We start from the raw sequence: 56,071 nt of genomic DNA on the forward strand, positions 1-56,071 counted from the left end.
CATGCGGCTCTCGCCCAATCCGGTGCTGAAGACGGTGGCGGCAGGCTACACCTGGCTATTCCGCGGCACGCCGCTGATCCTGCAGCTGTTGCTGTGGTTCAATCTCGCGCTGGTGTTTCCGACCATCGGCGTTCCCGGCCTTTGGTCCGCGCGCGCTGTGGATGTGATGACGCCGTTCCTCGCCGCGCTGCTCGGGCTCGGCATCAACCAGGGCGCTTATACGTCCGAGGTGATGCGCGTCGGCATGCTGTCGGTCGATATCGGGCAATATGAGGCGGCGCAGGCGATCGGCATGGGACGGCTCCGCGCGCTGCGGCGAATCATTTTGCCGCAGGCCATGCGGGTGGTGATCCCGACGCTCGGCAACGAGTTCATCAGCATGGTGAAGGCGACCTCGCTCGCGAGCGTCATCCAGTATCCGGAGCTGCTGCATAATGCCGAGAATATCTACTACGCAAATTCCCGCGTCATCGAGCTCCTGATCGTCGCGGGGCTCTGGTACCTGCTCGCGGTCTCGATCCTGACGCCGCTTCAGATGCTGCTCGAACGCCGCTTTGCCCGCGGCACATTGCGGCTCGCGCGATGACAAAACCCCTCGTCGCGATTCGCTCCGTCAGCAAGAGCTTTGGAGAGTTCCAAGCTCTCAAGAACGTCTCGCTCGATGTGTGGCCCGGGGAGGTGATGTGCCTGATCGGTGCCTCCGGCTCCGGCAAGACTACGCTGCTCCGCTGCATCAATCAGCTTGCCGTCGTTGATAGCGGCCGCATCTGGCTCGACGGAGAACTTCTGGGCGTGCGCGAGCAAGGCGGACGGCTGCATCGCCTCAGCGAGCGCGAGATCGGGCGGCAGCGGCTGAAGACAGGCATGGTGTTCCAGCGCTTCAATTTGTTTCCGCACAAGACCGCACTGGAAAACATCACCGAGGGCCCGCTTCAGGTGCAGGGGCGCAAAACCGACGAGGTGCGCGCCGAGGCGCTTGAGCTGCTGCGGCGCGTCGGGCTCTCGGCCAAGGCCGGCTGGTATCCCGCACAGCTCTCCGGTGGCCAGCAGCAGCGCGTGGCGATCGCGCGCGCGCTTGCAATGAAGCCGATGCTGATGCTGTTCGACGAGCCGACCAGCGCGCTGGACCCGGAGCTCGTCGGCGAAGTGCTTGCCGTCATGAAGGAACTGGCGAAGAGCGGCATGACCATGATGGTCGTCACGCATGAGCTCGGCTTCGCCCGCGAGGTCGCCGACCGTGTCGTCTACATGGACCAGGGCGGTATCGTCGAGCAGGGCCGTGCCTGCGACGTATTGGCTGCGCCCCGCGAGGAGCGCACCAGGGCATTTCTTTCGGCGGTGATCTGAAAAGGGGGCGTGTTGATGAAGAGACTTTTCGTTGCGGCGGCGCTTTTGACGACCATGATCTCATCGGCCTTGGCGGTCGAGCTGCCGCCCGACATCGCCAAGCGCGGCAGCATCAAGGTCGCGCTGGTACCGAACTATCCGCCGATGGAGTTCCACGATCCCGCCACCAACGCGCTCTCGGGCTTCGACATCGATCTCGGCGAGGCGCTCGGGCGCAAGCTCGGCGTCAAGATCGAATGGACCGAGACCAGCTTCGCCGAGTTCATGCCGTCGATCTCGACAGGCCGGGTGGATGCGATCCTGTCCGGCTTCACCGACTATGCGAGCCGGCACGAGATTGCGTCCTTCGTCGATTATCTGCGCAGCGGTCCGAAATTCTTCGTGCAGCAGTCCCGTGCGTCCGAGTTCAAGGATATGGCGGCGCTGTGCGGCAAGAAGGTCGGCGCCAGCCGCCGCACGATGTTTCCGGCCGAGATCGACAAATGGAGCCAGAAGAACTGCGCAGCCAATCCGATCCAGTTCGTCGGTACCGACGGCTCGGCCGATGCGCGCACCCAGCTCAAGCAGGGCCGTATCGACGCCGCCGTGCAGGGTAACGAGACGCTGCCTTATCTGATGGATCTCGAGCCCGGCGCCTATGCGCCGGTCGGCAATCCATTCGCGACGCAGTTCACGGGGATTGCGCTGCCGGTCAAGGAAAAGGCCTTGCAGCAGGCGATAGCCGAGGCGCTCGATGCGCTGATCGCGGACGGCACCTATCGTACGCTCCTGGCGAAATGGAAACTCAGCGACAACGCGATCGAGAAGGCCACCATCAATGCTGGACAGTAAAGCCCTCAAGAGCATTCCGCTCACCCCGGCCAACACCGCGGATCCTGCGCCGGACTATCCGTGGCCGAAGCCGTACACCTCGGCGATGTTTTTGTCGTTCGACGTCGACGCGGAGAGCGCGTGGACCAGCAAGGACGCGCTGCACGCGCAGCGCCTCATCACGATGAGCTACGGCGGCTACGAGGCGCGCGTCGGCACGCCGAAACTTCTGGAACTGCTCGATCAGCTCGATTCAAGGCGACGTTCTTCGTCACGGGATGGTCGGTCGATGCCCATCCCGCGATGGCCGAATCCATCCTCAAGGCCGGCCACGAGATCGGCCATCACGGCTACCATCATCTCTTGCCGGATCCCGGCGACCTCTGGATCGAGGAGGAGCTGGAGCGCGGTTTCGAGGTGCTGAAGCGCCGGCTCGGCGTCAAGCCGACTGGCTATCGCGCGCCCTATGGGGAGTTCACCGAGGAGCTGCGCGTCGCGCTGGTGCGTCACGGCATCATCTACACCTCGTCGTTTCGCGACGACGTCAGGCCCTATCGTCACCGGCTCGCCGACGGCAAGCCCGGCACGATCGAGCTGCCGGTGACCGCGAGCTATGACGACTGGATGCACGGCCTGTCCGCCCGCTTCAGCCCGCGCTCGATCTTCCCCAAGGAGCACGTGCTCTCGATCTGGAAGGACGAGCTGGACGAAGTCCGCGACTGGGGCGCGATGGTGACGACGGTGCTGCATCCGCAATGCAGCGGCCGTCCGATGCGGCTGCGTTTGCTGCGCGAGTTCCTCACCTACGCAAAGTCGTGCCCGGACGTCTGGATCACCACCGGCGAGAGGATCGCGGATAACTTCCTGCGCCACGAGGCCGCCAATCGTTGAGCCATGCCAGTGAGCCACGCCATGACCCGCCGCCGCATCCTCGTCATCAACCCCAACTCCTCGGCGTCGGTGACTGCGGCGATCGACGAGGCGATCGCGCCGCTGCGCATCGCCGGCGGTCCCGTGATCGAGGTGGTCGGCCTCGCCGAAGGGCCGCCGAGCATCAGCTCGCAGCGCGACGCCGATAGTGTGGTGATGCCGTTGGTGAGTCGCGTATCGCGCGACGATGCGGATGCTTTCGTGCTCGCCTGCTTCAGCGATCCCGGCCTGCATGCGGTGCGCGAGGCCGCCGGCGGCCGCCCTGTGATGGGCATCGCCGAATGCGGCATCTTTCGTGCGCTGATGCTCGGCGAACGCTTCGGTATCATCGCGCTCTCGCCGTCGAGCATTCGCCGCCAGCAACGCATGGCGCGGGTGTGGGGCGTCGACAATCGCTACGCCGGAAGCTGGTCGGTCGGTGCGAGCGCTGCGGAAACCGCAGGCGCCGACATTCGCGGACGGCTGATCGAGGCCGGCCGCGCGCTGGTCACGCAATACCGCGCCGATGTCGTGGTGATGGGGTGCGCCGGCATGGCCTCGCATCGTGCCGCGATCGAGGAGGCGATCGGTGTGCCCGTGGTCGAGCCGGCGCAACAGGCGGTGGCAGTCGCGATCGGCGCGGTTCTGCTGAACGCGTAAGATTCTTCCGGAGATTCTGGTAATGCCCATTTCTCGCCGTTCGCTTCTCAAGGCCGCCGCCGCAATGCCGGCGCTGTCGCTGCCGGGCATCGTGCGCGCCGAATCCGAGAGCACGTTGCGGTTCATCCCGGTCATCGATCTCGCCTTCGTCGACCCCATCTACTCGACGGCCCAGGTGTCGCGAAACCACGGCTTCATGGTCTACGACACGCTGTACGGCATGAGCTCGTCGCTTCAGGTCTCGCCGCAGATGCTGTCGGGCCACGTCATCTCGGGCGATCAGCTGCAGTGGGACCTCACGCTTCGCGACGGCCTGTTCTGGCACGACGGCGAGCGCGTGCTGGCGCGCGACTGCGTTGCGAGCATCCGCCGCTGGGCGGCCCGCGACGGCTTTGGCGGCGAGCTGATGGAGGTGATCGCGGAGCTTTCGGCGGCTGATGATCGCACCATCCGCTTCCGCCTCAAGCGTCCGTTCCCGCTGCTGCCGCAGGCGCTCGGCAAAGCCGCGATCAATGCCTGCTTCATGATGCCGGAGCGGCTCGCGAGCCAGGACCCGTTCAAGCCGCTGACGCAAGTGATCGGTAGCGGGCCGTTCCGCTATCTTGCCGACGAGCGTGTGCAAGGCGCGCGCAATGCTTACGCGAAGTTCGAGCGCTATCAGCCGCGCAGCGACGGCAAGCCGGATTGGACCGCTGGCCCGAAGATCGTGCACTACGACCGCGTTGTCTGGACCACCACGCCGGACGCCGGCACCGGCGTCGCCGCGCTCCAGACCGGCGAGCAGGATTGGCAGGAAACCACGCCGCACGATTTGCTCCCGATCATCAAGGCGGCCGGCGACATCGAGACACGCATTCTTGATCCGCGCGGTTACGCCTGCATGCTTCGCCTCAACCATCTGCAGCCGCCGTTCGACAATCCAGCGATCCGCCGCGCCCTGCTCGGTGCGATCGACCAGTCCGCATTCATGACGGCAGTGGCCGGCACCGATCCCGCGTTTCAGGTGTCGCCGATCGGCTATTTCGCCCCTGATACGCCGATGGCGAGCGATGTCGGCCTCGACCTGTTCCGCGGTCCGCGCAACTACGACAAGGTCAGGGCCGACCTGAAGGCCGCCGGCTACAACGGCGAGAAGATCGTGGTGCTCGTCCCCACCAATTCGCTGGCGCAGAAGCCGCTCGGCGAGATCGCGGTCGACAGCCTGCGCAAGGCCGGCATGAATGTCGAATATGCCGGGCTCGATTTCGCCGTCGTTTTGCAACGCCAGCTCAAGAAGGATCCGATTGGGCAGGGCGGCTGGAGCGCGGCGGTCGGCAACTGGCAGGGCATCGACTGGCTCAATCCGGCCGGCAACACCAACATCCGCGGCGAAGGCAAGATCGCCGGCTGGTATACGAGCCAGAAGATGGGCCCGCTGCGCAGCCAGTGGCTGGCGGCCTCCGAGCTCGCCGAGCAGCAGCGCGTCTGCCGCGAGATCCAGGCAGTGGCGTTCAAGGAGATCCCCTATATTCCGATTGGCGTGTACAAGCAGCCGACCGCCTATCGCAAAGACATCGCCGGCATTCTCGACGGCACCGCCGTGTTCTGGAACGTACGTCCCGCATGAGCACCACTGCAATCTTCGGCAGCTATGTGCTGTCACGCAAGGACGGCGCGCAGGATGTCCTGCGCGACCGCTGGGTCCTGGTCGAAGGCAAGACAATCGCGGCGCTCACGCGCGACAGGCCGCACGCGGACCAGGTCTACGATCGTCCGGGCCGTTTCGTGCTGCCGGGCCTGTTGAACCTGCACAATCACTGTTTCTCCGAAGCTGTCGCGCGCAGTCACACCGAGGACGGCAACGGCCGCAAGAACAACCAGAGCATCGTCTATACGGTGCTGCTGCCGCTGACCAGGCGCGGCGCCGACATCCTGTCGGCAGAGGAGCGGCTCGCGGTGGCGCGGCTCGGCATCCTCCAGTTGCTCAAGGGCGGTGCCACCACGGTGATGGAGCCGTTCCGCAATTCGATCCCCGAGATGTTCGACGCTGCAGAAGAGATGGGCATCCGCTTCTACGGCGCGCCGTATCTGTTCTCCACCTCCGACGCCAAGGCAGGGCCGGACGGTATCGTACAATATTCCGGCGACGATGGCGTCGCCGACATGGCGACGTGGGACACGCTCTACCAGCGCTGGAACAATCGCGGTGGCGGCCGCATCGGCCTCGCGATGAGCCCGCATGCCACCGATACCTGCGGCCCGGATCTCTTGAAGGCCTGCGCCGAGCGGGCGCGCGAACTCGACGTCCCCATCACCACGCACATGGCGCAGAGCCGCGCCGAGGTCGAGACTATCGGCAAGCGTTATGGCGGCCGCACGCCGGCGCAGTATCTGGACTGGCTTGGTCTTCTGGCGCCCGACCTGATGGCGGCGCATTGCATGTTCAGCAGCGATGACGATCTCAAGCTGATGGCCGCGCGCGGCATGACCGTTCTCAACTGCCCGCGCGTGTTCGCGCGCGCCGGCATCACCGCGGCATTCAGCCGCTTTGCCGAGCACGGCGTGCGCACAGTGGTCGGCACCGACGGCTACAATATGGACCTGCTTGGCGAGCTCAATGCGGCCTCGCTGATCTCCAAGGTCACCTCGCAGCGCGCCGACGTCGCGAACTCGCCTGAATTGATCGAGGCGAACACGGTAGTCGCCGCCGACGTCATCAAACGGCCGGATCTCGGTCGGATCGAGGCGGGCGCCACCGCCGACCTCACGGTGGTCGATCTCACTCATCCGCATCTCCAGCCGCTGTTCGACCCGCGCCGCGCGCTGATCGCGCTCGCCAACCGGGCCAACATCGACCAGGTGATGGTTGATGGCCGCATGCTGGTCGACGAGGGGCGCTATCTTGCCGCTGACGAGGCGGCGATCACGGCAGCAGGCACCGCCGCAATCGGCAAGATCTGGGACCTGCCGGAGGCACAGGCGGCGTTCAACGGCTAGCTCTCGAACTCCGCCAGCGACTTGCGCATCATTTCGACCAGATCGAGCGCCACCGGCGAGGGGCTGCGCTGCGCCGGAAACACCGCGGAGAATTCGAAGTCGATGCGCGGCAGGAAACGGCGTACGACGACGCCGCGGGTGGAAAACTCCTGCGCGGTGAAGGGATCGCAGATCGCAACGCCAAGTCCTGATGAGACGAGGCCGCACATGATCTCCGACAAGGCGGTCTCGACCCGCAGCACGCGGCGCACATCGTGATGATGGAAGACCTGGTCGACGAGATGTCGGCTCGATGACCCCGCCGATAGCGAGATGAATGTCTCGCCTTCGAAGTCGCGCGGCTCCAGCACTTCTTTCTCCGCGAGGCGATGACCTGTCGGCAGCACCGCGACGCGGGCGGGCGCCGGCAACTTCATGCTCGGCAGCCCGGAATGCGCGATCGGCACCTCGGCAAAGCCCACGTCGCACTGATTGTTCAGCACCCAGTCGACCACGATCGGCGAGATCACGCCGAAGAAGGCGAGATTGAGATTCGGCCGCTCTCTTAGAAAGTGACCGGTCAGCCTCGGCAGATAGCCGTTCGACAGCGCAGGTAGTGCTGCGATCCGCAGCGAGCCGGTGCGGCGGCCGCGGATTTCCTCGGCGGCAGCGGTGATGCGCTCCAGGCCCACGAAGGATCGCTCTACCTCGGTGTAGAGCGCCATCGCCGCAGCGGTGGGCACCAGCCCTGTGCCGCGCCGCTCGAACAGCTCCATCTTCAGCAGCGCCTGCAAGTCGCGCAGCAGCCGGCTGACCGCCGGTTGCGTCACCTTCATCAGTGCAGCTGCCTCGGTCACGCTCCCGGTCAGCATCGTCGCCCGGAAGGCCTCTACTTGCCGCGAATTGATCCGGGCCATCCCAATTTCCATTCATAACATTTTGGCATGTAAATGGTGCCATTATTCATTGGACGATGGAAGTATAGGTTTGCGATCTTTTTCATCAGGACTGAAGACAGCCCGCTTTTTCGGCAGATTGGAGATCGGACCACATGAAGACTTTCAGCCTTCTCACAGCGGTCAGCATCGCGGCGCTCGTCGCGGTCCCTTCGGCCGTCTCGGCCCAGCAAAAGACTCTTTACGTTGCCGGCTATGGCGGCTCGTTCGAGAAGACCATCCGCGACGAGGTGATCCCGGCCTTCGAGAAGGAGAACGGCGTCAAGGTCGAATACGTCGCCGGCAACTCCACCGATACGCTGGCCAAGCTTCAGGCCCAGAAAGGCAATCAGCAGATCGACGTCGCCATCGTCGATGACGGCCCGATGTACCAGGCAATCCAGCTCGGCTTCTGTGGCAAGCTCGACGGGCTGCCAGCCGCCGATCTCTACGACACCGCGCGCTTCAAGGACGATCGTGCGGTCGCGATCGGCATTGTCGCTACCGGCCTGATGTACAACACCAAGGTGTTCAAGGAGAAAGGCTGGGCGCCGCCGACCTCGTGGAACGACCTGAAGGACACGAAATACGCCAAGCAGCTCGTGATCCCGCCGATCAACAATACCTACGGCCTCGAAGCACTGGTGATGCTGTCGAAGATGAACGGCGGCGGCGAGTCCAACGTCGATTCCGGCTTCAAGATTTTCAAGGAAGAGATCAATCCGAACGTGCTCGCCTATGAGCCGTCGCCGGGCAAGATGACCGAGCTGTTCCAGTCCGGCCAGGCGGTGATCGCGGTGTGGGGCACCGGCCGCGTGCAGAGCTTCGCCAATACCGGCTTCCCGGTCGACTTCGTCTATCCGAAGGAAGGCGCGGCGACGCTGCTGACGACGGCTTGTCCGATCAACAAACCCAATGCCTCGCCGCTGGCCTCCAGCTTCGTCAAGATGCTGCTCGATCCCAAGATCCAACTCGTGATGCTGAAGGACTATGGCTACGGCCCGGTGCTGAAATCGCTGAAGGTGCCGCCGGAGCTCGGCAAGATGGCGCCGATCGGCGAGCGCGCGGCCAAGCTCTATAATCCTGATTGGACCACCATCAACGAGAAGCGCGAGGAGTGGACCAAGCGCTGGAATCGCGAAGTCGAGCGCTGACCTGATCGTTGGTAGCGGAGACAGCGCATGGCCTTTCTCGAGCTCGATCGGGTCGCAAAGCAGTTCGGCGCGCAGACGGTGGTCGACGACTTCAGTCTGTCCGTAGGGAAGGGGGAGTTTATCTCCTTCCTCGGCCCGTCCGGCTGCGGCAAGACCACGACGCTCCAGATGATCGCGGGCTTCCTCGATCCCACGCGCGGGGCGATCCGCCTCGAGGGCAAGGACCTGATTGCGATCCATCCGGCCAAACGCGGGCTCGGCATCGTGTTCCAGAGCTACGCGCTGTTTCCGCACATGACCGCTTCGGAGAACGTCGCATTCGGCCTCGAGATGCGCAACGTGCCGCGCGCCGAACGGCGCGAGCGCGTCCGTGCCGCGCTCGCGATGGTCGGGCTTGCAGGGTATGAGGATCGGCATCCGCGCCGCATGTCCGGCGGCCAGCAGCAGCGCGTCGCGCTGGCGCGGGCGCTGGTGATCAAGCCGAGCGTGCTGCTGCTCGATGAGCCGCTGTCGAATCTCGACGCGAAGCTGCGCGAAGAGATGCAGATCGAGCTGCGTCAGATCCAGCGCACCATCGGCACCACCACGATCCTGGTCACCCATGACCAGAACGAGGCGATGTCGCTGTCGGATCGCATCGTCGTGATGAGCCACGGCAAGATCGAGCAGATCGGCACGCCGCAACAGACCTATGAGCGGCCGGCCTCGGCGTTCGTCTCGCAATTTCTGGGCAAGACCAATGACTTTGCCGGCACGATTGACCGTGCCGCGACGCCTTCGCAGCTAGTGGCGGGCTCCTGGAGTGCGCCGGCCCCGGCTGGGCTCAACGGTGCAGTCACGATTAGCATTCGTCCGGAAAGAATCGGGTTCGGCGATGCCGGCCTCAGTGCAAAGATCGTCACGCGGATCTTCCAGGGCAATCATTGGCTGTTCCAGTGCGAGAGCGAATGTGGCCCGGCGATCGTCATTCGCCAGAATGACGGCGCGGCGCAGCCGGTCGAGGGGGAGGCGGTTCGCCTGACCTGGCGGCCCGACGACATGAGCGTGCGCGCGAGGGCCGGCGCATGAGTGCGGTCGCCGAGGAGCGCGGCGCGCGCGCGCCTTGGGCGCTGACCGCGCCCGCCCTGATGCTGTTCGTCGGCGTGCTGCTGATTCCGCTCGCGATGACCGTGATGCTGTCGTTTCACGATTGGGGCCAGTACAAGGGCATCGAGCCGGTCTTCATCCTGAAGAACTGGCGCGAGATCGCAACCGATCCCTATTATGCCGAAATGTTCTGGCGGACGTTTCGCATCGCTATCCTGACCACGCTGCTCGCCGCACTGTTGGGAGCACCCGAAGCCTACATCCTCAACCGCATGAGCGGCCGCTGGAAGAGCTTTTTCCTGCTCGTCATTCTCGGACCGCTCCTGATCTCCGTGGTGGCGCGCACGCTCGGCTGGGCACTGCTGTTCGGCGGCAACAATGGCCTCGTCAACAAGCTTCTGATGTCGCTTGGCGTGATCCGCTTTCCCATTCCCTTCATGTTCACCGAAACCGGCATGGTCGTCGCGCTCGCGCATGTGATGATGCCGTTCATGGTGCTGTCGGTGTGGGCCGCGCTGCAGCGGCTCGATCCGCAGATCGAGAATGCCGCGATGTCGCTCGGCGCCGGCCCTGTCACCATCATCCGTCGCATCATCATGCCGCAGATCATGCCGGGCGTGCTGTCGGGCGCCATCATCGTGTTCTCGCTTTCGGCCAGCGCCTTTGCGACGCCGGCGATCATCGGCGGCCGCCGGCTCAAAGTCGCGGCGACGCTCGCCTATGACGAATTCCTCAACACGCTGAACTGGCCGCTCGGCGCCGCCGTCGCCACGCTGTTGCTGGTCGCGCTGGTGCTGATCGTCGTCGGCAGCAACGCGCTGATCGAGCGGCGGTATGCGGAGGTGTTCCGATGAGACGGAATGGGCCGCTGGCGCTGGTCTTCCACACCATCTTCGTCATCGTCATGGTGGCGCCGATCCTGGTGGTCTGTCTCGTCGCCTTCACGCCCGAGGGATTTCTCTCGCTGCCGACCAACGGCTTTTCGCTGCGCTGGTTCAGGACGATTGCGCAATATCCCGAGTTCATCCATGCCTTCTGGGTCAGCCTCGGCCTCGGCGCGCTGTCGTCCTTCGTGGCGCTGCTGTTTGCCGTGCCGGCGGCGCTGGCCATCGCACGTTACCGCTTCCGTGGCCGTGATGCACTCGCGGCGCTGTTCCTGTCGCCGCTGATGATCCCGCATGTCGTGCTCGGTATCGCCTTCCTGCGCTTCTTTACATCAGTCGGTCTCGGCGGAAGTTTTGCGGCGCTGATCATCGCGCACGTCATCATCGTGTTTCCGTTCGCGCTGCGGCTGACCTTGGCCGCAGCGACCGGCATGGACCGCACCGTCGAGATGGCCGCGGTCTCGCTCGGCGCCGGCGGTTGGACGCTGTTCCGCCGCGTGACGCTGCCGCTGATTCTGCCCGGCGTCATCAGCGGCTGGGCGCTCGCTTTCATCCAGTCCTTCGATGATCTCACCATGACCGTCTTCCTCGCGGCGCCCGGCACGGAGACGTTGCCGGTGCGCATGTTCCTTTACATCCAGGACAACATCGATCCGCTGGTGACGTCGGTCTCGGCTTGCGTGATCGCTGTGACCATGACCGCCCTCATTCTGCTCGACCGCTTCTACGGGCTCGACCGCGTACTCGCCGGCAAGGGCGATCCGGGACGATAGGAGAACCCATGCGAACTGAATACGACGTCGCCGTTGTCGGCGGCGGATTGCTCGGCTCCGCCATTGCCTGGGGCCTCGGCCGGCTCGGCAAGCGCGTGGCCGTGCTCGACGAAGGCGACATCACCAAGCGAGCCTCGCGCGCGAATTTTGCGCTGGTGTGGGTGCAGAGCAAGGGGCTCGGCATGCCGGCCTACACGATCTGGACCGTGCAGGCCTCGCAGGCGTGGGGACGGCTTGCCTCCGAGCTGAAGCAGCAGACCGGACTTGATGTTGCGCTCCAGCAGAATGGCGGCTTCCATCTCACCCTTAGCGAAGAGGAATTCGGCCAGCGCACCGAACTGGTCAAGCGCATGCACAATCAGACCGGTGCGGCCGACTACAAGATGGAGATGCTGCGGCCTTCCGAGATCAAGAACGCGCTGCCGCTGATCGGTCCCGAGGTTTCCGGCGGCAGCTATTGCCCGCTTGACGGCCACGTCAATTCGCTGCGCACCTTCCGGGCCTTCCACACCGGCTTCAAGGCGTTCGGCATCGACTATTTTCCGGAACGTCCGGTCTCGGCGATCGGCAAGAGCGGCGGCGAATTCCGGCTGACCACGCCGAAGGGCGAACTCCGCGCCGCCAAGATCGTGCTCGCCGCCGGCAATGCCAACCAGACGCTCGCGCAGATGGTGGGCCTCTACGCGCCGATGGGCCCGACCCGCGGCCAGGTCGTCGTGACCGAGCGCACCATGCCCTTCCTGCCGCATCCGCTGACGACGATCCGCCAGACCGACGAGGGCACGGTGATGATCGGCGACAGCAAGGAAGACGAGCTCGACGATCGGACGCTGAAGCCTTCGATCAGCGGCGTGATGGCCGATCGCGCCCAGCGCATGTTCCCGCATCTGTCGCGGCTCAACGTCGTCAGGAGCTGGTCCGGCATCCGTGTGATGCCGCAGGACGGCTTTCCCATCTACGACCAGTCCGAGACGCATCCCGGCGCCTTCGTCGCCTGCTGCCATTCCGGCGTGACGCTCGCCTCCAACCATGCCTTCGAGATCGCGCGCATGGTGGCGCAGGGCGCGCTCGAGCCGGAGCTGGTCGGCGCGTTCTCCGCCAGCCGGTTTGGTTGCGCAAGCACCGCGAATAGCAGCGGCTACTAGAGTTACTGAAGGAGCCAAGAGGCATCCCATGTTTAGACGATCCGAACAGGACATGCGCCCGCAGGTGCAGATCTTCGTCGACGGCGTCGCCGTTGCGGCGCGCCAGGGCGACACCGTCTCCGCCGCACTGCTGGCGTCGGGCCACGATGCGCGGCGCTCGACCGCGGTCAGCGGTGCACCTCGTTTGCCCTACTGCATGATGGGCGTGTGCTTCGATTGTCTCGTCACCATCGATGGCGTCGGCAACCGCCAGGGCTGCCTCGTGCCCGTCGCGGAAGGCATGCAGATCGAAATCCAGAAGGGCAAGCGGGAGATCGGAAGATGAGTGTGGCTCCCAAGCGCGAAGATTACGACGTCGTGGTGATCGGCGCCGGCCCGGCCGGCCTTGCCGCCGCCGCGACCTCCGCCGAGGCTGGCCTATCCACGCTGCTGCTCGACGAGAACATCGGCCCCGGCGGTCAAGTGTTTCGCGCCATCTCCTCGACGCCGGTGACCGACCGCAACCAGCTCGGTGCCGACTATTGGGCTGGCGCCGATCTCGTGCAGGCGCTGTGTGCAAGCAGTGCCGAGGTGATCCATCGCGCCACGGTCTGGAGCCTCGACCGCAATCTCGACATTGCCGTCTCGATCGGCGGCGCGTCCGCCTTCGTCAAGGCCAAGCGCGTGATCCTCGCGACCGGCGCGCTGGAGCGGCCGTTTCCGATTCCCGGCTGGACGCTGCCGGGCGTGATGACCGCGGGCGCGGCGCAGACCATGTTGAAGTCGTCGGCGCTGGTGCCGGATGGACGCACCGTGATCGCGGGGCAGGGGCCGCTGCTTTGGCTGCTCGCCGCGCAGATCTTGCGTCTCGGAGGTCGCATCGATCGCATCCTCGACACCACCGAGCGCGGCAATTATTTCGCGGCGCTGCCACATGCCTTCGCGTTCCTGACCTCGCCCTATTTCAGCAAGGGCCTGTCCATGATGCGCGAAGTGAAGGCGAAGGTGCAGGTCGTCTCCGGCGTGACGGAGCTCTCTGCGTCCGGTGAGGGCCAGCTTGCCAGTGTCAGCTACGTTGCGGGCAGCAAGCGCGAGACCATTCCTGCCGATCTCCTGCTGCTGCATCAGGGTGTCGTGCCCAACGTCAACCTGGCAATGGCGGCCGGAGTCGAGCATCGTTGGGATGACTTGCAGCTGTGCTGGTCGCCCGTGCTGGACGGCAGCGGCAATTCGTCGGTCGCGGGCATTGCGATCGCCGGCGACGGTGCCGGCATCGGCGGTGCGAACGCTGCCGTGGTGCGTGGCCGTATCGCGGCGCGTGCGGCGGTGGAAGCACTCGCGCCCGCGGCTGCTGCGAAGCTTGCCACGATGACAGCGCTCCGTTCCGATCTCGCCAAGGCCGAGCGCGGTCGTATCTTCCTCGACACGCTGTTTCGCCCTGCAACGCAGTTCCGCATTCCCTCGGGCAATGCCATCGTTTGCCGTTGCGAGGAGGTGACCGCGAAGGACGTGCTCGATTCCGTCGCAATCGGCGCGACCGGGCCGAACCAGCTCAAGGCCTATCGCCGCACCGGCATGGGCCCGTGCCAGGGCCGTCTCTGCGGTCTCACCGTCACCGAGCTGATAGCGCAGGCGCGCGGCAAGACCCCGCAGGAGATTGGCTATTACCGGCTGCGCGCGCCGGTGAAGCCGATCACGCTGGCCGAGCTTGCCGCCGTCCCGAAAACAGAGGACGACGTCAAGGCCGTGGTGCGCGGATGACCTTAAATGTGGATGCGATCGTCGTCGGCGGCGGCATCCACGGATGCTCGACCGCGCTGCATCTGTGCCTCGCCGGCCTGAAGCCGGTGCTGATCGAGAAGGACTATGCCGGCCGCCACGCCTCGGGCGTCAATGCCGGCGGCGTGCGCCAGCTCGCGCGGCATATCCCCGAAATCCCGCTGTCGATCCGCTCGATGGGGATCTGGGAGAAGATCAACGATCTCCTGGACGACGATTGCAGCTTCGAGAGCTACGGCCAGGTCCTGGTCGCCGAGAACGAGGAGGAGCTCGCGGTCTGCCGCGCGCGCGTCGCCGAACTCAACGCGCTCGGCTTCACCCATGAAGAGCTGATCGATGCTGTCGAGCTGCGGCGCCTCGTGCCGGCGGTCGCCGAGACCTGTCCCGGCGGCGTGGTTTCACGGCGTGACGGCGCCGCCAATCCGGCGCAGACGACGACGGCGTTCCGCCGCAAGGCCCAGCAGCTCGGCGCGATCGTGCGCGAGGGCGTCGCCGCCAGCAACATCCGCTACAGTGACAGCCTCTGGCATGTCGATGCCGGCACGGAGACCTTCGCCGCCCCGGTCCTCGTCAACGCCGCCGGCGCCTGGGCCGGCAAGATCGCTGCTGATCTCGGCGAGCCCGTTCCGGTCGAGACCGTGGCCCCGATGCTGATGATCACCTCGCGCGTACCGCATTTCATCGACCCTGTCGTGATCCTGCGCGGGCGAAAGCTGTCCTTCAAGCAGTTCAAGAACGGCACCGTGCTGATCGGTGGCGGCCATCTCGCCACGCCTTACCAGGATCGCAACGAGACGGTGCTGGACTGGAAGAGTCTCGCGACCAGCGCGCAGACCGTGTTCGAGCTGTTTCCGGTGATGCGTAGTGCGACCATCGTCCGCGCCTGGGCCGGCATCGAAGCCAGGATGAAGGACGATATTCCCGTGCTCGGCCCAAGCTCCCGCCACAAGGGGCTCTATCACCAGTTCGGCTTTTCGCTGCACGGTTTCCAGCTTGGCCCCGGCGCGGGCGCCGTGATGGCGGAGCTGATCGTCAATGGCGGCACCCAGACCCGCATCAGCGATCTCGGCATCGACCGCTTTCATCCCTTCACGCTCTAAAAACAAGAGGATATCATGAGCATCACCCGCAGCATCCGCACGCCCATCATGCACCGCGCCGTCGAAGCGAATGGCTTCGTCTTCCTCGGCGGCACCATTGCCGACGACACCTCGGTCTCGATGGGCGAGCAGACCCGCAACATCCTCGGCAAGATCGCGGGCTATCTCAAGGAGGCCGGCACCGACAAGAGCCGCATCGTCAGCGCCTCGATCTTCGTCACCGATCTCTCCAGGAAGAAGGAGATGGATGCGGCCTGGACCGAGTTCTTCGGCGACGATCTGCCGACCCGCGCCACCGTCGGCGTCGCCGATCTCGGCGGCGGCGCGCTGATCGAAGTGGTGGTAACCGCGCTGAAGGGCTGATCCGCTTACTTCGGTTTGGCGAACATGCCGACCAGCGTCTCGCGCAGCCAGCGCTGCGCGGGCACGGTGTCGTTGCGCTGATGCCAGAACAGGCTGACGATGCGTGGCGGTGCCTGGAGCGGTAGTGGCATCGCGTGCAGGAACGGTGCGTGGCGGGACTCCGAGCGCAGATCGCGCGGCAGCACCGCGATGAGATCGGACTGCCGCACGGTCTCGTAGGCCGCGCTGTAATGGTTGACGGTCGCCACCAGATTGCGCGACAGGCCGCGTGAGGCGAGGAACAGGTCGTAGGACGGCTGCGTCTTGCCCGCGAGACTCACATCGATATGCCGCGCGTTGAGGAAAGCGCGCGTGCTCAGCCGCTTCCCCGTGGCGAGCGGATGGCCGCGCCGCATGAAGCAGGCATAGTCGAGGGTCCATAGCGAGCGCGAGCGTATCGCGGCCGGTTGTTGCGCCTCGTTGACATAGACGCTCAGCACGCAGTCGACCCTGTTGTCCTCGAGCTGGTCGGCGATCTCCACGATAGTATTGGGTGCGGTGTGAACGCGGGCTTTCGGCGCAACCTTGTCCAGATGCTTCAGCAAGTTCGGCATCACCAGGGATGCCACATAGTCCGACATCGACAGAATGAACTCGGTCTGGGCGCGGCCGGGATCGAACACCTGCTCGTCGAGCGCCCCGCGCACGGTCTCCAGCGCTTCGCCGATCGGCTCCCACAGCACCACGGCGCGCTGGGTGGGGCGAATGCCGGTGCCCGACCGCACGAACAGGGGATCGCCGAGTGCATCGCGCAGCCGCGCGAGCGCGTTGCTGACGGCAGGCTGGGTCATCGTCAGCGCGCTCGCCGCGCGCGTGACGCTGCCTTCGGTCATCAGCGCCTCGAAGACTTTCAACAAGTTGAGGTCGAGGGCGCGGAACGACACACATTCACCATGGTGATATATTAGATCAAGATTATAAATTATGACGATAATGTCACTTTGTCTATGGTTCCCTCCCGAACGACGCGCGGTGCGCCGGGCCCCAATCGAGGGGGACTTCCATGTCAATGATATCGGCGCGCATCGAGCGCCTTCCGTTCGCACGCTTCCACACGCACCTGCTGCTGATGGGCGGGCTCGGCTACATGTTCGACGCCATGGACGCGGCGGTGCTCGCTTTCATCCTGCCGGTGCTGCGCACGGCGTGGAATCTGTCGAGCGTTCAGATCGGCGTGCTCGGCAGCAGCACCTATATCGGCTTCCTGTTCGGCGCGTTGTTCGCCGGCACGCTCGGCGACCTGATCGGGCGCCGCGCGGTGATGATGTCTGCGCTCGCGCTCTATTGTGTGGCCTCCATCGTCAGCGCACTGGTCGACACCTGGCCGGCCTTCTTCGTCGCTCGCATCGTGGCCGGCATGGGCACGGGCGCCGAGAGCGCGATCATCGCGCCCTATCTCGCGGAATTCGTGGCGCGGCGCTACCGCGGCAGTTTCACCGGCGCATTGGCCGGCTTTTTCTCCTTCGGCTTTGTTGCGGCGGCCTTGCTCGGCTATTTCATCGTGCCTTCGTATGATAACGGCTGGCGCATCGTGCTGGTCATCACGGCGGTGCCGGTCGTCATGCTGCTATGGTGGCGCCGGGCGCTGCCGGAATCGCCGCGTTGGCTGGAAGCCCGCGGCCGCGAGAAGGAAGCCGAAGCCGTCCTCGACAAGATCGAAGCGGGTTTTGCGCGCGAGGGCCGGGTCCTGCCGCCGCCGGTGATCGAAGCTGCGGCGCCCACCGGCACCGGTGGAACGCTGCTCGCCAATTTCGCGGCGCTTCTCGCTGCCCGGCAGGCGCGCATCACCATCATGACCTGGATCATGTGGCTTGCGATCACCTTCAGCTATTATTCCTTTTTCGTCTGGATTCCGGGCCTGCTGGTCCAGAACGGCATGAGCATCACCAAGAGCTTTGGCTATTCGATCGCGATCTACTGCGCACAGATCCCCGGCTATTTCAGCGCGGCCTGGTTCAACGAGCGCATCGGCCGGCAGGCGACGATTGCGACCTACATGCTGCTCGGCGGCGCCAGTGCGCTCGGCCTCGCCTTCGCGCAGACCGATCAGCACATCATGCTCGCGGGAATTCTGCTGTCGCTGTTCATGAACGGCACTTATGCCGGCGTCTATGCGTACACCGCCGAAGTCTTCCCGACGCCGATCAGGACCACTGGTGCCGGGCTTGCTTCGGCGATCGGCCGCATCGGGGCCATCGTCTCGCCGATCCTGGTCGGCTATCTCTATCCCAATTTCGGCTTCGCCGGCGTGTTCGGTGTCACCACCACGGTGTTGCTGCTCGGCGCGGTCACCGTCGTCTTGATGGGCGTGCCGACGCGAGGGCGGTCATTGGAAGAGATCGCAGCGGGCGAGGTCGCATGACCAGGACGACAGCCAAGGCCGATCCCTGGCTCGTTAGCGTTGCGGCGGCACAGAGCGAGATGGATCAGCCGGATGCGCTGTTCGCGGCGCTCGATCGCGCCCTGAAGTCGGCGATCGGGCACAAGCTGTTCACGATCCTGACCTACGAGGATGCTACCGGCGAAGCGGCACGCGTCTATTCCAACCTTCCCGGCCCCTATCCCACGGGAGGACGCAAGCGCCTGGCGCCGGGTCCGTGGACCGAAGCCGTGCTCGACCGCGGCGAAGCCTATATCGGCCGCACGCAGGACGATTTGCGCAACGTGTTCTCCGACCACCAGCTGATCGTCTCTCTCGGCTGCGAAAGCGTGCTCAACATGCCCGTGCGCTGGCGCGGGCGCACGCTCGGCTCGCTCAATCTGCTGCACGAAGCGCACTGGTACGGCGAAGACGACGTTGCCGCGTGTCTTCCCTTTGCCCAGCTTACATTGCCGGCGCTGCTTGCGCCGGCGTCCTGACAGGAAATCATCATGTCCAGCATCCTTTTCCAGAATGCCGCTTTGCTCGATCCGCTGCAGCCGGAACTGCTGACCGGCCATGACGTGCTGGTCGAGGGCAGCATGATCAAGGAGGTCTCGGATCGGCCGATCAAGGCGACCGCGGATCGCACCATCGATCTGAAAGGCCAGACGCTGATGCCCGGCCTGATCGACCTTCACGTGCACACCATCGCGATCGAGCTCAACCTGGCCCAGCAGGTGCACATTCCCAACGTGCTGGTGACGCTGCGTTCGACCTTGCTGCTGCGCGGCATGCTGCGCCGCGGCTTCACGACTGTTCGCGATGCTGGCGGCGCCGGCAATGCGATGAAGCAGGCGATCGAGACCGGCCTGACCGACGGTCCGCGGCTGTTCGTGTCCGGCCGCGCGCTCAGCCAGACCGGCGGCCACGGCGACATGCGGGTGCGCTCGGATTACCTCGCCAGCGATACGGCCTGTCCTTGCTGCGTGCGCGTCGGTGCGCTAGCGCGCGTAGCCGACGGTGTCGATGGCGTGCGCAAGGCGGTGCGCGAAGAGCTGCAGATGGGCGCCGACCAGATCAAGATCATGGCCTCGGGCGGCGTCGCCTCGCCGACCGATCCGGTCGGGGCCTTCGGCTACTCCGAGGACGAGATCCGCGCCATCGTCGAGGAAGCGCAGGGCCGCCAGACCTATGTGCTCGCCCACGCCTATACCGCCGCGGCGATTGCGCGCGCGGTCCGCTGCGGCGTCCGCACCATCGAGCACGGCAATCTCGTCGATGAGCCGACCGCGCGACTGATGGCCGAGAAGGGCGCCTATGTGGTGCCGACGCTCGTCACCTACGAAGCGTTGGCCAACGAGGGCGCGCAATACGGCCTGCCGCCCGAAAGCGTCGCCAAGATCGCTGACGTTCGCGATGCCGGCCTGCGCTCGCTCGAGATCTATCGCAAGGCCGGGGTGAAGATGGGCTATGGCAGCGATCTGCTCGGGCCGTCGCAACGCCTCCAGAGCGACGAATTCCGCATCCGGGCCGAGATTCTCGGCGCGCGCGACGTCATTGCCAGCGCCACCGTCATCGGTGCCGAGGTGCTCGGCATGGAGGGCAAGCTCGGCCGCATCGTGCCCGAGGCGTTTGCGGATCTGCTGGTCGTTGGCGGCAACCCGCTGCGCGACGTCACGTGCCTGCTCGGCCAGGGCGAGCACATCCCGCTGGTGATGAAGGCGGGGAAGGTCCAGTTCGACAGGCTGGCGGCATAGCGCCGCCGCTGCAAACATAACGAAGATGTCATGATTGGGGGGCGCCGCGGCGCTTTGACGCACGGCGGTTTCCGTTTATCAGTAGGGGACACGGCTGGAATGCCCAATGTCCTCGCAGACGAACAACAACAAGCTGGCGATTAGATTTCGCTGCCCTCGGGAGCTGGAAGGGCTGCTGCCGCATCCCATGCCGGCCAATGTTGGCGTTCCCGACTGGCTCAAGTTGATGCCGACGACGGCGTTCAGCGCTCTCAACCAGCAGGACGACGACACCGTGAAGCGCTGCCCGCCTTTCATCGACGCGATGACCTGCGGCTTCCTGATCCCCCTGATCTGCGATCTCAAGGTCGAGGACGGCGAGATCGTCTGGGACAATGACATCCCGCCCGGCGGAGAGATCGATTTTCCGCGCTCACCGATCAGCTTCCACGATGAGGGCCAGCTCACCGGCTCCCCGCTGTTCGAAGGCGATCGCTTTGTCATCAAGTTTCACAATCTCTGGACCATCGAGGCGCCGGAAGGCTATGCGCTGTTCTTCACGCATCCGGTTAACCGCTTCGATCTGCCGTTCACGACGCTGAGCGGCCTCGTCGATTGCGATCGCTATCACGACAGCTGGATCCACTTTCCCGCGCACTGGCACAACACCGGCTTTCGCGGCGTGCTGCCCAAGGGCACGCCGATCGCGCAATGTATCCCGGTCAAGCGCGAGAACTGGACCGGGCAGACTTCCGCCTTCACTGAGGACGAGGCGCAGAAGGTTCATGCCTTGCGCTCCGCGCTCAAGCGCGAGCCGGGCCTGTATCGGCGGAAGTTCAGGGCGTAGCGACGCGCTCGGGTTCGCGTTCCAGGAATTTCGCCGCCGCGCTCGGACGGAAGAAGAAGCGGCCACGCGAGGAGGTCGCCATCGCCAGCGCGACGCGTCCGAGCATATGCGGCCGTCCCCGCAACACCGCGCGCAGCGCGGCCTCGCCGCTGCCGCGCTCACCAAGCTCCATCAGGCAGACCGCGAGATTGGCGCGGGACAGCAGGTCGTCGGGGCGAAGCCCGAGCGCGTGGCGGTAGGTGTCGGCAGCCTCCGCGTAGGCTCCATCGAGAAGCGCGGCCCGGGCGAGCTCGGTCAGGATATCGGTGCGTCCGGGCGCGGCAGAGCGCGCAGCCGTCAGGACACGGCGCGCTTCGCCGCGCTTGTTGTTGCGTAAATGCATGCGGCCGAGGTCGAGTTGCAGATCGACGCTGGCAGGCGCGAGCGCAAGGGCTTGCTCCATGATCCCGACCGCGGCGCCGATATCGCCGCAATTCGCGATCTGGCCGGCCAACTCCTGAAACGCCGGCAGATAGGGCGGGCGGCGGGCGGCGGTCTTGCGCAATTGCGCGATTCCGTCAGGTGTCCGGCCCACGCCGCATAATGCGTGGCCGAGCAGTGTCTCGATTTCCGGATCGTCATTGCGCTTGGCCGCCCGCTCGAGCGGCGTGATCGCCTCGTCCGTTCGGCCGAGGCCAATCAGCGCATGCGCCAGGATCATCACCGCATTGCGGTCGCTGCGATTGGATTTGAGGGCTTCGCCGGCGAGCTGCCTTGCGACGTCGAATTGCTTGGCGCGCAGCGCCATGAAGGCTTGTTGCAGCAGTTGGGCGAAGGCGTTGTTCTGCCTGCCGTTCACGAATTGGCCTCTTGGTTGCGATCCGGGCTTTGTTCGCCTCTATCGCGCGCAATGCGAAGCGTCCATCAACGAGTTCGTGAGGCATTGGGGCGTCGCCGGACATGCGGCTTGATCTCGCCGCCCGGCGGTATTATGAGCAGGCTCTCAATGAGGATATCCGCAGCCATGGATTTTACCCCGACCGCAATGCTCATCCGCTTTGCTCACGGGGGATTCCATGCCTGCTTCAATCATCCTGTCGCGCCTGTCGCTGTCCACGCCTGACGGTCGCTCGCTTCTCTCCAACCTTGATCTGACCTTCGGCACAGAGCGTGCCGGCCTCGTCGGCCGCAATGGCGTCGGCAAGACGACGTTGCTCGCCGCGATCACGGGCGAGCAGGTTCCGCAGTCGGGACGCGTTGTTGTCAACGGCACCGTCGGGCTTCTGCGCCAGGACGCCCAGCTTCGTGCTGGCCTGAGGGTCGTCGACCTCTTCGGCGCGGGCGCTGCGCTGGACCTGCTCCACCAGGCCGAGCGCGGCGATGCTTCGGCCGAGGAGCTCAGTGAGGTCGACTGGACCCTCGAGGCGCGGCTCGCAAAAGCGCTTGGCCGCGTCGGCTTTGATATCGCGACAGACACGGAATTGGACCGCTTGTCCGGCGGGCAGGTCACGCGTGTTCGTCTCGCCGCGCTGCTCTTCGGCGAGCCGGACTTCCTGCTGCTGGACGAACCGACCAACAATCTCGATCGTGACGGGCGCAAGGCCGTAATCGAGCTCCTGGCCGCCTGGCGAGGCGGCGCGATCGTCGTCAGCCACGATCGAGCCCTGCTTGAGACCATGGACGCGATCGTCGAGCTGACCTCGCTCGGCGCGACGCGCTATGGCGGCAATTGGAGCAGCTATCGCGCGCAGAAGGCGATCGAACTCGCCGCCGTCAGGCACGACCTCGCGCACGCCGAAAAGCATCTGTCCGAGATCGACGATAAGGCGCAGGAGGTGGCCGAGCGGAAAGCGCGCAAGGACAGCGGCGGCAAGAAGAAGCGCGCCAAAGGCGACATACCGCGGATTCTGGCAGGCACGCGTCGGGATCGAAGCGAGGACAGTGGCGGCAAGACTGCGCAGATCACCGAGAGGCGGCGCGTGGAGGCGCTCGATGCGGTCGACGCGGCGCGCCGGCGGATCGAGATTCTTCAGCCGCTGTCCGTGAAGCTGCCCTCGACGCAGTTGCCGGCAGGGCGGGAGGTCGTTTGGCTTGATCGCGTCAATGGCGGGTATCACCCGGAGCGGCCGGTCCTGCGCGATCTCTCACTCGCCATCGTCGGACCGGAGCGCGTCGCAATTGTCGGGCCCAATGGCTCCGGCAAGACGACGCTATTGAAGCTGATCGCGGGTGAACTGCGCCCCGTGTCGGGCGTCGTGAGGGTCAGGCCCGACTTCGCGCTGTTTGACCAAAAGGTCAGCCTGCTCGATCCCGCGGTCTCGATCCTCGACAACTTCAGGCGCCTCAATCCGAGAGCAGGCGTGAATGAATGCCACGCCGCCCTGGCGCGCTTCATGTTTCGCGCCGACGCCGCCCTGCAAGTAGTCGGCGGCCTGAGCGGCGGACAGCTGTTCCGGGCGGGACTCGCCTGCGTGCTGGGCGGATCGATCCCGCCATCGTTGCTGATCCTGGACGAGCCCACCAATCATCTGGATTTGGAGTCCATCGAAGCGGTCGAAGCGGGGCTGCGGGCTTATGACGGCGCGCTGCTCGTCGTCAGTCATGACGAGACTTTCTTGGAGGCCATTGGAATCACGCGCCGGCTGGATCTCGGCGGTCAGGCCGATTGTTCGACCCCGTAGAACAATGATGCCGGCCGGCGGCTGATTATCTCTCTCGGGAAAAGGGGCAAATCCGTCCGTGCCAGCCGCAGATAGCGGTCGGGACTCACGGAGAAGCAGATGTTCAACGCAAGCAAGAAAGTCGCCATTGTCACCGGGGGCTCACGCGGCATTGGCGCGGCGATCGCCGGACGGCTCGCCGCCGACGGCTTTGCCGTCGTCATCAACTATGCCGGCAGCGCGGCTGAGGCAGAAGCGCTTGCCGGAAAGATCGCGCAGGCCGGCGGCCGGGCCATCACGGCGCAGGCCGATGTCAGCGATGTGGCCGCGGTGTCTCGGATGTTCGACGCAGCGGAGAGTGCGCTCGGAGGTATCGACGTGCTCGTCAACAATGCCGGTGTCATGCGGCTCGCCGCGATTGCGGACGCCGACGATGCTGCCTTCGACAGCCAGATCGCGATCAATCTGAAAGGCACCTTCAACACGCTGCGCGAGGCGGCGCGTCGGTTGCGCAACGGCGGGCGCATCGTCAATCTGTCGTCGAGCCAGGCCGGCATCCTGTCTCCGACCTACGGCATCTATGCCGCCACCAAGGCAGCCGTCGAGGCGCTGACGCATGTGCTTGCCAAGGAACTGCGCGGCCGCAACATCACCGTGAACGCGATCGCGCCCGGGCCAACTGCAACGAAGCTCTTTCTTGACGGCAAGTCGCAGGAGCTGGTCGATCACCTCGCCAGGCTCGCGCCGCTGGAACGGCTTGGCCAGCCCGAGGACGTCGCCGCCGCGGTTGCGTTTCTTGCGGGCCCCGACGGTGGCTGGATCAATGGTCAGGTGCTGCGCGCCAATGGCGGGATCATTTGATCCCGCTCCGCAGGCCATGGTGACAATTCTACAAATACCCGACGCTCTGCCCCCAGCGCGTCGGGTGGAATGAATGAGTATCAATCGGTGATCCCAACGCTGGTGTTGTGACGCGTGCCGCGCCAATTGGCCACTCCGGGAAACTACCGCGTTGGAACCGGGCTGCGCCTGTTTGCGCGCCCGCCTTCAGGCGCTGCCGCCGGGTTCCAGCGCTTCGCCGATCTCCAGCGGATGCGCCATGGTCGCGTGCAGCGCCTCGCGGTCGAGCTCGCCTTCCGAGATGCTGATGACGATGCAGGCGACACCGTTGCCAACGAGATTCGTCAGCGCACGGCATTCGCTCATGAACTTGTCGATGCCGACCAGGATCGCGATCGACTGGATCGGAATATCAGGCACGATCGAGAGCGTCGCGGCCAGCGTGATGAAGCCGGCGCCGGTGACGCCGGAGGCGCCCTTCGAGGTGATCATGGCGATGCCCAAAATGCCGAGCTCCTGCCAGATGGTGAGGTGCGTGTTGGTCGCCTGCGCCAGGAACAGCGTCGCCAGCGTCATGTAGATGTTGGTGCCGTCGAGGTTGAAGCTGTAGCCGGTGGGGACCACGAGGCCGACCACCGAACGCGAGGCGCCGAGATGCTCCATCTTCTGAATCATCTGCGGCAGCACCGTCTCTGACGAGGAGGTGCCGAGCACGATCAGGAGCTCGTCCTTGATGTAGGCGATGAAGCGCAGAATCGAGAAGCCGGCCAGCCGCGCGATCGCACCCAGCACGATCAGCACGAACAGGATGCTGGTGAGATAGAACGTGCCGATCAGGGCGGCGAGGTTGAGCAGCGAGCCGAGTCCGTAGGCGCCGACGGTGAAGGCCATCGCACCGAATGCCCCGATCGGCGCCACGCGAACGATGATGCGGATGATGCCGAAGAACATCTTCGCGGCCTTGTCGACCGCCTCCGCGATCGGTTCCCCGGCCTTGCCGAGGAAGGCGATGGCGAAGCCGGAGAGCATCGAGACCAGGAGCACCTGGAGCAGGTCGCCGCGTGCAATCGCACCAAAATAGCTGTCGGGGATGATCCCCATCAGATGGGCGACGATGCCGTCCTCCTTGGCCTTCGTGACATAGGTCGCCACCGACTTCGGATCGATCGTGGCAGGGTCGATGTTGAACCCGTTCCCGGGCTGCAGAATCTCGCCAACTAGAAGGCCGACCGCCAGCGCAACGGTCGAGACCGTCTCGAAGTAGATCAGCGACTTCAACCCGACCCGGCCGACGCGCTTGAGGTCGCCCATCGAGGAGATGCCGTGCACCACGGTGCAGAAGATCACCGGCGCGATCATCATCTTGATCAGCGCGATGAAGCCGTCTCCGAGCGGCTTCAGCGCCTTGCCGAGATCCGGATAGAAATAGCCGATCAGCACGCCGAGCGCGATCGCGATCAGTACCTGGACGTAGAGGATCTTGTACCAGCGCTGGTGCCGCCGGGCTGGTTGGATCGCGATCTGTGTCATAAAGTGAGTCTCGAAATGCGTTTGAGCTTGCGTGATTTACATCATGTGATGACGGCCGCATAAGCAACAATCACGTTTGTCTGTTCGCGCGAACATCAATCGCTGCACTGCAATGGGGGGAACATGTCGAACGGGACGGGCGCCGGCGAGCAGGCGAATAGCTATTTTCCGCGTTGGAAGCTCAAGACCTCGGGCGTGATCATGCCGGAGGAACGATTGCCATGGGGCCAGACCATCGTCTCCGGTCTTCAGCATTGCGTCGCCATGTCGGGCTCGACGATCATCGCGCCGCTGCTGATGGGGTTTGATCCCAATGTCGCCGTCCTGTTCTCCGGCATCGGCACGCTGATCTTCTTCGTCATCGTCGCAGGGCGCGTGCCGAGCTATCTCGGCTCGAGCTTCGCCTTCATCGCCGTCGTCCTCGCTGCCACCGGCTATGCAGGGCATGGGCCGAACCCGAACATCTCGGTTGCGCTCGGCGGCATCGTCGGGGCCGGCGTGCTCTATGGCGTGATCGCGTTGATCGTGATGTGGTCGGGCGTCGGCTGGGTCGAGCGGCTGCTGCCGCCTGTAGTCACCGGCGCCGTGGTCGCCGCGATCGGGCTCAACCTCGCGCCCGTGGCGGTCAAGGCCGTGAGCGCGAACGGATTCGACACCTGGATCGGGCTTGCGACCGTCCTCATCATCGGCGTTGTCGCCGTCGCCGCGCCCGGCCTGTGGCGCCGGCTGCCGATCATTCTCGGCGCGATCGGTGGATATCTGTTGTATCTGCTGTTTGCGAACGGCCTCGGCTTCGGCAAGCCGATCGATTTCGCGCAGCTTTCGGCCGCGCCTTGGTTCGGCTTGCCGAATTTCATGACGCCGACCTTTCGTGCCGACGCGATCTTTCTGATCGCGCCGGTCGCGGTCATCCTCGTCGCCGAGAACCTCGGTCACATCAAGGCCGTCGGCGCCATGACCGGCCGAAGCCTCGATGCCTATCTCGGCCGCGCCTTGTTCGCCGACAGCCTCGCGACGATCGTGGCTGCCTGCGGCGGCGGCACCGGCGTCACCACCTATGCCGAGAACATCGGTGTCATGGCGGCGACCAAGGTCTATTCGACCTTGCTGTTCGCCTTCGCTGCCACGGTCTCGATCCTGCTCGGATTCTCGCCGAAATTCGGCGCGCTGATCCTGTCGATCCCGGGTCCGGTCATCGGCGGCCTTTCGATCGTGCTGTTCGGCTTGATCGCGGCGATGGCCGGCCGGATCTGGGTCGAGAACAAGGTCGACTTCGCCGATCCCGCCAACCTGATCACCGTCGCGGTGGCGCTGACTGCTGGGGCGGGCGATCTCACGCTCAAATTCGGCGCGTTCACGATCGGCGGGATTGGCACTGCGACCTTCGGCGCCATCATTCTCTATCAGATCCTGACCTCACCGATCGCACGACGCGCGGAATGAATCCCGGCGATGCACCAGCGGGATGGAACAAAACATCGGTTCCATCCATGATGAAGCATCCCCGGAGAAACCCTATGCCACAGACCGATCTCTCGACCACCTTTCCTTCGCGCCTCGTCGGCCGCCATGCGCTGGTGACCGGTGCCTCCCAAGGCATCGGCCGCGCCGTTGCCGTCAGGCTCGCTCAGGAAGGCGCGACCGTCGCCATCAATTATGTCGATCATCCCGGCAAGGCGGAGGAGACGCTGGCACTCGCGAGGACGGGATCGAGCGATCGCGGTCACGGCAAGCTCGATCATGTCATCGTCAAGGCCGATGTCAGCGACGAGCAGGAAGTCGCTGCGATGTTCGAGACCATCCTGGCGCGCTGGAAGCGCCTCGATTGTCTGGTCAACAATGCCGGCTTCCAGCGAGAATCGGCGAGCGAGGCGCTCGACATCGAAACCTATCGCCGCATCATCGACGTCAACCTCAACGGCGCCGTGCTGTGTGCGCAGAAGGCGCTCGCGCATTTCGTCACCCGCGGCGGAGGCGGCAGTATCATCAACTGCTCCAGCGTCCACCAGATCATCCCGAAGCCGGGCTATCTCGCTTACTCCATCAGCAAGGGCGGCATGGCCAATCTGACCCGCACGCTGGCGCTGGAATTTGCCGGCCGCGGCATTCGCGTCAATGCTGTCGGTCCCGGCGCAATCGATACGCCGATCAACGCGGCCTGGACCGGCGATGCCGGGAAGCGGGACACCGTCACCAGCCATATTCCGCTCGGGCGCGTCGGCGCGCCGGAAGAGATCGCAGCCGTGTTCGCCTTCCTCGCCTCCGATGATGCCAGCTACATTACCGGGCAGACCATCTACGCCTGTGGAGGATTGACGCTCTTTCCGGAGTTTCGCGAGAACTGGGCGAGCTAAGGGCCGGCGCCGATCAACCGGCCGTCGGCCGTTCGAAGCCGGCGATCAGTTTCACCAGCTCGCTCTGGCGTGCAGTCCGGGTCTTGCGGAAGAGGTTGTGCAGGTGGGTTTTCACTGTCGCCTGAGACAGGCCCAGCAGATCGGCCAGAGCCTGCACCCCGCTGACCTTCATGATGCCGTCGAGCACGCGGATCTCGCCGGCGGTGAGGCCGTATTGCTTTGCCAACGCTTCCAGCGGCGGCGGGCTGACGGGCGATGTCCTGCGAACGAACACCGCCGCAATCGCCGAATGCACCGCGCCGGCCCGTTGGCGGTCGCCCGCCGTCAGCGAGAGGACATGGGCGAACCAGCGGCGGGCGGGTGCATCAGACAGCGGAATTGCAGCGCCATGCCCTCGCGCCGTCAGGTCGCCGTTCTCGGCCGCCGTCACGAGATCGCGAAGCATACGCTGCGCATCGGGCGCGACGGCCGCCAGCGCGCCTCGCCGCTCTTGCAACAGCGTGCCTTCGTCGAGCATGCTGCGCGCCAGTTCATTCACGAAGACGATCCGGCCGTTCGGCCCCAGCAGGAAGATGGCGGCCTCGACGTTGTCGAGCGTTTCGGTGAGGACCGCCTGCGCCGTCTTGCGCTGATCGAACAGCCGGCCGATTGCAACCGCGCGCTGAAAATGCGGCACGATCAGCGCCGCCCGCTGTCTCGCCCCCTCGTCGACAATTCCGTGCGTGTGGTCGCGCCGGATGTTGAGCACCGACGAGCTCGTTGTGCCCTTTTCCAGGTTGACACAGACCACGTCGGCAATTCCTTGCGGTTCCACCCATTCCCGGTGAAAGCGTGTCTCGACCAGCTCCGCTTCGGGAACGATGTCGGTCGGCGTGTAGATCAATCCGGATTCGATGAAGGTCGCCGCCGGAAATACCGGATTCATCGGCATGTATTTCTCGAAATAGAGCTGCGTGTAATGTGGGTCGTCGTTGAACAAATGCAGCGCCGCAGAGCTTTCGCTGGCGACGTCGTGCCAATACAGCACGGCCGAAGAACCGCCGACGAAATCGCAGGAGCGTTCCAGCGCCCGCAGCCACAAGGTCGGATCGAGTGCGGCGTCGTAGATGTCGCCGATCAGCCCAGAGAGCATTGACCCCTCGGACGTCACGGCGAACCCAACCTGTATCGAACGTGCATTCCCGATCGTCTCGGCATTTGCGCCTGGCTGCAGCAACGAAACTGCAGCCGCTGATAGTTGCGCCAAATATTGCAGAATGTTTTCGAAGTTCAAGACGGCGAGATCGTGAGGACCGGATTGTCGATGGGCCGCTCCTGCCGCTTCTGTGGGCATTGTGACAGATTGAATGTTGTTTGGTGGGCGTCCCCGCTATTCTTTCACTGCGTTCCGATGCCGTTCAGCAACAGTCTGCAAAAAGTAACATTCCACCGCCACACCCCGCCGAACTTCAACCGAACGGTTGATGTCCGCCTTGTCGCCTTGATCCACATTCGGGGTCTCCCGTATCCGGGCCGATCGGCCAGGATCGGCCGTCATTCCGGAGCTCGCGGGGTCTAAGATGCTTCCTGCAGTCAAATCGGTCGCAGTCTCCGCGGCACTTGCAATGTTCGGCATGGCGCTTGATCCAGCGCCGGTCATCGCCCAGACGGTGTGCGGCCAGGCCGGGACGGGCACGGCTCTTGGTTCGGCGACAGGTTCTTTCGCGCTCGCTTGTGGTGGTCTCAGCTCGGCGGCTGGCAACGGTGGCACGGCGATCGGCTTTCAAAGCGAGGCGGACGGTCGAGTGGCCAAGGCGCTCGGTTCATTGAGCCAAGCAACAGGGAATTACACCACGGCGACAGGTTCCGAATCCAAGGCCATTGGCGACTCCAGCACGGCGACCGGAGTCCTCAGCAACGCAGCGGGTGTCGGCAGCACCGCAATGGGCGGCGGCAGTATCGCAAACAGCATCAGCGGTGCCCTCGAGGGCGCCAATCCCTTCGCGCTTGGCGCGACAGCGCTGCTCTATGACGGCAAGAGCTAGGCGGTCGTCGCCAATGCCGGCGGCGGCGTCGGGCTCGAACGCAGCGTTGCAGGCGGCCGCGGCGCCGTTTCGATCCAGTGGTAGGAAGAACGTGCTTACCATCGGACTGCGCTGGCTGGGTGCAGGACTGGCTCTCCTCGTCGTCGCGCTCCTGATTTTTGGCGCGGTGACGACATCTGCGCAGCAGACCCACCGCAGTCGCATCAGGCGCCCCAGCAGCAGGCAGCCAAGCCGGCCAATAGCGATCGTAACGGCGTGCTGATGCTGGTCCGCTCGACCCTGCTCGCACTCGACCATGCCAACAAGACCGGGAACTACACTGTGCTGCGCGACCTCGGCGCACCCGGATTCCAAGTCAACACCGCGGCGAAGCTCGGGGAGATCTTCGCCGAGCAGCGCGGCGAGAAGCTGGATCTCTCCGGCGTGGCGGTCATCGATCCGCAATTGTCGCTGCTGCCGCAGATCGAGCCGAATGGGCTGCTGCACATGGCAGGATTTTTTCCGTCGGTGCCCTCCCAGGTGAATTTCGAACTGCTGTTTGCGCCGGTCGAAGGGCAGTGGCGCGTGTTCGGTGTGTCGCTGTCGGTCGGCCAGTCCGCGCCGGTGGCTCCGTCTGCTCCGGAGCCTCCGCCCGCCAAGGCCGTGGTCTCGCAGAAGCAGGTCGCGGCGCCGAAGCCGGCCGTGCCTGCGAAATAGCCGATGCGTCTTCATTGCGACGATCGTCGAGCTACGGCCTTCGCACATTGGAGATCGCGTGCTGCTTCGTCCTGCGGCCTGCTTCTCAAAATTCGCGTGCACGATGTTTTGCAGACGTCATCAACCTTGTGGTAGAATGTTACTGGATTCACCCATGCCTGCATACCATTCAAGATGATGAAGAGTTGATTGTGACGTCTGAAGCCGCCTTGCTTTCGCAGCTGATTGCTCTCGTTTACGACGCCGCGCTCGATCCCACCCTTTGGCCACGTGCCCTGGAGCAAGCCTGCCTGTTCGTCGGCGGCTCCTCCGGCGCCTTGTTCTGGCACGATGCGGCGACCGAGCAGACCGCGGTTCTGCATCTCTTCAATGAAGGACCCGAATACACAAAACTCTATCTTGAAAAGTACCTTGCCTTGAATCCGTGCTTTCCGGCGGCAACGTTCTGCGAGGCCGGTCTCGTCTATGCATCCAGCGATTTCGTCCCATTCGAGGAAATGGCGCAGACGCGCTTTTATGAAGAGTGGATGAAACCGCAGGGCATGGTCGATGCGCTCGGATCGAATCTGGAAAAGGGAGCGACCAATTCATCGATCGTCAGTGTCCGGATGCATGGGAATGACGGGCTTGTCGATGCCGATGATCGCCGCCGCTTTGCGCTGCTCGTGCCGCATTTCCAACGCGCGGTGTCGATCGGGCGGCTGTTCGATCAGAGCAAGACCGCGCAGGCGGTCCTGACCCAGACGCTCGACCACGTCTCGGCTGCCGTGTTCCTGGTCGGGTCCAATGGGCGGCTCGTCTTCGCCAACGCGCCGGGGCGGACGGTGCTGGACGAGGCCGCACTGTTCACCGAAAGAAACGGGCTGCTGTTCGCCGTTGCGCCCGATGCGCAGCGCGCGTTGCGCGAGGCATGCCTCGCGGCCGAGACCGGCAACGCCGCAGCGGACGGTAGCGGACCCATTCCGCTCGCGACCTCGCAAGCCGGCTGGTTCGCCAATGTGCTGCCGCTGACCTCGGGCGACCGGCAGCGTACCGGAGCGCTGCATTCCGCGGTGGCTGCCGTCTTTGTCCGCAGGACCTCGCCGGCAAGCCCGCCGCCGCTGGAGGCGCTGGCAAAGCTCTACAAACTCACCGCCAGCGAAATCCGCCTGGTCGATGCGGTCATGAAGGTCAGTGGGGTGAAAGCCCTGGCCGATCTGCTCGGCTTGACCCAGGCCACTGTGAAGACGCACCTTCACAACGTCTTTCGCAAGACCGGCACCGCGCGGCAGAGCGAGCTGGTCAAGCTGATCGCCGGCTTCGCGCCGCCGACGCAGGAGTGATCTGGAAAAACGCGCCGGCGCGGACTACATCTGCCTCATGGCAAACCATTTGCTCCAGGATTTCGTCGAACGGCACGAAAAGCTCTTCGTGCTGACCGGCGCCGGTGTCAGCACGAATTCAGGCATTCCCGACTATCGCGACAGGGACGGCAACTGGAAGCGGACCCAGCCGGTCAATTTCCAGGCCTTCATGTCGGAGGAGCCGACGCGCCAACGCTATTGGGCGCGCAGTCTGATCGGCTGGCGGCGGTTCGGACAGGCCCGGCCGAACGATGCGCATCACGCGCTCGCCCGGCTCGAGGCCGACGGGCGCTGCGGGATGCTGCTGACGCAGAATGTCGACCGTTTGCATCAATCTGCGGGCCACCGTCAGGTGATCGATCTGCACGGGCGGCTCGACCTGGTCCGCTGCATGGGCTGCGGCGCGAAGGCGCCCCGGAGCGAATTCCAGGATGTGCTTGGCCGTGCTAATCCCGAATGGCTGACGCTCGAAGCTGCGGATGCGCCCGACGGCGATGCCGATCTGGAGGACGCGGAATTCTCCTCGTTCAAGGTGCCTGCCTGCGAAGCCTGCGGCGGCATCCTCAAACCCGACGTTGTGTTTTTCGGCGAGAACGTCCCTCGCGACGTGGTTGCTGTTGCGCAAGACCATCTATCGCAGGCCGACGCTATGCTGATCGTTGGCTCGTCGCTGATGGTCTATTCCGGCTTTCGCTTTGTGCAGGCTGCGGCGCAGCGCAACATTCCGATCGCCGCGGTCAATCTCGGACGCACCCGCGCCGATGATCTTCTGACGCTGAAGGTCGAGGCGCGCTGCGAAGCAGCGCTTGCATTCCTGCTCTGATCTCACGCCAGGCGAACATGCCTTGCGTATTGCATAGGTGCCGCGCAGAATAGCTTGGCACAGCATTTCAGCATGCTCGATGGCATGGAAATTGCTGCGTTTTCGCCTTGAGTCTTGACGATCAGCACGGAGATTTCTGGAATGCTTGAGGGAGCCGAGGTGCGGCTTGCCGTCGATATCGGTGGCACGTTCACCGACATCGTGCTGGACGTGGGTACGGTGCGCAAAACCCGCAAGGTGCTGACGACGCCCCAGCGCCCGGAGCAGGCGGTGCTGGATGGGATGCGTCTCATTCTCACCGATGCACGCGCGCATGTCAGCGATATCGACGTCTTCATTCACGGCACCACGCTCGCGACCAACGCCATCATCGAGCGCCGCGGCGCCAAGACTGCGCTGATCGCGACCGACGGTTTTCGCGATGTCCTCGATATCGGCACCGAGAGCCGTTACGACCAGTATGATCTCACGATCGACAAGCCGAAGCCGCTGGCGCCGCGGAGCCTGCGCTTCACCGTGCCCGAACGCGTCGATGCGCATGGCGCCGTTCGCCTCCCGCTCGACGAAACGGCGGTGCGCGCACTCGCGCCGAAATTGCGCGCGCTGAATGTCGAGAGCGTTGCGATCGCTTTCCTGCACTCCTACGCCAACCCGGAACACGAGCGCCGCGCGGCGGCGATCATAGCTGAGGAAATGCCCGGGATCTCCGTGACCATGTCGTCAGCCGTGTGCCCGGAGATCCGCGAGTACGAGCGCACGTCCACGGCCGTCGCCAATGCTTATGTCCAGCCGCTGATCGATGGCTATCTCGCGCGCATGGCGGATGCCTTGCAGGTCGAACAGTTCCGTGGTGCGATCTATCTCGTCACATCAGGCGGCGGCGTCACCTCGATCGAGACGGCGCGACGCTTTCCGGTGCGGCTCGTCGAATCCGGTCCTGCCGGCGGGGCGATCTTCTCGGCGCAGATCGCCGCGCGCCTCGGCGAGAGCAAGGTGCTCTCCTTCGACATGGGCGGCACCACCGCAAAGATCTGTTTGATCGAAAAGTTCCAGCCCGAGACCTCGCGCGTATTCGAGGTCGATCGCGCGGCGCGCTTCCTGAAAGGCTCGGGCCTGCCCGTACGTATTCCCGTGATCGAGATGGTCGAGATCGGCGCCGGTGGCGGCTCGATCGCGCATGTCGACGCGATGAAGCGGGTCACCGTCGGCCCCGAGAGCGCCTCGTCGGAGCCCGGGCCTGCCTGCTACGGTCGCGGCGGCCAGCGTCCGGCGGTGACGGATGCGGACGTTGCGCTGGGCATGATCGATCCCGGCGCCTTTGCGGGTGGCACGATCAAGCTCGATCCGGAGCTCTCGAAGCAGGCGCTGCTGCGGAGCGTCGGCGAGCCCCTGGGCCTGTCGGCCGAGACGGCAGCCTACGCTGTGCACGAGGTCGTCTGCGAGAACATGGCGAGCGCGGCGCGCGTGCATGCGGTCGAGCGCGGCGAGATTGTCGGCCAACACACGCTGATTGCCTTCGGCGGCGCGGCGCCGTTACATGCGGCGCGTGTCGCCGAGAAGATCGGCGTCTCCCGCGTGATCGTGCCGTCGAATGCCGGCGTCGGCTCGGCGGTCGGATTCCTGGCGGCGCCCATCGCCTATGAGCTGGTGCGCAGTCGTCACGTCCGGCTGGACGATTTCGACACCGAAGCGGTTTCGGACCTCTTGCAGGAGATGGCGACCGAGGCCCGTGCGCTGGTCGAGCCGGGCGCTGCCGGTGCGCCGGTGCGCGAGCGCCGCGCCGCCTTCATGCGCTATGTCGGCCAGGGCCATGAGATCTCGGTCGAGTTGCCGAACCGGCCGCTGACCCCGGCTGATCTCGCAGGTCTCCGCCAGAAATTCGAAGCGGATTACTCCGCGATGTTCGAACGTCCGATCCCGGGCGCAGCGATCGAAGTGCTGAGCTGGTCGGTGCTCGCGACCACCGAGGCGCGCAATCCTCCGACGGTTGCTGCCGTCGCGCGCAAGCCCGCGGGCAAAGCGTCCGGCAGCCGCAAGTTCTTCGACGGACGGGCAGGGGAAGTGATCGAGATCCCGCTCTATCGGCGCGAGGACATGGCGCCCGGCGCGACCATTGCCGGCCCCGCCGTGATCGCGGAGGACGAGACCTCCACCTTCGTCTCGACCAGTTTTGACGCCCATATCGACGGTGCCGGCAGCATCGTCATGGAACGGAAGGCGGCCTGATCATGAGCAAGCCGAGCGGCGCGAGCCTGATCGATCTTCAGATCATGTGGCACCGGCTGATCGCCGTAGTCGAAGAGCAGGCGCAGGTGCTCTTGCGCACGGCGTTCAGCCCGATCGTGCGCGAATGCGGCGACCTCTCGGCCGGCGTGTTCGACCTCAAGGGCCGGATGCTGGCGCAGGCGGTGACCGGCACGCCCGGTCACGTCAACTCGATGGCGGAATCGGTCAAGCACTTCATTGCGCATTTCCCGATCGAGACGATGAAGCAAGGCGATGCCTACATCACCAATGATCCCTGGATGGGTACCGGCCATCTCAACGACTTCGTCGTGACCACGCCGTGCTTCAAGGACGGCAAGCCGGTGGCGTTGTTCTCCTGCACCAGCCATCTGATGGACATCGGCGGCATCGGCTTCGGCCCTGATGCCACCGACGTGTTCATGGAGGGCCTCTACATCCCCATGCTGAAGCTGATCGACCAGGGTGTCGTCAACGAGACGCTGATGGCGATGATCCGCACCAACACACGGCTCCCAATTGACACCGAGGGCGATACCTATTCGCTCGCCGGCTGCAACGACGTCGGCTGCGAACGTCTGGTCGAGATGATGACCGAATTCGGCATCGATACGCTGGACGAGCTCGGCGATTACATCTGCGACCGCTCGCGCGAGGCCGTGCTGGCCGAGATCGCAAAGCTGCCGAAGGGCAGCTGGCGTAACACCATGGTGGTCGACGGTTACGACGCGCCGGTGACGCTCGCGGCGACGCTGACGATCTCGGAGCATGGCATTCACGTCGATTTCGAGGGCACCTCCGCCGCTTCGAAATTCGGCATCAACGTGCCCTTGTCCTACACCACGGCCTATACCGTGTTCGGCCTCGGCTGCGTCGTCGCCTCGCAGATCCCGAACAATGCGGGCTCGCTCTCGCCGCTGACGGTGTCGGCGCCATCAGGCGCGATCCTCAATGCGTCCAAGCCCGCGCCGGTCGCCTCGCGCCACATCATCGGCCAGATGCTGCCCGACGTCGTGTTCGGCTGCCTGCGCCAGATCATTCCCGAGCGCGTCCCCGCGGAAGGCACCTCGTGCCTGTGGAATCTGAACGTGCGCGGCCAGACCCGCAGCGGCGTCGGAGGCAATTACGGATTCTCGATGGCGGTGACCTCCAATGGCGGCACCGGCGCGCGCTTTACGAAGGATGGGCTGTCGGCGACCGCCTATCCCAGCGGCGTGCGCGGCACCCCGGTCGAGATCGCGGAAACGCAGACCCCGCTGATCTTCTGGCGCAAGGAGCTGCGACCCGATTCCGGCGGGGCAGGACGTACCCGCGGCGGCCTCGGCCAGATCATCGAGGTCGGCAGCGGCGTCGATGCGCCGTTCGACATTCTCGCCGCCTTCGACCGCATCGATCATCCGCCGCGCGGGCGCGATGGAGGCAGGAATGGAGAGGCCGGCTATGTCGGCCTGAAATCCGGCAAGAAGCTGCGCGGCAAAGGCTTTCAGCAGGTGCCGCCCGATGACCGGCTGGTGGTGATGACGCCCGGCGGCGCCGGCATCGGCAACCCCACGGAGCGGGATCGCGCCGCCGTCAACGACGACGTCGCGAGCGGCCTCGTGTCTTCAGAGAATGCGGTTAAGGTTTATGGGTATGCGCGGTGACGCATAAGGCGTCGCACGCTGGGTAAGACGGAGGGGCTCAATGATCACGCGACGAGGCTTCACCACGGGCGCTGCGACGTTGCTCGCCGCCGGCCACTTCTCGACCCGCGCGCGGGCCGCGACCGTGAGCTGGGACATGTCGACGGTGTGGCCCGAAGGCAATTTTCACACCCAGAACGCGATGGCGTTCGCGGACGAAGTGAGGAAGCAAACCGGCGGCGCGGTCGCCATCACCGTGAAAGCCGGCGGCCAGCTCGGCTTCAAGGGACCGGAGCATCTGCGCGCAGTGCGTGATGGCCTCGTGCCGCTCGCCGATGTCCTCAACATCCAGCAGGTCGGCGACGAGCCCTTCATGGGCGTCGAGAGCATTCCCTTCCTCTGCGGCTCGATGGAGGAATTGAAGGTGCTGCACAAATATGTGCGGCCGGAATACGAGAAGGTTGCCGCGCGCAACAACCAGAAGATCCTCTACATCACGCCGTGGCCGACGCAGTATCTGCATCTCAAGGTCAAGGTTGCCGACGTCGACGGGTTGAAGAACATCAAGATTCGCGTGCCCGACAAGAACGCCGTCGACATGCTGAATGCGATCGGCATGGCGGCCGTGATGATTCCTTGGGGCGAGACGATCCCCGCGCTGGCGTCCGGCGCCGTCGCCGGCGTCTCCACCTCGGCGGTGTCAGGTGTCGACGGAAAGTTCTGGGAATTCCTGAAATACGTCTACCCGACCAATCACGTCTGGTCGTCGCAGATGCTAACCGTCAATCTCGATTCCTGGAAGGCGCTGAGCGCCGACCAGCAGAAGCTCGTCGCTGATATCGCGGCCAAGATGGAGCCGGGCTTCTGGGCCAACTCGCTCAAGGCCGACGTCGACAGCCTCAACCGCCTCAAGGAGGGCGGCATGGAGGTGGTGCCGGTCTCGGACGCGATGATGGCGGACATTCGCAGCAAGACCGCGCCGCAGCTCGACGCGTTTCTCAAGCACGTGCCTGCCGCCGACAAGCCGGTGCGGGCCTATCTCGCCGAAATGAAGCGCGGCTGAGGGAAGCCGTGGTGAGCGTCTCGCCCGAAGCTCCGCAGAGCCTCAACGCGGCGGCGCCGGCGCCGCTGCGCATCCTGCTCGATGCCATCGACCGGCTCGGCCGGCTCGACGGCTGGATCGGCGGCGGGTGCCTCCTGACCCTGACGCTGCTGATGCTGTGCGAGGTCGCAACCCGCTTCCTCTCGAATTTCCTGTCGTTCTTCCCGCCGACGATCTCGATCGCCTGGGAATATTCCTCCTATCTGATGGCGGCCTCGTTCACCTTCGGCGCCGCCATGACCTTGCGGGTCGGCGGTCACATCCGCGTCGTGCTGCTGCTGAAGAACGCACCAGCGCCGGTGCAACGCGCACTCGAGATTGTTTCGGCTGCCGCGGGCTTCGCCTTCATGGCGTTCCTGACCTCGGCGATGGCGAAATTCGCCTTCGGCGCCTATGTGCGCGGCCAGGTCTCGACCTCCAGCGATACGCCGCTGTGGTTTCCGCAAGGCGTCGTCACCTTCGGCATGCTGCTGCTCACGCTCCAGTTCCTGGCGCGTGCGATCCAGGCGGTGCTCGGCCTGCCGCTGGAGGATCACCGCATGAAGGCCTCTCCCGTCGAATGATCGCGCTAGCGCCGGATATCGGATCATGAGCATCGAAGTCGTCGCCCTGTTCTCGATCCTGTTTGCGCTGCTGGCGTGCGGCGTCTGGATCGGCCTGACATTGGCGCTCACTGCGACGCTGCTGCTCGCGATGTTCCGCTCGATCCCGCTCGACAAGCTGCTGCCGCAATATGCCTGGAACATCCTGACCACGCAGGAGCTGCTGGCGCTGCCGCTGTTCATCCTGATGGGCGAATTGCTGTTTCGCACTCGCCTGTCGCGCTCGCTGTTCCAGGGGCTGGCGCCATGGGCCGGTCTTCTGCCGGGCCGCCTGCTGCATGTGAACGTGATCGGCTGCACCATCTTCGCCGCGATCTCCGGCTCCTCGGCCGCGACCACGCAGGTGATCGGCCGGATGTCGCTCAACGAGCTCTTGCGCCGCGGCTATTCGCGCGACATCGCGATCGGCTCGCTCGCCGGCGCCGGCACGCTCGGTTTCCTGATCCCGCCGTCCAACATCATGATCATCTACGGCGTGCTCGGCGACGTCTCGATCCTGAAGCTGTTCACCGCCGGCGTGCTGCCCGGCCTGCTGCTGGCCGCCACTTTCATGGGCTGGGTGATGCTGCACACGAGCCTCAAGCCCAGCATGGTGCCGGAAACGGAAGCCAAGCTTTCGCAGGTGTCGTGGGGCGAGCGCTTCGTCGCGCTAAGGGATCTCGCGCCCGCGCTGTTTCTGATCGCCTGCGTGCTCGGCTCGATGTATGGCGGGCTGGCGACACCGTCGGAGGCCGCCGCCGTCGGTGTGCTCGGCGCCGGCCTTGTCGCCTGGGCGCAGGGCTCGATGTCACAACAGGTGATGCGCGACGTGCTGATCGGCTCGGTCGTGACCTGCTCGATGATCGCGCTGATCGTGCTTGGCGCCTCGATCCTCGGCAATGCCGCAGCCTTCCTCGGCATTCCGCAGGCGGTCGCCGCCTTCGTGAAGGGGCTTGGCCTTTCGCCCTTCATGCTGATCGTTGTGCTGGTCATTTTCTACCTGGTCCTCGGCTGCTTCCTCGACGGCTTTTCGATGATCGTGATGACGTTGCCGATCGTGCTGCCGATCGTGAAAGGCGCCGGCTTCGACGAGATCTGGTTCGGTATCTTCCTCGTGCTCGCCGTCGAGATGGCGCAGATCACCCCGCCTGTCGGCTTCAACCTGTTCGTGATCCAGGGTCTGACTGAAGACGGTCTCGGCTACATCGCGCGCGTGACGATGCCTTATCTGATGATCATGATCGGCTTCGTGCTGCTGCTGACGCTCTGGCCCGGCATCGTCACGATCCTGCCGCGGGTGCTGTACGGATAGATGTCGGCCGCCCCGGCTCTGAAACCGGGGCGACGTTCTTGAGCGGATCGCTTACGCCGCCGCCTTCTTCCGCGCCTGCTCGGCCTTGTACAGCTCGAACTCCTCCGCGATCGCCCTCGCGATCGACGGCCGCTGCCGCAGGCGCTCGTAATAGGCCTTCACGTTCGGCCATTTTGCGAGCTCGATCGGCGGCGTCGCCATGGTCCAGTTGATGACCGTGACGAGGTAGGCATCGGCGACGCTGAAATGGTCGAGCAGGAACTCGCGCCCCTTCAGGTAATTGTCGAGATAGTCGAGCCGCGACAGGTTCTTCTCCAGCACATAGGCCTTCGCTTCCTGCGGCGCCTTGCGGTCGAGCACGGGGATGAACAGGCCCTTGTGCAGTTCGGTGCCGATGAAGCAGAGCCATTGATGCAGCCGCGTGCGATCGATGCCCTGCGTGGCGCCGAGCCCGGATTGCGGAAAGCGGTCGGCGACGTATTGCAGGATCGCAGCGTTCTCGGTCAGCACCACGCCCTCGTCGGTACGCAGCGTCGGCACCAGCCCGATCGGGTTCACGGTTCGGAAGTCGGCGCCGTCCTTCAGCACTGTCTTGGTCGGCGGATCGACTTCGAGATAATTTGCCTCGGCGCCGGCTTCATAGAGCGCGATGCGCGTGGCCATGGAGCAGGCGAGCGGCGAGAAATAAAGATCCATCTGGGGTCTCCTTGGGCAATTCCTGTGACTCTCTGGAGTGTCGCTCAACCTGGCCAGATTGATTTTTGTACCATCTTGCATAATATGGAGCGGGTCAAGGATTAAATTGCGATATGGTACAAAAATCGAAGCCGCCATCTACTGCCGACCAATCTCAGCGCCGCGTCGAGCCCAAGCGCCGCGGGCGGCCGCGCGCCTACGAGCCTGATGTCGCTTTGGGCAAGGCGCTCGACCTGTTCCGCCGTCAGGGCTTTGCCGCGACCTCGCTCGACGATCTCAGTGAAGCGACCGGCATGAATCGGCCGAGCCTCTATGGCGCCTTCGGCGACAAGCGCGAGCTCTACATCAAGAGTTACCAACGTTACCGCGAGGATGCGCGGGCCTCGATGACGGCGATCTTCCGCGAGGAGATGCCGCTGCGCCAGCGGCTCGAGCGCATCTTCGCTTCGGCGCTCGACATCTATCTCTCCGGCGACACCGGTCCGCGCGGTTGCTTCACCGTGGTGACCGCGGCATCCGAAGCCGTCGGCGATCCCGAGATCCGGGCCATGGTGCTCGACGGTCTCACCGAACTGGACAAGGCCTTCGCCAATTGCTTCCGCCGCGCAAAGGAGAAGGGCGAATTGCCCGAGAGCGCGGATCCGGCCGCGTTGGCGCAGATCGCATCTGCGACAGTGCACACCGTCGCCATCCGCTCCCGCGCCCGCGTGCCGCGCAAGGAACTGGAAGCGATCGTCAAGGGCGCGATCGACGTGATGGTTGGGGCTAAGCCTTAGCCTTGGTCTGACTAAGCCGCCCGGATCTGCGCGAGAAAACGATCCACCTCGTCGCGCAGGCGCTGCGACTGCTTCGACAGCTCGATCGCCGAAACCAGCACCTCTTCCGCGGCCGTGCCCGTCGCTGCGATGCCGTCGGTGACCCCTGCGATGTTCTGCGAGACCTCGCCGGTGCGCGCGGCGGCCTGCTGGACGTTCTGCGCGATCTCCTGGGTCGCCGTGCCCTGCTGGCCGACGGCCGCCGCGATCGCGGCGGAGATTTCGTCGACTTCGCGGATGGTCGCGCAGATCGACTGGATCCCATTCACCGCGCCTGATGTCTCGCCCTGAACGGCCGTCACCTGCGCGCCGATTTCTTCCGTCGCCTTTGCCGTCTGGGTCGCCAGTGCCTTGACCTCGGATGCGACCACCGCAAAGCCGCGGCCGGCTTCGCCCGCGCGCGCCGCCTCGATCGTCGCATTCAGCGCCAGCAGGTTGGTCTGGCCGGCGATGCCGTTGATGAAGGAGACGACGTCGCCGATTTTTTGCGCGGCATCCGCGAGGCTCTGGACGCGCGCATTCGACGCCTTTCCGTCGCTTGCGGCTTTGCCCACCACTTCGGTCGCGTGCGCCAGGCGACGGCTGATCTCGGCCATCGACGAGGACAATTCCTCCGCCGCAGCCGCCACGGTCTGCACGTTCTCGGAGGCCAGGGCCGAGGCCGACGATACCGTGCGGGTCTGCTGCCGCGACTGCTCGACGATGGCGGACATCGAGCGCGCGGTATGCTCCATCTCGACCGCAGCGGAAGACACCGTGGTGACGACGTCGCGTATGGATGCCTCGAAATTGTCGGCGAGTGCTGCAAAGGCGCGCCGTTTCTCGGCCTCGGACTGCACCTTGGCCTCGAGCTGATCGGCCTGGAGCTTGCTGAAATTGACGGCGTTGTCGCGGAACACACCGACCGCCTTCACCATCGCGCCGACTTCGTCATTCGCCTTGCTCTCGGGAACGGCGACGTCGAGCCGGCCGTCGGCGAGCTCGCGCATCACTGATGTGATCGACAGGATCGGACGCGAGATGCTCCGGGCGATGAGATAGCCGACGAGGGCGGCGAGGATCAGCCCGAGGACGGCGATGCCGATCGCGAGCATCCATGCGCGGTCGGCCGAGCTCACATAATCGGCGTTGTCCATCACCAGCTCGACCGCGCCGAGCGGCTTTCCGGAAAAGTCCTTGATCGGCCCGAGCAGCGCGGCGACCGGCGTGGTGTCGAGCTTGCCCTGGCGCAGCGTGAACTCGCCGGCGGTTGCGCGGCCGTAATCGGCTGGCTCGAAGAAGCTTTTGCCCTTTAGCGTACCGCCGAACAGCTTGAAACCCGAACTGTCGGCGAGATGGAAGGCGATATCGACGTGGCGGTTGAGCTTGAAATCCTCCAGGAAGGACTGGCCGAAGGTCAGGCCGAATTCCACCGAGCCGAGATGCTTGCCTGCTTGCGCGATCGGCACCACGCCGCGGATGCCAAGACCGGCGACGCCGCCTTCGAGGCCGACCACGACCTTGCGTTCCTGATTGGCGTCGACCACGGTTTTGCGGAAGCTCGAGAGGTCGTCGCCGAACTTCGCCGGCTGGTGCACGCGCAGGAAGGACGTCGCGGGCGGCGTATGGAACTGGAACTGCTCGACGCCGTATTCCGATTTGGTGGCAGCGAGCACAGGTCCGAACAGCCGCACCAGGGCCTCGCGGTCTTGCTTGGCCATCGCTTCCTGCGTCGCCGGCATCGCGGCCACGACCGTGCTCATGGCGGCGGCGCGGTGGGACTCTTCGGCGATGCGCGACAGCAGCGCATCATAATGACTGCGCAGTTCCCGTTGGTCGGCGCGGTCGATGATGCCCGCAATGATCCACATCGCGCCGAGCACCGCGATCAGCGCGGTTGCCGCCGCTGTCACGGCGAGCGCAACCGTGATCCGCATCCTGAGGCCAAGGCTGGTCCGCATGTCCGACCCGTTCGTTGAGCGTTGCTTAACAACGGCTATCAACTTCTCGCTAAAAGAGGGTGAACGGGATACCGGCGCAGCGAGAATTGTGGGGGTGAGACGGACGGTGGGAACCACTAACGTTGGGCGGAGCAACCGCCCCGCCTAATATCCCCTCCCGCGATCCACCACGTTCTGCAGCGCGCCGCCCGCCTCGAACGTCGCGATCTGCTCGGCGACATAAGCCGAGATCGCATCCGCATCGGTGTCGGCGGCGTTGTGCGGCGTCAGCACCACCTTGGGATGGGTCCAGAACCGGCTGTCCGCGGGCTGCGGTTCCTGCACAAACACGTCGAGCGAAGCGGCACCCAGCGTGCCGTCGTCGAGACAGGCGAGGATATCGGCCTCGTTCTGCAAACCCCCTCGGCCGGCATTGATCAGCACGGGCGCGCCGAGCGGGCTGGTGCGGTTGAGCTTGGAGAAGACGTCGCGATTGAGGATGCCGTGCGTGTCAGGCGTCAGCGGCAACAGCGACACCAAGATATCAGTCTTGCGCAGGAATGCGTCCATGCCGGCGCTGCCATGAAAGCATTCGACACCCTCGATCGTGCGCGGGCTGCGGCTCCAGCCGATGACACGGAAGCCGAGCCGCCGCAGCACCTCGGCGGCATCGGCACCCAACGTGCCGAGGCCCATGACGCCGACCGCGACTGCGCTCGCAGGCCATTGATATTTCGGCTCCCAGCGCTTGGCGCGCTGACAGTCGCGCAGGTAAAGCTCCTGCCGATGGTGCATCAGCACGTGCAGCACGACATATTCGGTCATGCGGTTGGTGAGATCAGGCACCGCGACGCGCACCAGCGGCACATCAGGCAGGCTCTTGTCGGCCATCAATGCATCGACGCCGGCGCCGAGGTTGAAGATTGCCCGCAGATTGGGGAATGAGCCGAGGTCACCCGGCACCGGCTTCCACACCGCGGCATAGTGCACTTCGGCCGGATCGAGCGAGGCATCGGGCAGCAGCACCACGCGACGGCCGCTGCAGATGGCGTCGAACCGGGCCTTCCAGCGCTCCGGCAGCCAGTTCTGCTGGGTGCTGTTGATCAGGACGGCCAGTGTGCCCATGCTCATTCGAAGTGCCTCGTGGGGTTCCGGTTTCGAAGGCCCTCCTTGGCACGATCCGCCGGATTTTTCTCGCAAATTATTTCCGCAGCCCTGTCGGGGCAGGGCATAGTGGATCGTCTTCACAATAAGCATTCGAGGAAGGTGCTGCCCATGCTTTATGCGATCCTTTGCTATCATGACGAGGACTTCGTCGGCTCCTGGAGCAAGGACCAGGACGAGGCCGTGATGAAGAAGCTCGCCGTGGTGCAGGAGAAGCTCACCCAGCAGGGCCGGCTTGGGCCGGTGGCCCGGCTGCTGCCGACCACCGCGGCGGCGACCTTGCGCAAGGAAGACCCGCCGCTGGTGCTCGACGGTCCGTATGCCGAGACCAAGGAGCAGTTGCTCGGCTTCTACATCGTCGACTGCAAGAACCTGGACGACGCCCTGGACGTCGCGCGCGACCTTGGAGCTGCCAATCCCGGCGGCGCCTATGAGGTGCGTCCCGTCGGCGTGTTCCGGCCCGGAGGAATTTCGGCGTGAGCGACACCGATACCGCCTGGATCGAGACCGCGCTGACCTCGGCGCGACCCCAGGCGGTCGGCGCACTGTTGCGCTATTTCCGCGATCTCGATACGGCCGAGGAAGCCTTTCAGAATGCGTGCCTGCGGGCGCTCAAAACCTGGCCGCAGAACGGACCGCCACGCGATCCCGCAGCCTGGCTGATCATGGTCGGCCGCAACGTCGCGATCGACGAGGTCCGCCGCACCCGCAAGCAGCAGCCGCTGCCCGAGGACGACCAGGCGATCTCCGACCTCGACGATGCCGAAGGCGCGCTCGCCGAGCGGCTCGACGGCTCGCACTACCGCGACGATATCCTGCGGTTGATGTTCATCTGCTGCCATCCGCAATTGCCGGCGACGCAGCAGATCGCGCTGGCGCTGCGCATCGTCTCCGGGCTCACGGTGAAGCAGATCGCGCGCGCCTTCCTGGTCTCGGAGGCCGCGATGGAGCAGCGCATCACCCGCGCCAAGGCCAAGGTCGCGGAGGCGGGGACGCCGTTCGAAGCGCCGGGCGCGATCGAGCGCTCCGAGCGGCTCGCCGGCGTCGCCGCGATGATCTATCTGATCTTCAACGAGGGCTATTCGGCGAGCGGCGACACCGCCGAGATCCGCAAGCCGCTGTGCGAGGAGGCGATCCGGCTGGCGCGGCTGCTGCTCCGGCTGTTCCAGAGCGAGCCGGAGATCATGGGCCTGACGGCGCTGATCCTGTTGCAGCATGCGCGCAGTGCGGCGCGCATTGCCGCGGACGGCTCGCTGATCCTGCTCGACGACCAGGACCGCTCGCTCTGGAACCGCACCATGATCGCGGAGGGTCTCGCGCTGATCGACAAGGCGATCCGCCACCGCCGCAGCGGTCCCTACCAGATCCAGGCCGCGATTGCCGCGCTGCATGCGCGCGCCGCGACGCCCCAGGAGACCGACTGGGCTCAGATCGACCTGCTCTACGGCGCGCTGGAGGTGGTGCAGCCCTCGCCGGTGGTGACGCTCAACCGCGCGGTTGCCGTGTCCAAGGTGCGCGGGCCGCAGGCCGCGCTCGATCTGATCGAGCCGCTGGCCCCGAAGCTTGCCAATTACTTCCATTTCTACGGCGTGCGCGGCGCCTTCCTGATGCAACTCGGCCGTAACGACGAAGCCCGCGTTGCCTTCGACCGCGCCATTGCCCTCGCCAACACCTCGGCCGAGGCCGCCCATATCCGCATGCACATCGATCGCCTGATCCGGGACAGCCAGCCGAAGGGGGCGAGGGCGGGTTAGCCGGTGTCCTTCCCGGCTCATCGCCCCGCGATGCCCCGGAATGACGGTCGACAATGCGGCGAAAAAATCATCTCCAACCTGTCGGCACCCGCCATCTCCCTTCGTCTTCATCCCGTATCGAGGGAGTCATTCATGCTGAAAGCTGTTGCCATTGTCGCTGTCGTGCTTGCGATCGGGATTGCGGGCGTTCTCGTTCTCGCATCGACAAAGCCCGACACGTTCCGGGTGGAGCGCTCACTGGCGCTGAAGGCGCCGGCCGAAGCCGTCTATCCACTCGTCGCCGATTTCCACTTCTGGACCAGCTGGTCGCCCTATGAAGGGCGCGATCCCGCAATGAAGCGGACCTACGGGGGAGCTGCGGCAGGGAAGGGCGCGGCCTATGGCTGGGACGGCAACAACAATGTCGGCGCCGGCCATATGGAGATCCTCGAGGCGAGCACGCCATCGAAGCTCCGCATCAAGCTCGATTTCGAACGCCCCTTCGAGGGGCACAACACCGCCGAGTTCACCTTTGTGCCGCAAGGTGATGCCACACTGGTCACCTGGGCGATGTACGGTCCGGCTCCGTTCATGTCCAAGGTAATGCAGGTCTTCGTCAACATGGACAACATGATCGGCAAGGATTTTGAAACTGGTCTCGCCAGTCTGAAGAAGCTCACCGAGAAGTAATGCGCGTACTGCCCAGAGAAGCAAAAAGGAGAGAAACGATGCTCAACCCCTATCTGTTTTATCAGGACACTTGCGAAGCGGCGTTCAACTTCTACGCCAAGGTTCTCGGCGGCAAGATCGACGCAATGATGCGCGCCTCCGATGCACCACCGGAGATGCCTGCCACGCCCGGTCGCGAGAAGACGATCATGCATGCCCGGATGTCGCTGCCCGATGGCAGCGTGTTGATGGCCTCGGACGCGCCGGGCGAGCATTTTCACAAGCCGCAGGGGTTTTCGATCTCGCTCACGATTGCTGACCCCGCGGAGGGCGAGCGCAAGTTCAACGCGCTCGCCGACGGCGGCAGCGTCACCATGCCCTTCAGCAAGACGTTCTGGGCCAAGGGCTTCGGCATGTGCGTCGACAAGTTTGGTGTTCCCTGGATGGTGAACTGCCCGGCCGAAGGCATGTGACGGGCGGCCGCCTGATGTAGTGAGGTGCGGCTTCCTCTCTTGTCATGAGAGGAGGCTCGCTCTGTCAGCGGATTGATCCGGTCGTGTCCTCGCTCGGCGGCTGGGTGACGCAGATGCGGCAGATCACGAGCTTCGAGCCGAGCTGCCGGTCGTTTTCCGCCTCGATCTCATCGTGGACCGCCCACCATGCGTCGGAATAAGGGCGCAAGGTGGAGAGCACCTTTTGCCGCTCCAGATTGGGATCACTCTCGGGGGCTGCTTGATTGGCGAGGCGCCGTTTTGTGACCGCAGGACGATTGGGGTCCTGACCGAGTCCGTCCCACGCGATGGGCCGACGCTCAGCCGCGGGCGCGCTTGCGCATCCCGCGAGCGCTGCGCAAAAACTAAGCAAGACGAGAATGTGTCGAGCCATGCCGGACCTGTTGTGCGGTACGCCACGCCAATCCGCGTGGAAACTTTGCATTGCGACGCTTAAGCGGGACTTGAGGGAAAACGACGTCGCCGGCATGGCCGAAACGAGATTCGTGCTTTCGTCTTTGAGAACAGCGCGATCGTCTGTGATTCGGCGCGGATCGCATCGCACAACAACTGGCGCAAGATTAGGCTGTGAACTTCGCGCCCGAATCGCTAATCATATTCACAATACCTACAAATTAGGGCGGGCGTGACTTGGAAGGGAGCGACCGATGGCGGCGGCGCTACAAATCAATTTTGCTATGTGGGGCATGCTCATCTGCGCGAGCGTGAAGCTCGCGCCCATGATTCAGGTTGCCTTCCACTAGTGGAACGGCCAGTTCGTGACGACTGTTCGTCGGCACGTGGCGCCGTGCCTCAGCTGATGAAGAGCGCAATCAGCATGAAGCTCATGCCCATCACGACGATCATGGGAACCACAAGGTTGCGCTGTCGCGACGGCCGACGCGACTGAGGGCTTCGCGGTCGCAATGTCTCGCGCACGTGCGATGACGGCTGCGATGGTGCAAGCGAAGCCTTGGCGTCCGAGCCGATGTACTTCACATACAGTTCGAGCAGCCGCAATTCGGACGTCAGGTCGATCAGGCCCTCGCGGTCACGCCGCGTCAGATCCTCGAATTCGAGGGTTTCTTCCGAGCTTAATGCGCCGAGGACGATTCGTCCCTGATCCGACAGGCGGTAGCGAAAATCGATGGCCTCCATATGCGGGCCATTTGAAAATGACTGATCTTGAAAATGTGGAACCATTCTCGTCCGCGGCCGCTCTGCCGAGATGTGACGGTCGCAGTCATTGCGATGCGTGAATCTCTCGGTTTGGCCCACATCATCATAATCGCCACCGAGAAGCTGGAAATCGCGTAAATTGGGCAAGCATTGCGAAGCTGTTGAGCGGATTTCGCGCCGCCGAGGCCGGAATTGCGGAGAATTGCCTAATCGTCGGACAGCAGAGGATTCATTGCAGTCACGCCGCCGCCTGAGGCCGAAATGTCATCGACAGCGCGGGTAGATCGCGGCGAGGTCCCGGCCCTTCAACAGGAGCAGTCGTGAGGTGAGGCCGCCGCGGCGGCTGATCCAGTCGCGGATCGGGCCGGGATAGGCCGCAAGCACGGCTTCGGATGCTTCCGGCTCGGCATAGAAACGCCCGCGCCGGTCGACCGAACGCGCGGCGTGGAAGCCGAGCACGGCGCGCTTGGTGACGCAGATTCGCTCGCCCGGCACGATGCTGAGCACGAGCGTGCACGCCGACAGGCAGGGACCGTCGATCACCACGCGCTCGCCGCTCTCGCGCACCTTCTCGAACAGGTCGAGGAACGGTCCGACTTGTCCGCCCGGGCTTTGGACGATGCGGATCTCGGCGTGGGCCGAGGTGGCGGCGAGCAAAGCTATCGACATGGCGAACAGAGCGAGGCGTCGCATGGCGTCTCCACAAACTCGATCTCGTAGGATGGGCAAAGGCGCATAAGCGCCGCGCCCACGTCGTTTCTCAATCGCCCGCGATGGTGGGCACGTGACGCTTTGCCCACCCTACGAGATTTGTGCCTACCCGTTTCTTCGTTCGCCGCGCAGCGTCGGCAGGCCGATGCCCGCCGCATCGAAGCCGCCATCGACGGCCAAAATTTGGCCGGTGATGTAGCTCGCCCGTTCCGAGCACAGGAAGAAGATCGCCTCGGCGAGTTCCTCCTCCAGACCGTACCGATTGAGCGGGATGGCGTCGTGATAGTCGGCGCGGATCTCCCTGGTGTGCACTTGCTTCGCCATCGCGGTGTCGACCGGCCCGGGCGCGACCGCGTTGACGCGGATGTTGAGCGAGGCTAGCTCGACCGCGAGCTGCTTGGTGAGGTGCGCGAGCCCGGCCTTGCTGGTGCCGTAGGCCGAACGCAGCGTCGAGGCGCGAACGGCCGAAATCGAGGTGATGTTGACGATGGCGCCGCCGCCCTGCTCGCGCATCAGCGGCACGGCCGCCTTGGTGCAGAGGAAAGGACCGGTGAGATTGACCGTCATGATCCTGTTCCAGTCGGCGTCGCTGGTTTCCAGCACAGGCGCGAACACGGCGACGCCGGCATTGTTGATGAGAGCATCGAGCCGGCCGAAGCGGCTCATCACCGCGGCCATCGCAGATGCCACGGCGGCTGCGTCGGATACGTCGCAGGTGATCGCCAGCGTGGTGTCGGGACTTTGCAGCGCTGCTGCTGCGCTGGCCTGCTGCTCTCCGGCGATATCGAGCAGCGCCACGCGCCATCCTTCGGCGAGGAAGCGTTTCGCCGTGGCCAGCCCGATCCCGCGGGCGGCACCGGTGACGAGGGCAACTTTGGCCGGGGAGGAGGTCATGACGCGGTCCTTTGCTCGGACCTGCGGCATGACAGTTTAGTTGGTCCCACGCAAGGGATCGCAGGGATCAGAATTGGGGGCCGACATATCTGAGACGGCCGATGTCGGATTGTCCTTGCTCAGGAAATTCAAGCGTCGGCGTGACATGGCCGACAAGGATGCCGGCCGACACGGCCGTCTTGATGTATTTCGTCTCCCCCGCGGCTAATTGGAACGTCACCGCGTTTTCGACTTCGGTTGTCGTTGTCACGACGTATTTCCCCGGGGGACGATCGACAAAAGTGAACCCGCCAGGCACCGACCTGCCGACCACTTCGTTGTTCATCCGAATCTCGGGTTGAACAGCGTACCCGGCAAATTCGCCAGGCCGGATGAAGTAAACTCTGCCAAGACCTGGCCTTAGCGGTGGAAGTTGGAGAGGCGGTTCATCAAGGCCTCGTGGGCTCGCGCAACTCGCCAACAAAAATCCGACAAGCAAAAGGGCCAGCGCCCCGACCTTCGACTTCATATGCCCCCGTCCTATATATTGGAGCGCCCAGCTCCAAGTCGGCGGCAAACGGCGAATGGCTAGCAATTGCCTCGCTGTTTCCGCGCCCCCCAAGGCTCAATTAGGCATACACGCACTGATTGTGCAATCGTTTTCCGATCGGAAGGCCGATACCGATGACGTGCCGATATGGGGTCCTCTCGGGCACGGATCCGAGCGGGCGAGCCGCAGTGGCGTCCGAAATAATTTCACGGGCATGTCGGCTTTGGAGGACGCCGTTCGTCTTACAAGGAAACGACGAAGCTAGTGAGGAACCGCATGCGATTCATGATGCTGATGATCCCGCTCGGCTATGAGACCGCGCCGGCCGACGTGCAGTTCGATCCCGAGCGGGTTGCCGCGATGATGCGCTACAGCGAGGATCTGAAGAATGCCGAGGTGCTGATCACCTTGGATGGCTTGCATCCACCGTCGATGGGTGCGCGCGTCTCGTTTGCGAGCGGCGCGCCTGTCGTGACCGACGGTCCCTTTGCGGAAGCCAAGGAAGTGCTGGGCGGCTACTGGATGATCGAGGTCGGCTCGCGCGATGAGGCCATCGCCTGGGCGAAGAAGTGCCCGGCCGCGGCCAACGAGATCATCGAGATCCGCCAGGTGCAGGAAATGGCCGACGTCCCGTCCGATCTGCAGGCCGCCGCCGCCGGTTTCGCGATTTGAAGACGTAAACAAGGAGAGAACCAATGAGCACCGACACCTATCTCGCCGTATTCCTCGGCAGCAAGACTAGCCCGAAATGGACTGCGTGGAATGCGATGTCCGAGGCCGAGCGAAAGGCGAAGGAACAGGAAGGCATGGCGGCCTGGAAGAGCTGGGTCGAAAAGCACCAGGGCGCCATCCAGGCGATGGGCGGTCCGCTCGGCAAGACCAAGAAGGTCGACGGAGGGGGCGTCACCGACATCGCCAACGAGATGGGCGCCTTCACCGTGGTCCGCGCCGCCTCGCACGAAGCGGCTGCAAAGATGTTCGAGAACCATCCGCATTTCGCGATTTTCCCCGGTGAGCGTGTCGAGATCATGCCGGTGCTGCCGATCCCGGGCGGTTAGGCGGTTTCGTCATTCCGGGGTGGTCCGCAGGACTGAGCCCGGAATCTCGAGATTCCGGGTTCGATGCTGGCGCATCGCCCCGGAATGACGGGGGAGAGATAGTGACCTTCACCGCCGGCTCATGTAAAAGTCGTTCACATGAGCTGGCGCAAGGAGCAGCGCCGCGCCGAGCGCGGCTATCACCACGGCAATCTGAAGGAAGCACTTCTGCAGGCCGCCCTCGGGCTGATCGCCGAGAAGGGCGCGGCCGGCTTTACCTTTGCCGATGCCGCACGCATGGCCGGCGTCAGCGCCGCGGCGCCTTACCGGCATTTTCGCGATCGGGATGAATTGTTGTCCTCGATCGCCCAGCGCGGGTTCGAGCAGTTCGAAGCACGTCTCACCGCAGCTTGGGACGACGGGCGCCCCGACACCGTCACCGCGTTCGAGCGCGTCGGCCGGGCCTATCTCGCCTTCGCCCGCGAGGAGCCGGCATTCTACAATGCGATGTTCGAATCCGGCCTGCCGGTCGATGCCAATCCGGCGCTGCAGGCCGCAAGCGAACGCGCCTTTAACATTATTCGCGCTGCCGCCGAGCGGCTCGCGGCGCTCGCGCCGCCGGGCATGCCGCGTCCGCCGGCGATGATGATGGCGCTGCACATCTGGTCGATGTCGCACGGCGTCGCCTCGTTGTTCTCGCGCGGCGATGCGGCGCGACGAAAGCTGCCGATGTCGCCGGACGAGCTGCTCGAGGCCGAGGTGCTGATCTATCTGCGCGGCCTCGGCTTCCCAACCGATCGCCGGCCGGCGGGCAAGGGCGCCGAGCCGCCCCCGGTGCCGCCGGAGGCCTCCTCCGGTTCTGGCGTGCCGCCCGGCGGTCCTTGGGGCAAGCCGAAAATAAAATTGCGCAAATAATCTCGAGACCGTGTCTGGCGGCCAGCTTGACAAAATCGTGGGATGGTCTAGCTATGTAAATGTTATTTACATTCACAACGGCGCTGATGCCGTGATGGAGAAGGGAAATGGCCTACACCGCTGATGTCAATCGCTGGCGCGGCCCCTCGGACCAATACCAATCCTACGAGCGGCCCCGCATGCTCGATACGCCCTGGCATCCTGGCTGGATTGCCGTGACCATCCTCGGCTTCATCATCTGGTGGCCGATCGGACTTGCCCTTCTCTTTTTCACACTCGGGAGCAGAAGAATGTCGTGCTGGAGCAATCAGGATCGCTGGCAGAACAAGATGGAGCGGATGCAGTTCAAGATGGACCGCATGCGCGACCGCATGGAGCGCCGCGGCTTCGGCTTTGGTTTCGGCCCGCCGTCCTCCGGCAACCGCGCCTTCGACGAGTACCGCTCTGAAACGCTGCGCCGTCTCGAGGAAGAGCAGGTCGAGTTCAAGAACTTCCTCGATCGTCTGCGTCACGCCAAGGACAAGGAAGAGTTCGACCAGTTCATGGCCCAGCACAAGACGCGTCCGACGCCGCCGCCGGCCGACCAGCAGCAAGGCTGAGACCTCTCAAAGCCTTCAGGCGCATGCCCCCAAAGTCCTGATGGCCCCGAGCCGCCCGCCCGCGCACCGCGCAGGCGGGCGGTTTGGTTTTCGGTGACAGAATCTGCGCGCTCCTTGCGGTTCGTCGGGACCAGGTCGAGATCGCTGAAGGCGGTCGGTCAGCGCCGGCTGAAACGTCCGGCTCCTGTTTGCGTTCAATGTATTGGAGGTGTGGCCTCTCCGTTGAACGCCGCGCGATTCCTGCCGCGCCTCCTCGCCATCCGCTCCTGCGAACCGAGGCCTCGATGACAAAACACCGTCTGTTGATTGCGACGTCTCTCTGTGCCTGCCTGGTTGCCCTCCCTTTGTTCGCCGCCATTGCTATGCAGGGCGACGAGTCTCAGGCCGCCGATCTCGGCTTGATCGGGGGTGTCATCCAGCTCGTGAATCGCAACTATGTCCATCCGATCGGTTCGGATGAGCTGACCAAGGACGTGCTCAAGGGCATGCTCAACCGGCTCGACCCGCACTCCGATTACATGGACGAGGGTGAATTCAAGCAGTCTCAGGCCGACATGGCGGGCCGATTCGGCGGTTTGGGCATCCAGATAAGCGAACAGGACGGCTTGCCGAAGGTCATTTCGCCGATTGACGGCACACCTGCGGCGCGTGCCGGAATCGAGCCGGGTGACCAGATCCTTCTGATCGACCACGTCAGCGCGCGGGGCATGCCTCTGAGCAAGGTGGTCGCGGTGTTGCGCGGCAATCCGGGCTCGAGCGTGACACTGACGCTGCTCCGCGGCAAACAGGAGCCGCTGGAGGTCACCTTGACGCGGGAAATCATCAATGTGGAATCGGTCAAGTGGAAGCTGGAGCCGGACGGCGTGGGCTACGTTCGCATCAGCCAGTTCGGCGAAGACACCTCCAGCGGATTCAAGAGCGCGCTAGAAAAACTTCAACGCGAGTCCAGTGGCAAGCTGAAAGGACTCCTGGTCGATCTGCGCAACGATCCGGGCGGACTGCTGACGGCTGCCATCGACGTCGCGGGCGACCTGCTCGACGGCGGCACGGTGGTGAGCATCCGTGGGCGGGATGCCAGCGAGAACCACAGCTTTGCCGCACCCGGCCACGGCGACATGCTGGCCGGGGTTCCGGTTGTGGTGCTCATCAACGGCGCTTCCGCCTCGGCATCGGAAATCGTAGCCGGCGCTTTACAGGACCGTCATCGCGCCACGGTGATGGGCACCCAGAGCTTTGGCAAGGGATCGGTGCAGACTGTGATCCCGCTGAAGGGGCATGGTGCGGTCAGGTTGACGACAGCGCTCTATTACACGCCGTCCGGTCGCTCGATCCAAGATGAAGGGATTGCGCCCGACGTCGTAGCGGAGGCGCCCAAGGATCAGCAGATCGCGGGTGGAGCAGTGCTGCGGGAAAGCTCGCTCACCGGCGCGCTTGCCAACCCGGGCTCGCTCAACGGGAGCCCGGCGCAGGCGCAAACCGGCCAGGCTAAGCCTATCTCGTCACCACCGATCAAGGCGGAGCTGATCGGGAAGCCCGACGACGCGCAACTCAAGCTGGCGCTGGCCTATCTCGATCACAGCAATCAAAGCAACGGGCAGGCGCGGTGAGGTGGAGGAGGGCGCGCCTGTGAGACTCAGGCGCACGCCGTTTGGCCGGGCCATGGTCTTTCAGATCACCTTGGCCACCCGGGCGCGAACCGAAGTCAGAAAATGTTCGTAGGCGTGATCGACGATTTCGTTGAGCGATCGCGTTCGCGCAAACATCGATCGAGCCTCCGCGAGAAACTCCTCGCGGCTCGGTAACTTCGGCAGATGCAGATGCGTCAGCGCGTCGACGCCTTCATGGGCCCGGTTGAGGATATCGTGCAGCGACGGCAGTTGCAGTTGGGCGCGATCAGCCCGGTGCAGCGCCGACGAGATCGCGTGCGCCAGAGCGTGCGCATCGAACCGCCCGGCGAGGTCGCGGGCGGCCCGCTTGATGACGCGGGCGCCGAGCGGCTGCTCGTTGCGCAGCACCAGCTCGGGCGGCGCCTTCATGTTCCAGACGATTCCGGACCAGGACAGGACCTTTAGCACATAGTAGGTCACGTCGACTTCCCACCAGCGAAAGCCCTGTCGGACGCTGCTCTGGTAGGCGTGGTGATTGTTGTGCCAGCCTTCGCCCAAGGTGAGCAGCGCCAGCAGCCAGTTGTTGCGGGAATCGTCACCCGTCACGTAGCGCTTGCGTCCATGCACATGGGCGAGCGAATTGATGCAAAAGGTCGCGTGGTAAAGCAGCACGGTGCTCCACAGGAAGCCGACGACAAGACCCGACCATCCCGCCACCAGGAAGCAGAGCACCGCAAGCGTCGCGGCCGGCAGCAGCTCCAGCCGATGCAGCCACATCAGCTCCGGATAGTCGGTGAGATCGCCGACCTTGACGAGATCGGTCGCGTCGTGCTGCCGGTGAAAGATCCAGCCGACATGGCTGTAGAGGAAGCCGCGGTGACGCGGTGAATGCACGTCGTGTTCAGTATCGGAATGCAGATGATGGTGCCGATGCTTGGCCGCCCACCACAGCACGCTCTTCTGTGCGCTGCTCTGTGCGACGCAGGCCAGGATGAATTGAAACACCCGGCTGGTCGCAAAAGCCCGATGGGAGAAATAGCGGTGGTAGCCGGCCCCGATTCCGAACATGCGCACGACATAGAGCGAACCGCAGATCGCAAGCGCCTGCCAGGTGATTCCCGACCAGATCGCCGCGACGCA

At 64.6% G+C, this 56,071-nt stretch carries 56 protein-coding genes and 1 pseudogene (2 of these 57 cut by a window edge); 43 read left to right on the forward strand and 14 right to left on the reverse strand.

Going from position 1 to position 56,071, the window contains the following annotated elements; all coding sequences use genetic code 11:
• From X265_RS07085 to X265_RS07115, 7 genes and pseudogenes are all read left to right on the forward strand, one after another.
• Positions 1-586, forward strand: the 3' portion of a protein-coding gene (locus X265_RS07085) for an amino acid ABC transporter permease (protein WP_164938456.1). The gene continues 272 nt to the left of window position 1, outside the view; the window shows 586 of its 858 coding nt (coding positions 273-858); its start codon lies off the left edge, out of view; it ends in the stop codon at positions 584-586.
• Complete coding sequence (locus X265_RS07090) at positions 583-1,347, forward strand: amino acid ABC transporter ATP-binding protein (RefSeq protein ID WP_128964161.1); 765 nt, start codon at positions 583-585, stop codon at positions 1,345-1,347. Before X265_RS07085 ends, X265_RS07090 begins: the two co-directional genes overlap by 4 nt.
• Before the next feature lie 15 nt (positions 1,348-1,362).
• The gene (locus X265_RS07095) at positions 1,363-2,178 is read left to right on the forward strand and encodes an ABC transporter substrate-binding protein (protein ID WP_164938457.1); all 816 of its coding nucleotides are present in this window, start codon (positions 1,363-1,365) and stop codon (positions 2,176-2,178) included.
• Positions 2,165-3,048 (forward strand): annotated as a pseudogene (locus X265_RS07100) (polysaccharide deacetylase family protein). Before X265_RS07095 ends, X265_RS07100 begins: the two are co-directional and overlap by 14 nt.
• Positions 3,049-3,069: 21 nt before the next feature.
• Positions 3,070-3,726 carry an aspartate/glutamate racemase family protein gene (locus X265_RS07105; RefSeq protein ID WP_128964163.1) on the forward strand — a complete coding sequence of 219 codons (657 nt, stop codon included), beginning with the start codon at positions 3,070-3,072 and terminating at the stop codon, positions 3,724-3,726.
• A gap of 22 nt (positions 3,727-3,748) precedes the next feature.
• On the forward strand, positions 3,749-5,332 hold the full coding sequence (locus X265_RS07110; RefSeq protein WP_128964164.1) for an ABC transporter substrate-binding protein: 1,584 nt from the start codon (positions 3,749-3,751) through the stop codon (positions 5,330-5,332).
• Positions 5,329-6,702 carry an amidohydrolase family protein gene (locus tag X265_RS07115; protein ID WP_128964165.1) on the forward strand — a complete coding sequence of 458 codons (1,374 nt, stop codon included), beginning with the start codon at positions 5,329-5,331 and terminating at the stop codon, positions 6,700-6,702. The genes X265_RS07110 and X265_RS07115 overlap by 4 nt, the downstream gene beginning before the upstream one ends.
• Here the strand turns inward: X265_RS07115 and X265_RS07120 are convergent.
• A complete protein-coding gene (locus X265_RS07120; RefSeq protein ID WP_128964166.1) occupies positions 6,699-7,598 on the reverse strand; it encodes a LysR substrate-binding domain-containing protein in 900 nt (299 codons plus the stop codon). The two genes, X265_RS07115 and X265_RS07120, sit on opposite strands and share 4 nt — an antisense overlap.
• A gap of 134 nt (positions 7,599-7,732) precedes the next feature.
• On the opposite strand from X265_RS07120, the gene X265_RS07125 reads away from it, so the two are divergent.
• From X265_RS07125 to X265_RS07165, 9 genes are read left to right on the forward strand one after another with little or no spacing between them, the layout of a single operon-like run.
• Positions 7,733-8,770, forward strand: coding sequence for an ABC transporter substrate-binding protein (locus X265_RS07125; protein ID WP_128964167.1), 1,038 nt, complete (start codon positions 7,733-7,735; stop codon positions 8,768-8,770).
• Between the two features lie 27 nt (positions 8,771-8,797).
• Entirely contained in the window at positions 8,798-9,838 is a 1,041-nt protein-coding gene (locus X265_RS07130; protein WP_128964168.1) for an ABC transporter ATP-binding protein, read from the forward strand.
• Positions 9,835-10,710 carry an ABC transporter permease gene (locus X265_RS07135; RefSeq protein ID WP_128964169.1) on the forward strand — a complete coding sequence of 292 codons (876 nt, stop codon included), beginning with the start codon at positions 9,835-9,837 and terminating at the stop codon, positions 10,708-10,710. Before X265_RS07130 ends, X265_RS07135 begins: the two co-directional genes overlap by 4 nt.
• Positions 10,707-11,513: an ABC transporter permease gene (locus tag X265_RS07140; protein ID WP_128964170.1), complete on the forward strand. Its 807-nt coding sequence runs from the start codon at positions 10,707-10,709 to the stop codon at positions 11,511-11,513. The genes X265_RS07135 and X265_RS07140 overlap by 4 nt, the downstream gene beginning before the upstream one ends.
• An 8-nt stretch (positions 11,514-11,521) precedes the next feature.
• Positions 11,522-12,658 (forward strand): NAD(P)/FAD-dependent oxidoreductase, encoded by a 1,137-nt coding sequence (locus tag X265_RS07145; protein WP_128964171.1) that lies wholly within the window; start codon positions 11,522-11,524, stop codon positions 12,656-12,658.
• Between the two features lie 28 nt (positions 12,659-12,686).
• Positions 12,687-12,983, forward strand: coding sequence for a (2Fe-2S)-binding protein (locus tag X265_RS07150; protein ID WP_128964172.1), 297 nt, complete (start codon positions 12,687-12,689; stop codon positions 12,981-12,983).
• Complete coding sequence (locus X265_RS07155; protein WP_128964173.1) at positions 12,980-14,398, forward strand: FAD/NAD(P)-dependent oxidoreductase; 1,419 nt, start codon at positions 12,980-12,982, stop codon at positions 14,396-14,398. The genes X265_RS07150 and X265_RS07155 overlap by 4 nt, the downstream gene beginning before the upstream one ends.
• The gene (locus tag X265_RS07160; RefSeq protein WP_128964174.1) at positions 14,395-15,516 is read left to right on the forward strand and encodes an NAD(P)/FAD-dependent oxidoreductase; all 1,122 of its coding nucleotides are present in this window, start codon (positions 14,395-14,397) and stop codon (positions 15,514-15,516) included. Before X265_RS07155 ends, X265_RS07160 begins: the two co-directional genes overlap by 4 nt.
• 15 nt (positions 15,517-15,531) lie before the next feature.
• Entirely contained in the window at positions 15,532-15,879 is a 348-nt protein-coding gene (locus X265_RS07165; RefSeq protein WP_128964175.1) for a RidA family protein, read from the forward strand.
• Positions 15,880-15,884: 5 nt separating this feature from the next.
• Here the strand turns inward: X265_RS07165 and X265_RS07170 are convergent, their stop codons facing one another.
• Positions 15,885-16,751, reverse strand: a complete 867-nt coding sequence (locus X265_RS07170; RefSeq protein WP_308421634.1) for a LysR family transcriptional regulator — start codon at positions 16,749-16,751, stop codon at positions 15,885-15,887.
• Positions 16,752-16,921: 170 nt separating this feature from the next.
• On the opposite strand from X265_RS07170, the gene X265_RS07175 reads away from it, so the two are divergent.
• From X265_RS07175 to X265_RS07190, 4 genes are all read left to right on the forward strand, one after another.
• The gene (locus X265_RS07175) at positions 16,922-18,280 is read left to right on the forward strand and encodes an MFS transporter (protein WP_128964177.1); all 1,359 of its coding nucleotides are present in this window, start codon (positions 16,922-16,924) and stop codon (positions 18,278-18,280) included.
• Positions 18,277-18,777 carry a GAF domain-containing protein gene (locus X265_RS07180; RefSeq protein ID WP_128964178.1) on the forward strand — a complete coding sequence of 167 codons (501 nt, stop codon included), beginning with the start codon at positions 18,277-18,279 and terminating at the stop codon, positions 18,775-18,777. Before X265_RS07175 ends, X265_RS07180 begins: the two co-directional genes overlap by 4 nt.
• A gap of 12 nt (positions 18,778-18,789) precedes the next feature.
• The gene (locus tag X265_RS07185) at positions 18,790-20,037 is read left to right on the forward strand and encodes a metal-dependent hydrolase family protein (RefSeq protein ID WP_128964179.1); all 1,248 of its coding nucleotides are present in this window, start codon (positions 18,790-18,792) and stop codon (positions 20,035-20,037) included.
• A gap of 106 nt (positions 20,038-20,143) precedes the next feature.
• The gene (locus X265_RS07190; protein WP_128964180.1) at positions 20,144-20,863 is read left to right on the forward strand and encodes a hypothetical protein; all 720 of its coding nucleotides are present in this window, start codon (positions 20,144-20,146) and stop codon (positions 20,861-20,863) included.
• On the opposite strand, the gene X265_RS07195 is transcribed toward X265_RS07190, so the two are convergent.
• Entirely contained in the window at positions 20,853-21,701 is an 849-nt protein-coding gene (locus X265_RS07195; protein ID WP_244659253.1) for a tetratricopeptide repeat protein, read from the reverse strand. The genes X265_RS07190 and X265_RS07195 overlap by 11 nt on opposite strands.
• 217 nt (positions 21,702-21,918) lie before the next feature.
• Between X265_RS07195 and X265_RS07200 the strand changes: the two genes are divergently transcribed.
• Together X265_RS07200 and X265_RS07205 are read left to right on the forward strand one after the other, a co-directional pair.
• On the forward strand, positions 21,919-23,523 hold the full coding sequence (locus tag X265_RS07200) for an ABC-F family ATP-binding cassette domain-containing protein (protein ID WP_128964181.1): 1,605 nt from the start codon (positions 21,919-21,921) through the stop codon (positions 23,521-23,523).
• Positions 23,524-23,622: 99 nt separating this feature from the next.
• A complete protein-coding gene (locus X265_RS07205; protein ID WP_128964182.1) occupies positions 23,623-24,363 on the forward strand; it encodes an SDR family oxidoreductase in 741 nt (246 codons plus the stop codon).
• Positions 24,364-24,549: 186 nt separating this feature from the next.
• Here X265_RS07205 and X265_RS07210 read toward each other — a convergent pair whose 3' ends face one another.
• On the reverse strand, positions 24,550-25,872 hold the full coding sequence (locus X265_RS07210; RefSeq protein WP_128964183.1) for a dicarboxylate/amino acid:cation symporter: 1,323 nt from the start codon (positions 25,870-25,872) through the stop codon (positions 24,550-24,552).
• A 123-nt stretch (positions 25,873-25,995) separates the two neighbouring features.
• On the opposite strand from X265_RS07210, the gene X265_RS07215 reads away from it, so the two are divergent.
• Both X265_RS07215 and X265_RS07220 read left to right on the forward strand, forming a co-directional pair.
• On the forward strand, positions 25,996-27,315 hold the full coding sequence (locus X265_RS07215) for a solute carrier family 23 protein (protein WP_128964184.1): 1,320 nt from the start codon (positions 25,996-25,998) through the stop codon (positions 27,313-27,315).
• 74 nt (positions 27,316-27,389) lie between these two features.
• Positions 27,390-28,226, forward strand: a complete 837-nt coding sequence (locus X265_RS07220) for an SDR family oxidoreductase (RefSeq protein ID WP_128964185.1) — start codon at positions 27,390-27,392, stop codon at positions 28,224-28,226.
• 13 nt (positions 28,227-28,239) lie between these two features.
• Here the strand turns inward: X265_RS07220 and X265_RS07225 are convergent, their stop codons facing one another.
• On the reverse strand, positions 28,240-29,157 hold the full coding sequence (locus X265_RS07225; protein WP_244659252.1) for a helix-turn-helix transcriptional regulator: 918 nt from the start codon (positions 29,155-29,157) through the stop codon (positions 28,240-28,242).
• Positions 29,158-29,830: 673 nt separating this feature from the next.
• Here X265_RS07225 and X265_RS07230 point away from each other — a divergent pair.
• From X265_RS07230 to X265_RS07270, 9 genes are all read left to right on the forward strand, one after another.
• On the forward strand, positions 29,831-30,250 hold the full coding sequence (locus X265_RS07230) for a hypothetical protein (RefSeq protein ID WP_128964187.1): 420 nt from the start codon (positions 29,831-29,833) through the stop codon (positions 30,248-30,250).
• Positions 30,251-30,511: 261 nt separating this feature from the next.
• Positions 30,512-30,946, forward strand: a complete 435-nt coding sequence (locus X265_RS07235; RefSeq protein WP_373291554.1) for a hypothetical protein — start codon at positions 30,512-30,514, stop codon at positions 30,944-30,946.
• A gap of 191 nt (positions 30,947-31,137) precedes the next feature.
• Entirely contained in the window at positions 31,138-32,268 is a 1,131-nt protein-coding gene (locus tag X265_RS07240; protein WP_128964188.1) for a helix-turn-helix transcriptional regulator, read from the forward strand.
• A 37-nt stretch (positions 32,269-32,305) separates the two neighbouring features.
• A complete protein-coding gene (locus tag X265_RS07245; RefSeq protein ID WP_128964189.1) occupies positions 32,306-33,112 on the forward strand; it encodes an NAD-dependent protein deacetylase in 807 nt (268 codons plus the stop codon).
• Between the two features lie 141 nt (positions 33,113-33,253).
• Complete coding sequence (locus X265_RS07250; RefSeq protein ID WP_128964190.1) at positions 33,254-35,338, forward strand: hydantoinase/oxoprolinase family protein; 2,085 nt, start codon at positions 33,254-33,256, stop codon at positions 35,336-35,338.
• A gap of 2 nt (positions 35,339-35,340) precedes the next feature.
• Positions 35,341-36,999: a hydantoinase B/oxoprolinase family protein gene (locus tag X265_RS07255; RefSeq protein ID WP_128964191.1), complete on the forward strand. Its 1,659-nt coding sequence runs from the start codon at positions 35,341-35,343 to the stop codon at positions 36,997-36,999.
• Positions 37,000-37,039: 40 nt separating this feature from the next.
• A complete protein-coding gene (locus tag X265_RS07260) occupies positions 37,040-38,041 on the forward strand; it encodes a TRAP transporter substrate-binding protein (RefSeq protein WP_128964192.1) in 1,002 nt (333 codons plus the stop codon).
• An 8-nt stretch (positions 38,042-38,049) separates the two neighbouring features.
• The gene (locus X265_RS07265; protein ID WP_128964193.1) at positions 38,050-38,643 is read left to right on the forward strand and encodes a TRAP transporter small permease subunit; all 594 of its coding nucleotides are present in this window, start codon (positions 38,050-38,052) and stop codon (positions 38,641-38,643) included.
• A gap of 25 nt (positions 38,644-38,668) precedes the next feature.
• Positions 38,669-39,973: a TRAP transporter large permease gene (locus X265_RS07270; protein ID WP_128964194.1), complete on the forward strand. Its 1,305-nt coding sequence runs from the start codon at positions 38,669-38,671 to the stop codon at positions 39,971-39,973.
• A gap of 51 nt (positions 39,974-40,024) precedes the next feature.
• Here X265_RS07270 and X265_RS07275 read toward each other — a convergent pair whose 3' ends face one another.
• Entirely contained in the window at positions 40,025-40,669 is a 645-nt protein-coding gene (locus X265_RS07275) for a glutathione binding-like protein (RefSeq protein ID WP_128964195.1), read from the reverse strand.
• 113 nt (positions 40,670-40,782) lie between these two features.
• Between X265_RS07275 and X265_RS07280 the strand changes: the two genes are divergently transcribed.
• Positions 40,783-41,445: a TetR/AcrR family transcriptional regulator gene (locus X265_RS07280; RefSeq protein ID WP_128964196.1), complete on the forward strand. Its 663-nt coding sequence runs from the start codon at positions 40,783-40,785 to the stop codon at positions 41,443-41,445.
• An 11-nt stretch (positions 41,446-41,456) separates the two neighbouring features.
• Here the strand turns inward: X265_RS07280 and X265_RS07285 are convergent, their stop codons facing one another.
• Together X265_RS07285 and X265_RS07290 are read right to left on the reverse strand one after the other, a co-directional pair.
• On the reverse strand, positions 41,457-43,424 hold the full coding sequence (locus X265_RS07285; protein WP_164938458.1) for a methyl-accepting chemotaxis protein: 1,968 nt from the start codon (positions 43,422-43,424) through the stop codon (positions 41,457-41,459).
• Positions 43,425-43,568: 144 nt separating this feature from the next.
• Entirely contained in the window at positions 43,569-44,534 is a 966-nt protein-coding gene (locus X265_RS07290) for a 2-hydroxyacid dehydrogenase (RefSeq protein ID WP_128964197.1), read from the reverse strand.
• A 144-nt stretch (positions 44,535-44,678) separates the two neighbouring features.
• Here X265_RS07290 and X265_RS07295 point away from each other — a divergent pair, with 144 nt between their 5' ends.
• The 4 genes from X265_RS07295 (at position 44,679) to X265_RS07310 (ending at position 47,442) form a co-directional block, all read left to right on the forward strand.
• Positions 44,679-45,047, forward strand: a complete 369-nt coding sequence (locus X265_RS07295; protein WP_092293391.1) for a YciI family protein — start codon at positions 44,679-44,681, stop codon at positions 45,045-45,047.
• Complete coding sequence (locus X265_RS07300) at positions 45,044-46,321, forward strand: RNA polymerase sigma factor (protein ID WP_128964198.1); 1,278 nt, start codon at positions 45,044-45,046, stop codon at positions 46,319-46,321. Before X265_RS07295 ends, X265_RS07300 begins: the two co-directional genes overlap by 4 nt.
• Positions 46,322-46,453: 132 nt before the next feature.
• Positions 46,454-46,990, forward strand: coding sequence for an SRPBCC family protein (locus X265_RS07305; RefSeq protein WP_128964199.1), 537 nt, complete (start codon positions 46,454-46,456; stop codon positions 46,988-46,990).
• Between the two features lie 38 nt (positions 46,991-47,028).
• The gene (locus tag X265_RS07310; protein WP_128964200.1) at positions 47,029-47,442 is read left to right on the forward strand and encodes a VOC family protein; all 414 of its coding nucleotides are present in this window, start codon (positions 47,029-47,031) and stop codon (positions 47,440-47,442) included.
• A gap of 64 nt (positions 47,443-47,506) precedes the next feature.
• Here the strand turns inward: X265_RS07310 and X265_RS07315 are convergent, their stop codons facing one another.
• The 5 genes from X265_RS07315 to X265_RS07335 form a co-directional block, all read right to left on the reverse strand.
• Entirely contained in the window at positions 47,507-47,854 is a 348-nt protein-coding gene (locus X265_RS07315) for a hypothetical protein (RefSeq protein ID WP_128969165.1), read from the reverse strand.
• A gap of 419 nt (positions 47,855-48,273) precedes the next feature.
• On the reverse strand, positions 48,274-48,618 hold the full coding sequence (locus X265_RS07320) for a hypothetical protein (protein ID WP_128969166.1): 345 nt from the start codon (positions 48,616-48,618) through the stop codon (positions 48,274-48,276).
• 285 nt (positions 48,619-48,903) lie between these two features.
• The gene (locus tag X265_RS07325; RefSeq protein ID WP_128964201.1) at positions 48,904-49,332 is read right to left on the reverse strand and encodes a hypothetical protein; all 429 of its coding nucleotides are present in this window, start codon (positions 49,330-49,332) and stop codon (positions 48,904-48,906) included.
• A gap of 123 nt (positions 49,333-49,455) precedes the next feature.
• Positions 49,456-50,244 (reverse strand): SDR family NAD(P)-dependent oxidoreductase, encoded by a 789-nt coding sequence (locus X265_RS07330; protein ID WP_128964202.1) that lies wholly within the window; start codon positions 50,242-50,244, stop codon positions 49,456-49,458.
• Positions 50,245-50,311: 67 nt separating this feature from the next.
• A complete protein-coding gene (locus X265_RS07335; RefSeq protein ID WP_128964203.1) occupies positions 50,312-50,752 on the reverse strand; it encodes a DUF2846 domain-containing protein in 441 nt (146 codons plus the stop codon).
• A gap of 297 nt (positions 50,753-51,049) precedes the next feature.
• On the opposite strand from X265_RS07335, the gene X265_RS07340 reads away from it, so the two are divergent.
• The 5 genes from X265_RS07340 (at position 51,050) to X265_RS07360 (ending at position 54,931) form a co-directional block, all read left to right on the forward strand.
• Positions 51,050-51,445 (forward strand): YciI family protein, encoded by a 396-nt coding sequence (locus X265_RS07340; protein ID WP_128964204.1) that lies wholly within the window; start codon positions 51,050-51,052, stop codon positions 51,443-51,445.
• Between the two features lie 23 nt (positions 51,446-51,468).
• The gene (locus X265_RS07345) at positions 51,469-51,831 is read left to right on the forward strand and encodes a YciI family protein (protein ID WP_128964205.1); all 363 of its coding nucleotides are present in this window, start codon (positions 51,469-51,471) and stop codon (positions 51,829-51,831) included.
• Between the two features lie 138 nt (positions 51,832-51,969).
• Positions 51,970-52,725: a TetR/AcrR family transcriptional regulator gene (locus tag X265_RS07350; protein WP_128964206.1), complete on the forward strand. Its 756-nt coding sequence runs from the start codon at positions 51,970-51,972 to the stop codon at positions 52,723-52,725.
• 107 nt (positions 52,726-52,832) lie between these two features.
• Positions 52,833-53,324, forward strand: coding sequence for a DUF2852 domain-containing protein (locus X265_RS07355; RefSeq protein ID WP_128964207.1), 492 nt, complete (start codon positions 52,833-52,835; stop codon positions 53,322-53,324).
• A 284-nt stretch (positions 53,325-53,608) separates the two neighbouring features.
• Positions 53,609-54,931, forward strand: a complete 1,323-nt coding sequence (locus X265_RS07360; RefSeq protein WP_128964208.1) for a S41 family peptidase — start codon at positions 53,609-53,611, stop codon at positions 54,929-54,931.
• Between the two features lie 60 nt (positions 54,932-54,991).
• Here X265_RS07360 and X265_RS07365 read toward each other — a convergent pair whose 3' ends face one another.
• Positions 54,992-56,071 carry the 3' portion of an acyl-CoA desaturase gene (locus X265_RS07365; protein ID WP_128964209.1) on the reverse strand. Its footprint extends 84 nt past the window's final position, so 1,080 of the gene's 1,164 nt are visible here — the last part of the coding sequence; the start codon falls outside the window, past its right edge; the stop codon is at positions 54,992-54,994.

It is taken from the genome of Bradyrhizobium guangdongense (assembly GCF_004114975.1).
GTDB lineage: Bacteria > Pseudomonadota > Alphaproteobacteria > Rhizobiales > Xanthobacteraceae > Bradyrhizobium > Bradyrhizobium guangdongense.

Coding starts and splice junctions, on each gene's coding strand:
- X265_RS07280 (WP_128964196.1), top strand. CDS start 40,783: ATGGTACAAAAATCGAAGCCGCCATCTACTGCCGACCAATCTCAGCGC.
- X265_RS07150 (WP_128964172.1), top strand. CDS start 12,687: ATGTTTAGACGATCCGAACAGGACATGCGCCCGCAGGTGCAGATCTTC.
- X265_RS07255 (WP_128964191.1), top strand. CDS start 35,341: ATGAGCAAGCCGAGCGGCGCGAGCCTGATCGATCTTCAGATCATGTGG.
- X265_RS07215 (WP_128964184.1), top strand. CDS start 25,996: ATGTCGAACGGGACGGGCGCCGGCGAGCAGGCGAATAGCTATTTTCCG.
- X265_RS07205 (WP_128964182.1), top strand. CDS start 23,623: ATGTTCAACGCAAGCAAGAAAGTCGCCATTGTCACCGGGGGCTCACGC.
- X265_RS07355 (WP_128964207.1), top strand. CDS start 52,833: ATGGCCTACACCGCTGATGTCAATCGCTGGCGCGGCCCCTCGGACCAA.
- X265_RS07360 (WP_128964208.1), top strand. CDS start 53,609: ATGACAAAACACCGTCTGTTGATTGCGACGTCTCTCTGTGCCTGCCTG.
- X265_RS07260 (WP_128964192.1), top strand. CDS start 37,040: ATGATCACGCGACGAGGCTTCACCACGGGCGCTGCGACGTTGCTCGCC.
- X265_RS07245 (WP_128964189.1), top strand. CDS start 32,306: ATGGCAAACCATTTGCTCCAGGATTTCGTCGAACGGCACGAAAAGCTC.
- X265_RS07230 (WP_128964187.1), top strand. CDS start 29,831: ATGTTCGGCATGGCGCTTGATCCAGCGCCGGTCATCGCCCAGACGGTG.
- X265_RS07155 (WP_128964173.1), top strand. CDS start 12,980: ATGAGTGTGGCTCCCAAGCGCGAAGATTACGACGTCGTGGTGATCGGC.
- X265_RS07305 (WP_128964199.1), top strand. CDS start 46,454: ATGCTGAAAGCTGTTGCCATTGTCGCTGTCGTGCTTGCGATCGGGATT.
- X265_RS07105 (WP_128964163.1), top strand. CDS start 3,070: ATGACCCGCCGCCGCATCCTCGTCATCAACCCCAACTCCTCGGCGTCG.
- X265_RS07325 (WP_128964201.1), bottom strand. CDS start 49,332: ATGCGACGCCTCGCTCTGTTCGCCATGTCGATAGCTTTGCTCGCCGCC.
- X265_RS07115 (WP_128964165.1), top strand. CDS start 5,329: ATGAGCACCACTGCAATCTTCGGCAGCTATGTGCTGTCACGCAAGGAC.
- X265_RS07180 (WP_128964178.1), top strand. CDS start 18,277: ATGACCAGGACGACAGCCAAGGCCGATCCCTGGCTCGTTAGCGTTGCG.
- X265_RS07330 (WP_128964202.1), bottom strand. CDS start 50,244: ATGACCTCCTCCCCGGCCAAAGTTGCCCTCGTCACCGGTGCCGCCCGC.
- X265_RS07235 (WP_373291554.1), top strand. CDS start 30,512: ATGCTGGTCCGCTCGACCCTGCTCGCACTCGACCATGCCAACAAGACC.
- X265_RS07130 (WP_128964168.1), top strand. CDS start 8,798: ATGGCCTTTCTCGAGCTCGATCGGGTCGCAAAGCAGTTCGGCGCGCAG.
- X265_RS07295 (WP_092293391.1), top strand. CDS start 44,679: ATGCTTTATGCGATCCTTTGCTATCATGACGAGGACTTCGTCGGCTCC.
- X265_RS07135 (WP_128964169.1), top strand. CDS start 9,835: ATGAGTGCGGTCGCCGAGGAGCGCGGCGCGCGCGCGCCTTGGGCGCTG.
- X265_RS07285 (WP_164938458.1), bottom strand. CDS start 43,424: ATGCGGACCAGCCTTGGCCTCAGGATGCGGATCACGGTTGCGCTCGCC.
- X265_RS07225 (WP_244659252.1), bottom strand. CDS start 29,157: ATGCCGATGAATCCGGTATTTCCGGCGGCGACCTTCATCGAATCCGGA.
- X265_RS07335 (WP_128964203.1), bottom strand. CDS start 50,752: ATGAAGTCGAAGGTCGGGGCGCTGGCCCTTTTGCTTGTCGGATTTTTG.
- X265_RS07275 (WP_128964195.1), bottom strand. CDS start 40,669: ATGGATCTTTATTTCTCGCCGCTCGCCTGCTCCATGGCCACGCGCATC.
- X265_RS07185 (WP_128964179.1), top strand. CDS start 18,790: ATGTCCAGCATCCTTTTCCAGAATGCCGCTTTGCTCGATCCGCTGCAG.
- X265_RS07220 (WP_128964185.1), top strand. CDS start 27,390: ATGCCACAGACCGATCTCTCGACCACCTTTCCTTCGCGCCTCGTCGGC.
- X265_RS07200 (WP_128964181.1), top strand. CDS start 21,919: ATGCCTGCTTCAATCATCCTGTCGCGCCTGTCGCTGTCCACGCCTGAC.
- X265_RS07175 (WP_128964177.1), top strand. CDS start 16,922: ATGTCAATGATATCGGCGCGCATCGAGCGCCTTCCGTTCGCACGCTTC.
- X265_RS07250 (WP_128964190.1), top strand. CDS start 33,254: ATGCTTGAGGGAGCCGAGGTGCGGCTTGCCGTCGATATCGGTGGCACG.
- X265_RS07140 (WP_128964170.1), top strand. CDS start 10,707: ATGAGACGGAATGGGCCGCTGGCGCTGGTCTTCCACACCATCTTCGTC.
- X265_RS07210 (WP_128964183.1), bottom strand. CDS start 25,872: ATGACACAGATCGCGATCCAACCAGCCCGGCGGCACCAGCGCTGGTAC.
- X265_RS07120 (WP_128964166.1), bottom strand. CDS start 7,598: ATGGCCCGGATCAATTCGCGGCAAGTAGAGGCCTTCCGGGCGACGATG.
- X265_RS07165 (WP_128964175.1), top strand. CDS start 15,532: ATGAGCATCACCCGCAGCATCCGCACGCCCATCATGCACCGCGCCGTC.
- X265_RS07145 (WP_128964171.1), top strand. CDS start 11,522: ATGCGAACTGAATACGACGTCGCCGTTGTCGGCGGCGGATTGCTCGGC.
- X265_RS07340 (WP_128964204.1), top strand. CDS start 51,050: ATGCGATTCATGATGCTGATGATCCCGCTCGGCTATGAGACCGCGCCG.
- X265_RS07190 (WP_128964180.1), top strand. CDS start 20,144: ATGTCCTCGCAGACGAACAACAACAAGCTGGCGATTAGATTTCGCTGC.
- X265_RS07320 (WP_128969166.1), bottom strand. CDS start 48,618: ATGGAGGCCATCGATTTTCGCTACCGCCTGTCGGATCAGGGACGAATC.
- X265_RS07125 (WP_128964167.1), top strand. CDS start 7,733: ATGAAGACTTTCAGCCTTCTCACAGCGGTCAGCATCGCGGCGCTCGTC.
- X265_RS07310 (WP_128964200.1), top strand. CDS start 47,029: ATGCTCAACCCCTATCTGTTTTATCAGGACACTTGCGAAGCGGCGTTC.
- X265_RS07095 (WP_164938457.1), top strand. CDS start 1,363: ATGAAGAGACTTTTCGTTGCGGCGGCGCTTTTGACGACCATGATCTCA.
- X265_RS07290 (WP_128964197.1), bottom strand. CDS start 44,534: ATGAGCATGGGCACACTGGCCGTCCTGATCAACAGCACCCAGCAGAAC.
- X265_RS07110 (WP_128964164.1), top strand. CDS start 3,749: ATGCCCATTTCTCGCCGTTCGCTTCTCAAGGCCGCCGCCGCAATGCCG.
- X265_RS07170 (WP_308421634.1), bottom strand. CDS start 16,751: ATGACCGAAGGCAGCGTCACGCGCGCGGCGAGCGCGCTGACGATGACC.
- X265_RS07350 (WP_128964206.1), top strand. CDS start 51,970: ATGAGCTGGCGCAAGGAGCAGCGCCGCGCCGAGCGCGGCTATCACCAC.
- X265_RS07270 (WP_128964194.1), top strand. CDS start 38,669: ATGAGCATCGAAGTCGTCGCCCTGTTCTCGATCCTGTTTGCGCTGCTG.
- X265_RS07315 (WP_128969165.1), bottom strand. CDS start 47,854: ATGGCTCGACACATTCTCGTCTTGCTTAGTTTTTGCGCAGCGCTCGCG.
- X265_RS07345 (WP_128964205.1), top strand. CDS start 51,469: ATGAGCACCGACACCTATCTCGCCGTATTCCTCGGCAGCAAGACTAGC.
- X265_RS07160 (WP_128964174.1), top strand. CDS start 14,395: ATGACCTTAAATGTGGATGCGATCGTCGTCGGCGGCGGCATCCACGGA.
- X265_RS07090 (WP_128964161.1), top strand. CDS start 583: ATGACAAAACCCCTCGTCGCGATTCGCTCCGTCAGCAAGAGCTTTGGA.